The sequence below is a fragment of the uncultured Phascolarctobacterium sp. genome (assembly GCF_937920985.1).
Taxonomy (GTDB): domain Bacteria; phylum Bacillota; class Negativicutes; order Acidaminococcales; family Acidaminococcaceae; genus Phascolarctobacterium_A.
Map to the genome: position 1 here is coordinate 1 of NZ_CALDXR010000009.1, position 46,677 is coordinate 46,677.

Annotated in this window: 40 protein-coding genes and 1 riboswitch; of the genes, 14 read left to right on the forward strand and 26 right to left on the reverse strand. The window is 47.7% G+C overall.

From position 1 onward, the window contains the following. The first annotated feature begins 25 nt into the window (after positions 1–25). Positions 26–886, forward strand: a complete 861-nt coding sequence (locus tag Q0612_RS01290; protein WP_298879725.1) for an Rpn family recombination-promoting nuclease/putative transposase — start codon at positions 26–28, stop codon at positions 884–886. A 1,121-nt stretch (positions 887–2,007) separates the two neighbouring features. On the opposite strand, the gene Q0612_RS01295 is transcribed toward Q0612_RS01290, so the two are convergent. From Q0612_RS01295 to Q0612_RS01305, 3 genes are all read right to left on the reverse strand, one after another. Beyond that, positions 2,008–5,364, reverse strand: a complete 3,357-nt coding sequence (locus Q0612_RS01295; protein WP_298879729.1) for a DEAD/DEAH box helicase family protein — start codon at positions 5,362–5,364, stop codon at positions 2,008–2,010. Further along, positions 5,365–7,485 (reverse strand): Eco57I restriction-modification methylase domain-containing protein, encoded by a 2,121-nt coding sequence (locus tag Q0612_RS01300; protein WP_298879732.1) that lies wholly within the window; start codon positions 7,483–7,485, stop codon positions 5,365–5,367. It lies immediately after the preceding gene. A gap of 202 nt (positions 7,486–7,687) precedes the next feature. Further along, on the reverse strand, positions 7,688–7,993 hold the full coding sequence (locus Q0612_RS01305) for a helix-turn-helix domain-containing protein (RefSeq protein WP_298879735.1): 306 nt from the start codon (positions 7,991–7,993) through the stop codon (positions 7,688–7,690). A gap of 253 nt (positions 7,994–8,246) precedes the next feature. Here Q0612_RS01305 and Q0612_RS01310 point away from each other — a divergent pair, with 253 nt between their 5' ends. After that, entirely contained in the window at positions 8,247–8,879 is a 633-nt protein-coding gene (locus Q0612_RS01310) for an RNA polymerase sigma factor (protein ID WP_298879738.1), read from the forward strand. Between the two features lie 203 nt (positions 8,880–9,082). On the opposite strand, the gene Q0612_RS01315 is transcribed toward Q0612_RS01310, so the two are convergent. Continuing rightward, positions 9,083–10,009 (reverse strand): IS3 family transposase, encoded by a 927-nt coding sequence (locus Q0612_RS01315; RefSeq protein WP_298879741.1) that lies wholly within the window; start codon positions 10,007–10,009, stop codon positions 9,083–9,085. After that, the gene (locus Q0612_RS01320) at positions 10,006–10,407 is read right to left on the reverse strand and encodes an HTH domain-containing protein (RefSeq protein ID WP_298879744.1); all 402 of its coding nucleotides are present in this window, start codon (positions 10,405–10,407) and stop codon (positions 10,006–10,008) included. The genes Q0612_RS01315 and Q0612_RS01320 overlap by 4 nt, the downstream gene beginning before the upstream one ends. 601 nt (positions 10,408–11,008) lie before the next feature. On the opposite strand from Q0612_RS01320, the gene Q0612_RS01325 reads away from it, so the two are divergent. The 6 genes from Q0612_RS01325 to Q0612_RS01350 all read left to right on the forward strand — a co-directional run bounded on the left by Q0612_RS01325 (position 11,009) and on the right by Q0612_RS01350 (position 13,734). Then, on the forward strand, positions 11,009–11,626 hold the full coding sequence (locus Q0612_RS01325) for an N-acetylmuramoyl-L-alanine amidase (protein WP_298879747.1): 618 nt from the start codon (positions 11,009–11,011) through the stop codon (positions 11,624–11,626). 193 nt (positions 11,627–11,819) lie between these two features. Further along, the gene (locus Q0612_RS01330) at positions 11,820–12,047 is read left to right on the forward strand and encodes a DUF1659 domain-containing protein (RefSeq protein ID WP_298879750.1); all 228 of its coding nucleotides are present in this window, start codon (positions 11,820–11,822) and stop codon (positions 12,045–12,047) included. A gap of 313 nt (positions 12,048–12,360) precedes the next feature. Then, a complete protein-coding gene (locus tag Q0612_RS01335) occupies positions 12,361–12,573 on the forward strand; it encodes a DUF2922 domain-containing protein (RefSeq protein ID WP_298879753.1) in 213 nt (70 codons plus the stop codon). 27 nt (positions 12,574–12,600) lie between these two features. Next, positions 12,601–12,780 (forward strand): YvrJ family protein, encoded by a 180-nt coding sequence (locus tag Q0612_RS01340; RefSeq protein ID WP_298879756.1) that lies wholly within the window; start codon positions 12,601–12,603, stop codon positions 12,778–12,780. Between the two features lie 107 nt (positions 12,781–12,887). Then, a complete protein-coding gene (locus Q0612_RS01345; protein ID WP_298879759.1) occupies positions 12,888–13,439 on the forward strand; it encodes a thermonuclease family protein in 552 nt (183 codons plus the stop codon). After that, positions 13,411–13,734, forward strand: coding sequence for a hypothetical protein (locus tag Q0612_RS01350; RefSeq protein ID WP_298879762.1), 324 nt, complete (start codon positions 13,411–13,413; stop codon positions 13,732–13,734). The genes Q0612_RS01345 and Q0612_RS01350 overlap by 29 nt, the downstream gene beginning before the upstream one ends. 125 nt (positions 13,735–13,859) lie before the next feature. On the opposite strand, the gene Q0612_RS01355 is transcribed toward Q0612_RS01350, so the two are convergent. From Q0612_RS01355 to Q0612_RS01385, 7 genes are all read right to left on the reverse strand, one after another. Further along, entirely contained in the window at positions 13,860–15,083 is a 1,224-nt protein-coding gene (locus Q0612_RS01355; RefSeq protein WP_298879765.1) for an AMP-binding protein, read from the reverse strand. Between the two features lie 5 nt (positions 15,084–15,088). Further along, positions 15,089–16,225 carry a thiolase family protein gene (locus tag Q0612_RS01360; RefSeq protein WP_298879768.1) on the reverse strand — a complete coding sequence of 379 codons (1,137 nt, stop codon included), beginning with the start codon at positions 16,223–16,225 and terminating at the stop codon, positions 15,089–15,091. Positions 16,226–16,306: 81 nt separating this feature from the next. Further along, complete coding sequence (locus Q0612_RS01365; protein WP_021720003.1) at positions 16,307–16,894, reverse strand: biotin transporter BioY; 588 nt, start codon at positions 16,892–16,894, stop codon at positions 16,307–16,309. A gap of 12 nt (positions 16,895–16,906) precedes the next feature. Then, a complete protein-coding gene (locus tag Q0612_RS01370) occupies positions 16,907–17,446 on the reverse strand; it encodes a hypothetical protein (RefSeq protein ID WP_298879770.1) in 540 nt (179 codons plus the stop codon). 144 nt (positions 17,447–17,590) lie between these two features. Further along, positions 17,591–18,688 (reverse strand): SLC13 family permease, encoded by a 1,098-nt coding sequence (locus tag Q0612_RS01375; RefSeq protein WP_298879772.1) that lies wholly within the window; start codon positions 18,686–18,688, stop codon positions 17,591–17,593. 10 nt (positions 18,689–18,698) lie between these two features. After that, on the reverse strand, positions 18,699–19,424 hold the full coding sequence (locus Q0612_RS01380) for a ComF family protein (RefSeq protein ID WP_298879773.1): 726 nt from the start codon (positions 19,422–19,424) through the stop codon (positions 18,699–18,701). Then, a complete protein-coding gene (locus tag Q0612_RS01385) occupies positions 19,424–21,589 on the reverse strand; it encodes an ATP-dependent RecD-like DNA helicase (RefSeq protein WP_298879774.1) in 2,166 nt (721 codons plus the stop codon). The genes Q0612_RS01380 and Q0612_RS01385 overlap by 1 nt, the downstream gene beginning before the upstream one ends. Positions 21,590–21,799: 210 nt before the next feature. Between Q0612_RS01385 and Q0612_RS01390 the strand changes: the two genes are divergently transcribed. The 3 genes from Q0612_RS01390 (at position 21,800) to Q0612_RS01400 (ending at position 23,825) form a co-directional block, all read left to right on the forward strand. Beyond that, positions 21,800–22,282 (forward strand): S-adenosylmethionine decarboxylase family protein, encoded by a 483-nt coding sequence (locus Q0612_RS01390; protein ID WP_298879777.1) that lies wholly within the window; start codon positions 21,800–21,802, stop codon positions 22,280–22,282. A 78-nt stretch (positions 22,283–22,360) separates the two neighbouring features. After that, complete coding sequence (locus tag Q0612_RS01395; RefSeq protein ID WP_298879780.1) at positions 22,361–23,080, forward strand: HAD family hydrolase; 720 nt, start codon at positions 22,361–22,363, stop codon at positions 23,078–23,080. Further along, positions 23,073–23,825 carry a pentapeptide repeat-containing protein gene (locus Q0612_RS01400; RefSeq protein ID WP_298879783.1) on the forward strand — a complete coding sequence of 251 codons (753 nt, stop codon included), beginning with the start codon at positions 23,073–23,075 and terminating at the stop codon, positions 23,823–23,825. The genes Q0612_RS01395 and Q0612_RS01400 overlap by 8 nt, the downstream gene beginning before the upstream one ends. Positions 23,826–23,910: 85 nt before the next feature. Here Q0612_RS01400 and Q0612_RS01405 read toward each other — a convergent pair whose 3' ends face one another. After that, on the reverse strand, positions 23,911–25,398 hold the full coding sequence (locus Q0612_RS01405) for an aldehyde dehydrogenase family protein (protein WP_298879786.1): 1,488 nt from the start codon (positions 25,396–25,398) through the stop codon (positions 23,911–23,913). A gap of 149 nt (positions 25,399–25,547) precedes the next feature. Here Q0612_RS01405 and Q0612_RS01410 point away from each other — a divergent pair, with 149 nt between their 5' ends. Beyond that, a complete protein-coding gene (locus Q0612_RS01410) occupies positions 25,548–26,957 on the forward strand; it encodes a PLP-dependent aminotransferase family protein (protein ID WP_298879789.1) in 1,410 nt (469 codons plus the stop codon). Between the two features lie 118 nt (positions 26,958–27,075). On the opposite strand, the gene Q0612_RS01415 is transcribed toward Q0612_RS01410, so the two are convergent. Next, a complete protein-coding gene (locus Q0612_RS01415; RefSeq protein WP_293721909.1) occupies positions 27,076–28,020 on the reverse strand; it encodes a nitronate monooxygenase in 945 nt (314 codons plus the stop codon). Between the two features lie 388 nt (positions 28,021–28,408). Between Q0612_RS01415 and ilvD the strand changes: the two genes are divergently transcribed. After that, positions 28,409–30,085, forward strand: a complete 1,677-nt coding sequence (gene ilvD / locus Q0612_RS01420) for a dihydroxy-acid dehydratase (RefSeq protein ID WP_210684125.1) — start codon at positions 28,409–28,411, stop codon at positions 30,083–30,085. Between the two features lie 244 nt (positions 30,086–30,329). On the opposite strand, the gene Q0612_RS01425 is transcribed toward ilvD, so the two are convergent. The 12 genes from Q0612_RS01425 to Q0612_RS01480 form a co-directional block, all read right to left on the reverse strand. Beyond that, positions 30,330–31,889, reverse strand: a complete 1,560-nt coding sequence (locus Q0612_RS01425; protein ID WP_298879801.1) for a glycosyltransferase family 39 protein — start codon at positions 31,887–31,889, stop codon at positions 30,330–30,332. Positions 31,890–31,931: 42 nt separating this feature from the next. After that, complete coding sequence (locus Q0612_RS01430; protein WP_293830484.1) at positions 31,932–32,951, reverse strand: lysylphosphatidylglycerol synthase transmembrane domain-containing protein; 1,020 nt, start codon at positions 32,949–32,951, stop codon at positions 31,932–31,934. A gap of 41 nt (positions 32,952–32,992) precedes the next feature. Then, positions 32,993–33,841 (reverse strand): ChbG/HpnK family deacetylase, encoded by an 849-nt coding sequence (locus Q0612_RS01435; RefSeq protein ID WP_298879812.1) that lies wholly within the window; start codon positions 33,839–33,841, stop codon positions 32,993–32,995. A 5-nt stretch (positions 33,842–33,846) separates the two neighbouring features. Continuing rightward, positions 33,847–34,782 carry a ribonuclease HIII gene (gene rnhC, locus Q0612_RS01440; protein WP_298879815.1) on the reverse strand — a complete coding sequence of 312 codons (936 nt, stop codon included), beginning with the start codon at positions 34,780–34,782 and terminating at the stop codon, positions 33,847–33,849. Positions 34,783–34,784: 2 nt separating this feature from the next. Further along, positions 34,785–37,868 carry an efflux RND transporter permease subunit gene (locus Q0612_RS01445; protein ID WP_298879818.1) on the reverse strand — a complete coding sequence of 1,028 codons (3,084 nt, stop codon included), beginning with the start codon at positions 37,866–37,868 and terminating at the stop codon, positions 34,785–34,787. A 2-nt stretch (positions 37,869–37,870) separates the two neighbouring features. Further along, on the reverse strand, positions 37,871–38,989 hold the full coding sequence (locus tag Q0612_RS01450) for an efflux RND transporter periplasmic adaptor subunit (RefSeq protein WP_298879820.1): 1,119 nt from the start codon (positions 38,987–38,989) through the stop codon (positions 37,871–37,873). A gap of 201 nt (positions 38,990–39,190) precedes the next feature. Continuing rightward, entirely contained in the window at positions 39,191–40,369 is a 1,179-nt protein-coding gene (gene metK, locus Q0612_RS01455) for a methionine adenosyltransferase (protein ID WP_298879822.1), read from the reverse strand. A gap of 102 nt (positions 40,370–40,471) precedes the next feature. After that, positions 40,472–40,580, reverse strand: a riboswitch (SAM riboswitch). 275 nt (positions 40,581–40,855) lie between these two features. Further along, positions 40,856–42,064, reverse strand: a complete 1,209-nt coding sequence (coaBC, locus tag Q0612_RS01460; RefSeq protein WP_298879824.1) for a bifunctional phosphopantothenoylcysteine decarboxylase/phosphopantothenate--cysteine ligase CoaBC — start codon at positions 42,062–42,064, stop codon at positions 40,856–40,858. Between the two features lie 18 nt (positions 42,065–42,082). Beyond that, complete coding sequence (gene rpoZ / locus Q0612_RS01465) at positions 42,083–42,271, reverse strand: DNA-directed RNA polymerase subunit omega (protein WP_148495367.1); 189 nt, start codon at positions 42,269–42,271, stop codon at positions 42,083–42,085. Between the two features lie 67 nt (positions 42,272–42,338). Continuing rightward, entirely contained in the window at positions 42,339–42,974 is a 636-nt protein-coding gene (gene gmk, locus Q0612_RS01470) for a guanylate kinase (RefSeq protein WP_298879826.1), read from the reverse strand. A gap of 7 nt (positions 42,975–42,981) precedes the next feature. Next, positions 42,982–43,248: an extracellular matrix/biofilm regulator RemA gene (remA, locus tag Q0612_RS01475; RefSeq protein ID WP_009146168.1), complete on the reverse strand. Its 267-nt coding sequence runs from the start codon at positions 43,246–43,248 to the stop codon at positions 42,982–42,984. A gap of 14 nt (positions 43,249–43,262) precedes the next feature. Next, positions 43,263–44,162, reverse strand: a complete 900-nt coding sequence (locus Q0612_RS01480) for a YicC/YloC family endoribonuclease (protein WP_298879830.1) — start codon at positions 44,160–44,162, stop codon at positions 43,263–43,265. Between the two features lie 274 nt (positions 44,163–44,436). Between Q0612_RS01480 and Q0612_RS01485 the strand changes: the two genes are divergently transcribed. Continuing rightward, positions 44,437–46,179, forward strand: a complete 1,743-nt coding sequence (locus Q0612_RS01485) for an NFACT family protein (protein ID WP_298879833.1) — start codon at positions 44,437–44,439, stop codon at positions 46,177–46,179. The last annotated feature ends 498 nt before the right edge of the window (positions 46,180–46,677 follow it).

The following is a 46,677-nucleotide window of genomic DNA, read 5'->3' on the forward strand; positions in this document are numbered from 1 at the left end:
GTGTTAAAATGAAAGGAGAGAAACCATGCAAGACCTGCTAACAAAATTTGCAAACTTGACTATTCAAAGTGACTTTATCTTCAAGAAGGTTATGTCGCGCAAACGCATCTGCAAGCATCTGCTGGAAGAGCTGCTGCAGATTGAGATTGCGGACATCAACTACATTGAGGCAGAAAAAACTATCGATCCTAACTACACAAGCCACGGTATCCGCCTGGATATCATCGTGGCAGACGATAAGAATACGCATTATAATCTGGAGATGCAGGTAAAGAACAACAAGAATCCCAATACGAACACTCACGTTCTGCCCAAACGCTCGCGCTATTATCAGGCGCTGCTTGATTTTGATTTGCTGCAGGCGGGACAGCCTTATGATTTGCTACCGCCGACCTATATCATCTTCATCTGTATTTTTGATTTCTTTGAAAAGGGGAACTATGTCTACACCTTTAAAAAGCGCTGTCTGGAAAATTTGGAGCTGGAGCTTCCTGATGAAGCAACTACGATGCTTTTGAACACCAAAGGTACGCATGGCGAAATCTCTAAGGATCTTAAAAGCTTTTATGATTATGTAAACAATCACATTGTAACTACTGATTTCACTAAGCAGATTGATGATGAAATCAGTTACTTGAAACTCGATACGAAAGTGAGGCGAGAATATATGCTTATGGAAGCTCGTTTGTTAGACGAACGGCGTGAGGGCATTGCTGAAGGCGAAGCTATAGGCATGGCCAAAGGCGAAGCTATGGGCATTACTAATGCCAACACTGCTACTGCTAAACGTATGCTGGCTAAGGGCTGCTATTCTCTGCAAGTTATTGCGGAGCTGACTTCTCTCTCAATTGAACAGGTTGAAGCTTTGAAGGCTGAACAGGCTTGATAGGCTCACGCAGCCACAATTAAAGGCGTTCTACCGCAGTCAGGTAGAACGCCTTTACTTTAATGTGCTCTTATACAATCAATTTGGACGCCATCTCACGCACCTCTGCTTCCGAAAGTTTGGAGTGGCGGACGGTGTATTTGTGTTGCATGACGCTCTACTCCACATGCAGGAAACACCCACGGTAAATGCTGCGCTAATTTTGTGATAACTTTAATTTTGTTTGCAAATGCGTTTTCATATATTAAATATAGATGCTGTAATGCACATAATATAGGCTGATTTACAAAAAGGCTTGTCAAATTCTGTTCGATGTGTTATAGTAAATTTATCACAGGAGACAAACGGTTTGCCAAAATGCTGTAAGGCTTGCGCCAGGCGCGTTTTGCTTTTGGCGGAGGCGTAAAAGTACCGCTCTTGTGAGCAATTTTGCTGTTTTTGCTATGAACAGTTTTTTGATTTTCCATTGTAGGGTTTTAAGCCCGCTCTGTGAGCCGTGTGCGAGCCACAGGGGTTGTAGGCCTGATTACCGCTTGCGGTTTTGTAACTTGAGTACATCGCCAAACCCGCTAGTAGTTTCCGGGTTGAAGGCCTGATTACCGCTTGCGGTTTTGTAACAAATCCGCCGAAACACCAGAAAGTGCCAGCATACCAGCTGAAAGGCCTGATTACCGCTTGCGGTTTTGTAACACGAATGCCGTCAATTACCTTAGAGGTAATAAGCGTTGAAGGCCAGATTACCGCTTGCGGTTTTGTAACAATTCGATGAATTCTGCTTTGAATTTGAAGTCGTAAATTGTTGAAGGCCAGATTACCGCTTGCGGTTTTGTAACCCCCACTGCAGAATTAGCCCATTGCTAAATTTAACAGTTGAAGGCCGGATTACCGCTTGCGGTTTTGTTGCTTAAATTCTTCGCCCAGCTCCACGCCGAGCATCTTGTTAGAGGCCTGATTACCGCTTGCGGTATTGTACAAAAAAAGACCTGGAGTCCCTATTCTTGCGGACCTCAGGTCTTTTCGTTTGCGTAAAATTATATTGAATTAGATAAAATTAAGGCGTTCTACCGCAGTCGGGTAGAACGCCTTGAATGTTTAATTGCTTATTTACTTTTACGAGTGCGCTATTTTACTCTGTCCCCCAGCTTTTCATTAACCAGCTTTTGCAGCTCGCCACGTTCTGCATACGGCAGCGTATCTTCGCAGAAGAAGTTGCGACGGCTGATGTTCTTGGCCTCTTCGTCAAAGCCAAAGATATATGACATCGTGATATCATAGATAATCTGCGTCGGTGCAAAGCCAAACACCTGACATTCCAGAATGTGCTTAACGCGTTCTTTATCATCCGGAATAATGGACTTCAACACCTTGTTGCGATACAACCGTTTGACTATCTCCGTAATATACAGGCCTGATTTCATGTAGAAATCAACAAAGGTTTTATCAGGAGATTCAAAGATATGCGGTTCTGTTTCCACCAGCTGGTCTACCATCATCTGCACAACCTTTTTGGGCGTAAAGATTTGGTTTGTTTTCTGCGGCGGGATATAGTCAAAGATATCTTCTTCGCTGGTTTCGGCAAAGTAATCTGCTAACTCGCGCTTTTTGTTTAAGAATTCCTGCACAGAGCTGTCAAAAACATCTTCAGCAAAAACGCCGCCGGGGAATTTTTTCTTTTCGCCAGTTTCTTCGTCGATATATTCAAAGCCATCGCGCAGCATTTTGAATTCATCAATGGTAACACTGGTTACGTCTTTAAAAACTTCTTCTTTCGGATAGGTTTCAAAGTTTTTCAAGACGAGTTTATCATCGCCGTAAGCCATGATAAAGCTGGGAATTGTACGTGCAAAGCCACGCAGCCTGTCCCTGATATCGCCCTCAAAACTACGCATTTTCTTTTCTTCTTTTTTGGTTTCCTGCTCCTCGACAACCTTTTGCGCACTTTCGACTATTACTTCCTGTGTACGCTTTTCCATGGTTTCGTTAAACTCCCGCGTAGCCTGCTGCACCTTTTCTGCATGTTCTTCCTGTACCTGAATTTTTTCGGCTTCGGTCGTTGCTTTGGCAAGCTCATGCTGCAAATCAGCTTCCAATATCTTCTTTTTATCGGCAAATTCTTCAGCTACACGCTTCAATGCTTCCTCCGCTTGCTTTTGTACCTTTTCTTCTATGCGCTTGCTTTCTGCCTTGGTCAGGCCATAATCGCTTTGCGCTTGTTCACCATAGATACCATCATGCAAAGTTTCGGCAATTTTCTGCGCCAAGCCTACCGCCATTGCTTCTTCCGGTTTAGTGTCATCGCCAACTTCCTTATACGGCTCCAACGGTTTTACAGGCACTTCTTCATAAATTTTTTCACCGAATATGGCATTGGTTTGCTTGACTACAGTTTCCTGCGGTATTTCAATATTACCATTTTCGTCAACCGGAACTTCCTGCAATTCTTCATGGTCAAGTTTTTCTTTGCGGCTTCCCTGCTCTTTGACAGGTTCCATTTTGTTCAGAATCTCGACTACTTCTTTTGGCGCGTTAAAAACAACGCCAATGTTACTAAAGAGCATATTACTCATAAAGCCACGGCGGATTACTTCTTCGGTTTTGATTTTCAGCGGAATGGTCAACACCTTGGCTGCGTCCACCTGCTCCATTTTACCGTCCTGGTCTTCAGCAAAAACGGCAAAGAAGTTCAGCAGACGTTTGATGTTTGCTTCACGCTCACTCTTTGTACCACCGCCTCCGGAGGTTCCGGAATAAAGACTGTTGGCAAATTCGTCAAAAATCATCAGTGTGCGTTCCGGCGCAAAGTCAAAGATATAAGCGTTTTCTTTTTGGTAGAGCTTGCCGTCCTTTTCAAATTTAAAGGGGTTCTGCGCTCTGAAGGCAGCCTGAATATATTCCGCAGGGCTTTTCATGTTGCTGAGCATGAAAACCGCTGTCCATTCGGGAATGGTGACGCCTGTTGTAAGCTGGCCTACGCTTAAGGTGATAGTTTTGTCGTGGTTTTTGATAGCTTCACGCACCTTGTCAAAGCTGCGCTTGCTTTTGCTTGCGTCTTCTTCTTCAAGTCTGCCGTCGCCTGCAGCCAGCACTATTTCATAGTTTTCAAATATAGGGTGCTCTTTGAGCATTTTGGCGAGTGCTTTGGCACTGTCAACACGTTCCAAAAGCCAGAAGGTATGTGCCAGTTCCTTCCGCAGTTCCGGTGTAGAAAAGGGGAATTTTTCCTGCTCTACAAGGGCGTCCAAGAATTTTTTTACTTCGTTTTTATGGATGAACTGACCACGTTCGTTAGTCTTAAAAAATTCGTTTAAATCAAAGGTAAATTCTGTTTTGTCATCGTCAGAAAGGTCGATACCGCGATTTACCTTGTCAATGGCAATCTGCGACATCTGATAGGTGTACATATTCATGCGCGGCATGCAGGCATAGGGATTGAGTGTTTCTTCCTGCCAATTATCCTTTGCTTCCTGCTCGTCGCTGAAGGTCCAGTTAAAAATCTGCTCTTGGGCAAATTTTCCCATAGCTACCGCTTTGAACGGTGTACCCGAAAGGTGCAGGGTAAATTTGCGGTTGATTTTGTCAAAGGCTTTATCTGTTTTATGGGTATCTACACCCTCATGCGCTTCGTCGATGATGAGCAAATCCCAGTTATTTTCGGCAACCCATCTTAGTTTATCTATAGTACCGCCAAAGTAAACAGAGCCTTTTAAATCCTGCAGGCTCAAAAAAGCTACCATGCGTAGCTCTTGGTTTTTATCTTCAGCCTCAATTTGTGCGTCCAAAAATTGCTCTCGTGTGAGCGTTGCTCTTTCTTTGAGGGAATCGGTGGTGCTGACGAAACGGTAATCTGTTTGCCAGGCGATGAATTTTTCAAAGTCGTCAAACCAGGAATTGGCGATTGCCGGACGATTGGTGACGATGAGCACCATGCGTGCGTCCATTTTGCGCATGAAGTCATAGCTTGTCAGTGTTTTGCCAAAGCGCGGTTTGGCGTTCCACAAAAATTCTGCTTTTTCCCTTTCGCCGCTCTGCAGGCATTTTTGGTAGTAGACGTATGTTGCATCTACTGCCTGCTGCTGTTCTTTGCGCAGGATGTAGGTCATTTTATTTTTAGCCTGTACATGCGCGTAGCTACGGGCAGCAAACTTCCACAGCAGCTGCTGCGATTTGGGGCCGTCGATTTTGAACCATTCGGTAGTAGGCTTACGCTCGATGTGTGCAAAGCGTTCCAAGTAGTCATGGAAGCTGTGGTCATTGAAATATTCGCCGCTGCCATCCGTATAGCGTGCTTCCTGCTGCCATTCAATGTTAAAGCGCACGTCTGCGGTTTTGGTCTGCTGTTCGATACGCTTTCTTACGGAATCCTGCTCGGTGTAGCCTATCTTTGTCCAGCCGTCGTGAGAGGCTATTTCCGGAGTGGTATAGGCGTAAATTTTTGGGACTATGTTTGCGTAGGGGTTGATGTTGATTTGCATAGCCATTTACGCCATCTCCTTTACATGAGTTTCGATAAAGTTTATTTCAGCGTCAGACAAACCATACTTCTTGTAAAGTTGCAGGTCTATTTCGTGAATGGATTTTGACCAGTCAATGTCGGAAGCAGGGGTGAAGTCTTGGAGGGGAACGTAAGCCCAAGTTGGTTTTGCATTATTCTGTGTTACTTTTAATATCCCTAACATTGTTCTTGCAAACTTAGATTTTATATATTTTAAAACAGCATTAGCCTCACGAATATTATAAGTTGCACCTATTCCAATATATGTTTCAGTAAAACCAACCATAGCATCACAAACTGCTGGGTTACTCAAAGTTTCCCCGAACGTTCCACTACCATTTGCTTTAGGAACAACAACTTTATATTTATCAAGATTGTCATTGTCTTTTACATAACAACTTCGAATCCATTTACAAAAACGTCTGCTTTTAATATTTCCATATATTTGAATGTAATCGTAGCCATCTTCAGGCCTTACATCTAAAAATAATTCAGGCATTCTTTCAAACGCACTCGGAGCAATTCTCGCATCAGCAGTTTTTTTCATAGAATCAGGACATTCTTCATAAGCTAAATCTGAATATCTATAAAGTCCACGATTTGTTATAATTTCTGTCAAACTTGCTTCTTTTTTTCCTTCAACCTTAACTCTAATGCTATTCAGTTCAGGATAGACAGTAAAAGTTTTTATTGCTCCAAAATCTTTATTTCTATCGCGATATGTAATTACTACGCCACCTTTAATATCAGTACTTGGAAATATAAGGTTACTTTTAGGTTCGTAGAACATAACCTTAAAGTGAGGATCATTTAGCATTTCTTCATTCCAGTTTTTCGGAGTATATCCTGCATTAAACAAAAATCTTGCAGGTGTAATAAGCTCTACTTTATCAGCAATTGCAAATGCTGCCTTATAAAAATAATGATACAATGGCGTATCACTTTCATTATCTCCTTTTGAATTTTGCTGATACGGCGGATTACCAATCACCACATCAAACTTAAAATCCTTACTCATAACACCCTCGCTCCCTTCACCGTCCAGCATATCCTTAAACAATAAAACCTTGCCTGTAGACCAATTCTTAAGCTTGCAATAAACACCATTATGCAGCTCAATATTATCCTTCAAACAGCCTTGGCACTTTTGGCGCTCGTCCTCATCCACATCGCAAGGGCTCACGCTGCGCTTTAAGGTGCGGGCGCTGAAGTCCTTTGCTAAAAACAGGTTAGGCGTTACCGCCTGCCGTTCTTTTTTATAGTCATGGCAGCTATTGGGCACAACTGCCTTCAAGCCATCCATCTGCCAAATATTCCACGAAATTATTTCCGCAAAATGCTCCAGCATTTCCATGTCCAAAGCATCGCCAAACTTGGCAGCGTAATAATCGGCAACAGTAAAAAGCAAATTTTCCCTTGCCAGCAAAATATTGTCACCGGCCCACTCAAAGCCATAAGTACTGCGCACCGCCAGTGTTGCCAGCTCCAGCCAACGCTTTTTGGCTCTATCCCTGTCCTTAAGGTTACGGGTGCGCTCGTTAATCACACGCAGTTTTCTGTCCAGCAAGCCAATACGTTTTGCCAAAGGCACTATTTCGCCCGTCATGGTATCGTAACGGCTGGCAAGATACGGCGCTTCACCGCAGGTAATTTCCAAGCGCTTGCTGGCAATATATGCAATCCAGCCATCTGCACCCTTTTCACTTGGAAAAGCAATTTTGCCCTCAGTCGCCTGCCAGTCAGTCCCATTTTCGGTATTAAAGACGTTTTCACGTCCAAACCAAGCATTATCCGCAAGATTATTCTGCTTGTTGCAAATCCATAAAGGGGTGAACACTTCTGCCATGTTGCGGGTGCGTGCTCCCTGCTCTTCCTTGCTTTTAAGGGCACGCGGTTTAATCAAATTGCCACGAGCACCGGTAATCGCCGGTAAGGTAATTTCATCATCCGCTGCAAAGCCAATGCCAAGATCCTTGTAATCGTCTGTCGCCCAAAGAATGTTCTTTCCTGTGCTGCGGTCTTTAAGCAGGATAAGCAATATATTTTTGTCTAATTCTGCTAAAGCTGTTTCCTGCACATCAGCAGACGCTTGTTTTTCTTCGCACATAAAAAACCTCCAAGGCTGAGAAATTTTGCATCAAAATTCCCCAGCCCCGGAGGTTGGAAAGTTTATTTTAACTACCACCCGAAAAATGTCCCCGGGGGGGGAGTTGAATGTCTATTATTTAATTTTAGCACAAAAAAATTAAAGCGTCACGCATTTTCAGTTAATTCTTGCCAAACTTGTTCTAACAAGCCAACTTTTCCCCTCAATCCTCCCCCTTCCTGCTCCACTTCCTCTGCGTCACTCTCGCCAGCTCCTGCAGCAAATACTCCGGTCGCACCTCAAAAATAGCAGCTATCTTAAAAAAATTCTCTATGCTCAAAGGCATTCTGCTGTTTTCAATCCTGCTTAAGGTTATACGAGATATCCCCAGCAGCTTCGCCAAATCCTCCTGCTTAATCCCTAACGCCGTGCGATGTGATCCTAACAATACCCCCAGCTCTAACAGGTCCCGTGAAAAATCCAAATCCTCCATCTCGGCGTGATTTACAACTCTGCGTCTTTTTCTCATTCTGTCACCTCAAAATATCACTATTTTGCTAACAGATTATTACAAAAAGGCTGGTCAAAACGTATTTGTATCACATTTGATACATGTAAGAACATTATCAATTTTCTGTGTTATAATAACCCCATCAAGCTTGATGTAGTACAGTACAGAATTCTGTCATACGCGGCATTGCGACCGCCACGGAAAGGAACTGGAAAAAATAACCAAACAAAAATGTGAAATGCAAGAAGACACTGAGCAGGAGCTTTCCTGCTTGCCCGACGTTACAGAACAGACAATCTGCTGCCTGCCGGAAGACACCGCGCAGGATACCTGCCGGAACAACAAGTACACCTTCACTCTCACAGAACTTAGGGAACTGGTCACTAGCGCCCAAAAAGGCAACAGCCAGTCAATTGACGCATTATGCACAGCCTTTAAGCCTTTAATCTACAAGGAGGCCTATCGCTATGAGATTCGCCAAGGTTTGGGGGAAGACGCTGTCAACGCTGCCTGGGTAATCCTCTTAGAGGTTATCATGAGCTATCATGACAATGACTACTGTCATCTGCCAGGACTTTTGCAATACCATGTGTATTACGAGCTGCTGCATAGCTTTACCAGAAACAAATCCGTCAAGGAAAGTGTTTTTCTTGACGATGATGAAGACGATAACTGTTTTCAAATTGCTGACGAGAAGAATGATATTGACCAGATGGTTAATAATCAGCTTCTGGCTAACGCGATGAAAAACCTTACTGATGCACAAAGAAATATCATTCGAGATGTTTTCTTGAATGATCAGACTATGCAATCCTGTAGTGAAAAATATGGGATAACTAAGCAAACCTGCTTTGTTCACAAAGAGCGTGCTCTTGAAAAATTAAAACAAGCTCTCACAGCTTAAGCTCTTAGCGTTCTGCCCAGCTTTGGGTGGAACGCTTTTTATATTGCAGTGCTGTTAAAAAACAAAAGTGTCCATACTTATGGGTACAGTATATCTGCCTTAGGCTATACTACTACCGTAAACTGTACCCTTTTGTCAAGACAAATTTGAAAGAAAAAAAGAGAATTTTGCCAAAAAAAATAAGCGCCCCAAAGACGCTTATTTTATAAAGGATATGTTTTTGTTTTTATATACTCATAGTATTCATTCGGCGAAAGCTTTGCTAAATTCCATTGGTATCTGTCCTGGTTATAATACGCCATCCAGTCATCAATCGCAGCTTTTACTTCAGAAAATTTTCTGTAATTACTCAGATCTATTTCTTGCTTCATATGTCCAAAGAAGCTTTCCTGTGGCGCATTGTCCCAACAATTACCTCGTCTTGACATCGAACGTCTTAACTCGGCATTTTCAACTATTTCTATAAATTTATAACTGGTATAATGCACGCCTTGGTCACTGTGAATTATTGTTTCCTGACTTAAGTCTACACCATATTTTTCCAGAAGTTGTTTTACTGTTTCTAAAACAAAATCAAGCTTCATTGTGTCACTTAATACGTAAGACAGAACCTGCTTAGTATAAGCATCAATAATCACCGACAAATACAGCCATTCTCCGTTAAATGGAATATATGTTATGTCCGTGAGAAGTACTTTTCTAGGTCCGAAATCCTTAAATCTTCGTTTGAGAATATTATCGGCGAAATTATTAGTACGAATAGCTTTTAACATCCTCCTATATGGATTCGGCTTTCTAATCGGACATTTCAGATTATATTTATCCATAAGCCGACGTATCTTTTTTATGTTCATTACTACTGGCGGAGTTAAATGCAGCAACCTCATATATATGCTTCTGGCACCCTTGGCATATCCCCTAAATTTATATGCTTCCAATACTAAGGAAAAATCTTCTAAATCAGCTTCTTCGCGTTGTATCCGGGCTTCTTCTTGGTTGAGCCAATAGTAATATCCTCCACGTGAAACTCCAGCCAAAGAACACATTTCCGTAATACTCATAGAACAATCTTCAGATTCAAGCATATCATGAATAAGTTGAAATTTTACGTTTGCGTTTTCTAAAATCATAGCTTCCGCCTGCTCGATTTGTCTGCTTTTATAATTTTTTTTATAAATTCAAGTTGCTGCCGTAAATACAAAACTTCGTTTTGAAGTCTAGCTAATTGGAGATCTTTATCTACAAATTGCTCTGCCATTTCTTCAGACGCAACCATAGCTTCATCTGTCAACTGGCTCTTTGCTTTTATCCTTGAATCAAATGAATAAATACGTTTTACACCAAGGATTTCTATGCTATAGCCTAATTCCTGGAATATCTTTGTACAATTATGTCCTAGCATATACAATCGCCTATACTGATTATGAAATTCTTTATTAAAGCGAATAGCATCAGCTGAAACACTATGTGTGTAGGGATTAGCCCTTAAAATTTCGATTTCTTCAGCAGTAAAGCGCTTTTTAGTCATGGCAGCCACCTCTCAAATTACATAATTCTAATTTACAGTACAGACAATAATAAGTCAAATAAAAGAGAGCTGTGTCAAGGATTGGGGATTTTACTTTCTAATTTTGTCAAGTAAATGGGATTCAACCTTTTCTTTTGTCAAGGAACAGGGATTCAGCTTTTTCTTTTTGTCAAGGATTTAGGAAACCTCCTTTTTTCAGTGTCAAGACTTTGGAAAATCTCTCTTTTTGACTGTCAAGTACTATGGGTACAGTATACTTTACGTCTATCCTTTAAGTAGTACTCTAAAGTACAAGGATACTACTAGCTACGCTAGTAGTTATGATTATGGCAAAAGAAATAAAGACAGAAAGAAAAAAAATAAAAAAAGAAAGAGAGAAAAAAGAAAAGTCACTTTACTAATGGCTAAAAAACATGCAAAAGTCAGACATCGATTTTAAAAAAAATTTTTTTAAATTTTTATTTTTTCTTGTCTGACTTTTAGGCTAAAAAAAGCCATTAGTATAGTGAGAGGCAAAAACACCCCACTCCCGCCTCTTGCCAAAAGCTGATTCCGGATAAGCAAGTAAGCATCGGGAGAAAAAAACAAAGGAGCTTTTTACATGTTAGTAACAAATCCCCGCAAGATTAATCATGACGAGCTGCGCGTTGTGGCCGCTGAGGCCAAAGGCAGCATCAAACACTTATTTTTGCACTGGACCGGCTGCCCATATGGCCAGGTCTTTGACGCTTACCACATCAACATTGATGAGCATGGCGAAATTTACCTCACCTGCAGAACGCTGCATGACCGTAAAGAGCACACTTGGCATCGCAACACCGGTGCCGTTGGTATCACTCTCTGCTGTGCCTATAAGGCTGACCTTAGTTCTCATGGTGTACCGGATTATAAGGGGTTATGTCCCCCAACTGCGCTGCAGATTGAACAGATGGCGATTGTTGTCGCTATCCTGTGCCGGGAGTTGGAATTGGAAATCTCTTTTGACACAGTAAGAACCCATGCTGAGGTTGCCGATCAGGACGACTATGGTCCAGCTAAGCATCCAATAGACATGCGTTGGGATTTGTACCGACTCACCGACCTGCCGGACTGCCAAAACCTGTGCCCCGGTGGTGTGGTGCTGCGTAAAAAGGCTAAAGCGTACAGCAAGGCGATGCTTACAGCTCAGCTGCTGCAGCTGCCTGAAGATCCTATGCTGACGCACCTTGCAGCGGCGTAAAGGCACAACGCCTAGCGCCGACAAAAGCCTCTCCTTGGGGAGAGGTGGCATCGCGAAGCGATGACGGAGAGGGGTTTAATTGCTAAGCATAATGACAGCAGTCCCCTCTCAGTCGCCTACGGCGACAGCTCCCCCCTAGGGGAGCCTATCTTCATACCCATTCATTTTTCATCATCGAAAGGAGTTCTCAACTATGGCAAACATCAATCAGGAAATCATGAAACGCACTTTGGTCATCAACGTGGAGGATGGCCTCAATTCCGACGGTACTACCAAGTACAAGGGCAAAAGCTTCAACGGCATCAAGACTGACGCTGCACTGGACAAGGTGTACGAAGCAGGCACTGCTATCGGCGGTCTGATGGAGAAAGGCTTCAAGGATATTGGGCTGACCGAAAAGAGTGAGCTGGCGGAAGCGTAAGCGTAAAAGAGTAAGAGATACTCTCCGTCAGAAGGTAATATGACTTCTCAGGCAGCAACTAAAAGGCTCCCATTGGGGGGAGCTGGCGCCCGTCAGGGCGACTGAGAGGGGTCTGCTGTTTCCACGCTTATGAATAGCGTTAGGCTGGGCGAATCCCCTCTCCGTCATCGCTACGCGATGCCACCTCTCCCCAAGGAGAGGCTCTCTACTATCTCTCTACTACTAATCTATACTCCTAGTCTAACAAGAGAAATAAATTTCCAACCCAAATTTCCAAACCAAAAATTTTTACAAAGTAAAGGAGACAAAAATCATGGAAAAATCCCTGCAATTAGTATTCAAAAACGCTGCTGGCAGCACCAAACTCATCACCATCGCCAACCCGAAAGAAGGTCTGACTAAAGCCCAAACCGACGCAGCAATGCAAAAAATCATCGCAGCCAACGTCTTCAAAACCATCGGCGGTGACCTGGTGCAGGCAGTGGAAGCCCGTGTGGTCAACCGTAACGTCGAAGTTTTGAACTAATCGGCGTCCCCCTAAGGAGTGATTCTCATGGAATTTGAAAGACTGCTTTCCGCAGCAGCGGATTACGGTTTTCCCATGCTCGTCAGCTCGTATCTTCTGGTCCGTATGGAAGGCAGAATAGAAAAGCTGAGTGCTAATATCGAAAACCTCACCCGCGTTCTGCAGGAAAGACTCGTCATGCAATTTCCGTATGTACAGCAGCAATAGTATATACAAGCAAATATACTAAATAACTAATTATATGGCACAGGGGCTGTCGTACAAAAGTGCGGCAGCCTCTCTTTTTATAGAAAAAATTTGAAAGGAACAACACCATGAACTACAAAATCATCTGTTATCTCCTCTTTCTTCTGCTTGGCTTCGCCATCATCTTTATGGCCACCGTCGTCAAAGCGCAGCCTCTTCCCGGTACATGCTACACTGCCAGAGTAGTGCGCGTCATCGACGGCGACACCATCACAGTCTATGACAATGCAGGCTGCTTTCACCGCATCCGCCTAGCCATGATAGATGCTCCGGAAAAGGAACAGCCCTTTGGCGCGGAAGCAACCGAAGCCTTAAGCGAGCTGCTTAAAGAAGGCACTGTCAGCTTAAAGGTGCACTGCATCGATAAGTATAACCGCGAAGTTGCCTTTGTAAATTGCGACGGAAAGGACGTGAGCGCCGAAATGCTCAGAAAAGGCATGGCCATGCATTACCACATGGATTTTGATAACTGCGAAATATATGATAAATTTGAAGAAGCTGCCAAGCGCCACCGCCAAGGCCTGTGGGCGCATGATAATATAGAAACACCGTGGGATTATCGCCATAATCTTGCCAAAAGGAGACATAGCAATGTTCATAAAGACATTTTCCAAGCCTGATTACCCCGACGATCTGGAGCTGACGGATAATACACTCGATGAAATCGCTTACGAAGATAACCATTGGGATTACATGAACCACTTCCCTGATTACATCAACAGCGATACCATTACCAGCCTCGTTTATGAAACCGGCGACTGGTACTTTTATACGAATGATAAATACTTAGACCATTACTTTGTCCTGGCCTTCGTAAACTGGTCCAAAATGCCAGTCATCCTTTCCATGTGCGAAACGAAAGCAGAAGCGCAGGAGCAGATCAGGCTGCTGACAATAGAACTGAACAATAAATAACAAAAAGCCCCGCCTACCCTTTCAATCGGGTAAGCGGAACATTTTATTAAACTTAAACACAAAAACCGCCGTCAGAACCTGCAATCCGGCAAATTCCGACGACGGTTTATTTTATATCTCCAAAATCACTCTAAGTACAATTTTTTCAGCGCCAATTTATCCACCTTACCGCTTTCATTATGCGGCAGCTGTTCCATAAAAACAAACTGCTTAGGCAGCTCGTAATCCTCTAAGGTTTGACGCAGCAGCTTAACCAGCTCCTGCTTGCCGTACTCACGCGCCGCCCCCACAAAAGCAATAAGCGCATCGGCATCGTCCACATGACGGCAGATTACTGCAGCCTCCTCAACGCCCTCCAGCTCGGTCAGCGCGGTGCACACCTTGACAGCAGAAACCTTGCGTCCGTTGACGCTCACAATATCATCCGTGCGCCCCAAAAAGTGCAGGCGACCTTCCGCATCCAGCTGCCCCCTGTCCTTCAGGGAAAACGGCAACGAAATTTCCTCTACATGATAAGGCGTATCAATGAAAATTTCTTCATTACAAACGCTCACCTGCACGCCTTTGAAGGGACGGCCGATAAGTGTGCGGTCATCCGTCATTTCTGCGGCTTTGATATAGGTAATGTAATTCAGCTCGCTGGCACCGTAGTACAGCGTGATATCCGCATTGGGGAATACCTGCAGCAGCTTGTCCGCCTCCTGCCTGCCCATGCTCTGCGAGCCGCTGATGATACTGCGCACACGCACATCAGGCTCGCGCAAAAATTTTGGCAACAGTAAAAGCTTAGACGGAATCAGGTAAATTGCGTTCACCGCATAGCGCTGCATCAGCTGCAGCCAATGGCGCGGACGAAAGCGCTCCGTCACTACCAGTGTACCGCCTGCAGCCAGCACGCCCATATAAATATTAAGGTTGCCGGTAAAAGCCAGGCTTCCCTGACAAAAAATCACTGTCTGCTCATCAACACCGAAGACACGGTTCTGCTCCGGGAAAAAATCCGCCCAGCTATGATAGCTGCGCCACAACAGCTTGCTTTTGCCGGTACTGCCGCTGGTCATAACGCCCATGCAGGCCGCTTGTGGGATAGCCTCGCAGCTGAACTGCTGATTTTTGCTCACCTCGGTAGCGATAACCGGCACAGTTTTGGTACCGCTATATGCCAGAAAGCTGATTAACTGACGGGCGATGCTGCTTTCATGGATAAAAACCGCCGGAGCGCTAAAATCCGCTTTACTGCGCAGCCTGCGCGCCTCCTGCGCCAGTCTGGCATAGGTATATTCTTCTGCGTCCTCTATAAGAGCGAGCTTATCCTGCTTTTGCTGTGCTATTAAGGTCAAGTAATCCATTTGCTTCACTCCACTCTTTCCAGCAGCAGCGCCGTACCTACGCCGCCTGCTGCTGCTACGCTGGCGGCGCCGTAGCGTCCGCCCTTCTGCTTCAGTGCCTCCAGCAGATGCAGTGTAATTATGCCGCCGCTGGCACCATAGGGATGACCGTAGGCCAGCGCCCCGCCGAACACATTATATTTATCAGTGCTGTGTGGAAAGCTGCGGGCAAACAGCACATCAATTACAGCGAAGGCTTCGTTCAGCTCAAAGTCTGCGATATCCTGCTCATGCAGTCCATGCTTAGCCAACAGCTTTTGCAGTGCGGTAACTGCAGTACGCGGACTCACCAAGGGATTGCCGCCGCAGGCTGCGCTGCCCAGCACTCTGGCCTGCGCCTTTAAGCCGTGCTCCTGCAGATATTTTTGCGAGCACAGCACCACAAAGGCCGCACCATCGTTAATGAGGCAGGAATTGGCCGCCGTAATAAATTCGCCGCCCTCCAGCACCTTAGGCATCCTGTCGAGCAGACGCTGGCTCATACGCGGTCTGATGCCTTCGTCCTTAACGGCACCGCAAACCGGAGCAATAATATTCTGCAGCAGCCCCTGCTCGCGCGCCTGCGTCGCGAGCGCATGGCTGCGCAATACCCAACTGTCCATTTCTTCTTTAGTAATGCCTTCGCGCTTGGCAGCAAGCTCCGCACCCTCCAGCATTACCGTTTCGCGATGAACGCCCGGCATAAACTTGGCTACGCTGTACCAGTCGTCGCCTGCATAATCCGGGTGATTGGGATTATAGCCGCGTCTTGGCTGCGTAGAGCTGCTTTCAAAGCCGCCGGCAATAATTACATCAGCCTCGCCGCTATTAATTTTGGCTGCAGCAATAGCAATGCTTTCCAGGCCGCTGCCGCATTGCACATCTACCGTAAAGGCCGGCACCGAAATATCTACGCCTGCCGTCAAAGCCATCAGGCGCGCAATATTGCCGCCAGCACCTACGCCGTTGCCGGCAATAATATAATCGGGCGCGCTCAGCTGATATTTTTCCATCACCTGCTTAAGCACCTCCGCCCCCAGCACCTCCGCCGGGATATGACGATACATACCGTTGACTACGCCTACGTAGCTGCGCAGGCCACCTAAAATATATGCATTTTCCATCTTAACACCTCTATATCCGAAAAAAGCTGCCTGCCACCTGCCTCGCGGCAAATAGCTGACAGCTCTTAAATTATACCTTATTTATCTGTTGTTGGCAAAAATACGGTTAATTGGATAGGCAATTACGGCAGCAGCCAAGCATTTAACAATATCCAGCGGAATGAAGGGCAATGCGCCGGTCATAATTGCCTTATCCCAGCCCATACCTGTAATCAGCTTCAGCTGAACAACGCCAAACACATAAATCAGCGGAATACCGATAACGCAGCCAAGCAAAGCGTAACGCTTGAAGCTGTATTTTTCGCCTCTGAAATATGCCAAGAACACAGCGGTAAACAAAAAGCCGATGATGTAACCGCCGGTAGGACCAAACAGCTTGCCCGGTCCCGCACTGCCACCAGTAAATACCGGCACGCCTGCCAAACCTACCAAAAGATAAACCAGCATGGTCATAAAGGCCTGCTTAGCGTTCAGCACATAGCCTGTAAGATTTACAATCAAAGTCTGCAATGCAATCGGAGAAAGCGAAAAAGGCAGCGGAATAATGATATAAGCGGATACGCAGTTCATTGCTACCATCAGCGCCATTCTCGTCATTTCCGCAGTCTTGTTGACGCTTGCTCCTCTATGATTCTTATTGATTTCTGTACCAGAAGTTGTCATTTCCATACACCAGCCTTACTATAATTCTTTAATCACAAAAACATTTATTGCTCCCACATAAGCAGCAAGCTGACCTTCTGTCCTGTAGATACACAGCTCGTCGCCTGCGTAAACAGGAGCAAGGAAGCTGATGCGCCAGTCCAGCTCTGTCAGCGCCAGCTCCTTCTGCAGCCAGGCAGCCATGCACAGCCCCGGCACGATGGGATGTTCACCCTTATGGATGACGTTTTCGTCACCGGTATAGGCAACATAGTCTGCTATTTCCTGTGTTGTAAAGGTGTGCTCTGTCAGCAAATCGCCTTTAATTGCCTCGGGCTCCAGCGGCTTCGTGCCTAATTTATGCTTAGGCAGTACCAAAAATACCCGCAGCTCCTTAGCCAAACTGCCGTCTGCCGCAGTTCCCGCTACGCGGATGATTGATTTGCGTTCCTTCGCCAGCAGCACCTGATTCGCCATAGCCTCTGCCGGCTGATGAATATGTGCTTCTGCTCCTGCCAGCACCCAGCCGCCGAAGAATTTGGCATCACTGTCCGCCAGCTTATGTGCAAGCTCTAACATTTTTGCATTTTCCTTTCATCTAAGCAGCTTATCGTTATCTGCTTCACGTGCTTTATTATAATGCAAGTGATGTAAATAGTCAACTTATTACATACTATTGGTTTACCATTACGCTAAAAGAAATGCCGCAAAGCATTTCCCCGCTCACAGAAGGAAGTAAACCGCTCCTCCTATCAGCAGCAGACCCAGAAAATTGTAGTACAAAAAAGTTCGTACATACTTCCCTGCCTGAGAAGGATGCTCTGCAGCATATAATTTGTAGGAAATAACGCTCGCCATCGAAGCAATCATCGTCCCCAGACCGCCGATGTTAACGCCTAAAAGCAGCGCGTCTGCTTCCTTGGTCAAGCCTGCCAGCAGCATGGCCGCCGGCACATTGCTGAGGAACTGGCTGGCCAGCAGTCCGGTTAAATATGTTCCTGCCGCACTGCCCATCAGCGACTGCTGCAAATAGCTTACCGCAGGACTGTGGCTGATGTTGCCGATGAATACAAAGAAACCGGCAAAGGTCACGAGCAGACTGTAATCTACCGCCAGCAGCCGTCGCCTGTCGCACAAGGCCACTACACCTGCTGTCAGCAGCAAGGCCCACAGCTTGTCGAACCAATGCAGCACAGCGCCGATGTTTAATAAAAGCAGTCCCAAAAAGAGCAGCAATATTCCCTTGGGAGGCTGCTGCAGCTTAGGCAGCTCCAGCTTCAGCACGCTGTCCTTGCCATGGAATAAGAGCAGCAGCAGATACGCCAACGAAATTATTCCCGGCACAGCCATTACGGCGAAAAAGCTGCCGGCGGTATAAGCATAATGCGCGTATAAAAACAAATTCTGCGGATTACCGGGCGGCGTCAGCATACTGCCAAGGTTAGCAGCCAGCGTCTGCAGGATAATAATCCGCTCCATATCCATTTTTAAGGTTTTGCCGATAACCAGCGCCAACGGCACAAAGGTCAGCAAAGCCACGTCATTCGTCACAAACATCGAGCTGATATAGGTAACTGCCAACAGCACCAGCTCCAGCTGACGCTTGCTGCGGCATTTGTTCAGCAGCTCCACCGCCAGCCAGTCCAGAAAGCGTATCTCCTTCAGCTCCGCTACCACCAGCATCAGTGAAAGCAGTATCGCCAGCACGTCAAAATCTATATAGGCAAGCTGCGGCCTGCTGTAAAGGCTGCTGACAGCAGCCAAAATAACCGCTATGCACAAAACAGGCTCACGCCGCCAATAATTCTTTATTTTTTGCATCAAGAAAAAGTCACTCCCAGTTAGCCTGCGCCGCGCACAGCGCCAACGCCGATACGCGTGCCGCCCCTGCGTCCAGCAGTACCTGTGCCGCTTCCGCAAAGGTACTGCCCGTAGTATAAATATCGTCGCAAAGCAGTACATGCTTGCCGCGCACCTTGGCATGCGGCAGCAGGGCAAAGCAGCCTGCCAGCTCCTGCTTTCTTTCTTCAGGCTTCAGCTCGTACAAGGGCTCCGTATGGCGCACCCGCTCCAGCAAAACCTCCATGCCCACGCTGCGTCCCTCCAAGAGGCCCGCAAACAGCTCCTGCGGCACGTCAAAGCCACGCTGCCTGCGTCGCTCAGGCGCAGTCGGTACGCAGGTAATAAGGTCAAACTGCTGCAACCAGCGCATTTTGGCTGCGGGCAGAGCAAGCTCCGCTTCCTCACGCAGCAACGGCAGCCAGCCTGCCTCACCGTCAAATTTTATTTTATGCAGCGCATCCTTAAAAACGCCCTCATATTTATAAAGCAGCAGCACACTGTATAAAACATCCGTCGGCAACGGTGCTGCCTGTCCCGCAAGATATTCCTCACGCGGACAGCAGGGCAGCTGACGCTGCAGCAAATATTCCCTGCGGCACTGCTCACAGACATAGCCGTTATCAATATTAGTCGCACACACAGCGCAGCGACGGGGAAAGATAAGCTCCTTCGCCACACGCCCGTAATAAGCAAAATCTCTTAACCAACGATGCATCAGAACACCTCGCTGCTTTCCTGCAGACGCTCAGCCAGCAGGCTGTAACGCCTTTTCGTCTTGTCGTTTTCCACAGCGGTACGCACCGCGTTTTTGCTGCCGACAATCAGCACTTTTTCTTTGGCTCTCGTCACAGCCGTATACAGCAGATTGCGCTGCAGCATGATGTAATGGCTCTGCACCATGAGCAAAATAACGTAGGGATATTCGCTGCCCTGCGACTTATGTACGCTCATAGCGTAGGCCAACTGCAACTCCTCCACCTCACCCTGAGCGTAGGTAACGTAATCTCCCTCCGGACGCTCCGGAAAGGCTACCGTAACATTTTTTCCGTCTATTTTAATTACACGGCCGATGTCGCCGTTGAAAACATCCTTTTCATAATTATTGCGAATCTGCATCACCTTATCACCCACGCGCAACACATTACCCGGTATGTTAACCTCGAGCTTATTTGCAGACGGCGGATTAAGATATTTCTGCAGCAGCTTATTCAGATTCTGCACGCCGCAGGGATTCTTGTGCATCGGTGTCAGCACCTGCACCCTGCGCCAGTCACCGCCGGACGTAAGCTGCGCATAGGTACGCGCTACAAATTCTGCAGCATCCTGCTCGTTGGCAAACTCCTCCAGCGCAAACTCGCTGTCGGCACCGGCAAGAAACTCCGGCATCTGCCCACGGTTAATCTTATGGGCATTACGGACAATCGGACTCACCTCTGCCTGACGGAAAACATTTTCCAGACGTACAACAGGCATTCTGCCCGAACGGATCATATCCTTGAGCACCGAGCCTGCACCAACGGACGGCAGCTGGTCCACGTCACCGACGAAGATCAGACGGCAGCCGCCGGGAATTGCCTTAAGCAGATGATAGGTCAGAGTAATATCGAGCATCGAAGCCTCATCGATAATAATCGCTTCCGCATCAAGAGGATCGCTGTCATCCTTGCCGAAGCACAGGCCGTCACCCGTAGGCTGGTATTCCAGCAGACGATGTACCGTTGCCGCAGGATGACAGGCAGAATCCGCCAGTCTGCGTGCGGCGCGTCCGGTAGGCGCGGCCAGCAGAATGCGGCAGCCCGCCTGCTCCAACACATTCAGAATGCCTTTGACAACAGTTGTTTTACCTGTACCGGGACCGCCGGTGAGCACAAAGACACCATGCTCCAGCGAAGCATAAATTGCCTGACGCTGCGCCTCTGCCAGAGTAATACCGGCATCACGCTCCCATTTGGCAATAACCTCATCCGCATTCACGCGCGTCACCGGCTTCGCCTGGTCGCGCAGCTTCAGCAGGCGGCGTGCGGTCTGCACCTCCGCCGTATACAGATATTCCGGATATATCAGGCGTATACCGCCCATTTCCTCCGTGCGCAGTAAATCCTGCTCCAGCAGGCTGCTGAAAACATCCTGCACCATGGAAGTGTCTACCGCCAATGCTCTTGCCGTTTCACGCACCAAAAGCTCCTCCGGCACGCAGGTGTGTCCTACGCCTGCGGCCTGCGTCAGCGCATAAGCAATGCCTGCGCGCAAGCGTGCCTCGCAGTCATGCTCCATGCCCATAGCCATAGCAATGCGGTCCGCAGTTTTAAAGCCGATGCCGGTAATATCCTCCGCCAAGCTATAGGGATTTTCCTTAATGCGGGTAATCGCCGTAGCGCCGTAGGTTGCCTGCAGGCGGGCTGCATAACCGCTGCTCACGCCGTGCGCTTCCAAAAACACCATCAGCTCGCGCAGACCGGAAAGCTGGCTGTAGGATTCACCGATAGCGGCAGCCTTTTTGGCGCTGATGCCGCGCACCTGTGCCAGGCGCTCGGGATAGCTGCCCATGATTTCCAGCGTATCCGTTCCGAAGGCCTCCACAATTCTTGCCGCCGTCACCGGGCCGACGCCCTTCACCGCGCCGGAAGCCAGAAAGCGTTCAATGCCTGCTACCGAAGTCGGCTGCAAAACCTGCAGTGACTGTATATCAAATTGTCTGCCGAATCTCGCATGCTCAATCCAGCTGCCCTCCATAGCCACATTTTCGCCCATATACGGCGCATTGCCATGATAAACAGCAGTAAAGCGTCCCTGCGCCTTGCTTTCCATACGCAGCACGCTGAACATGCCGTCATCGCTTTGAAACACTATATCATCAACTATTGCTTCCAGCTTTTCCATTTTCTCACCGCCACACAAAACAAATGTTTTAACTATAGCTATTATTATAACATAGTTTTCTCAATTAGGATAGCAATTTGACTTTACAAGTATTATAATTTTCGCTATAATTGAATAAGATATGCACTATATATTGTTTCCGGCAAATCAGCGCCCTGCGCCAGAACCGGCTTTGTATTATTGTAATTATAAACATGAGGAGTTTTACACATGCAACCTAAGAAATTTACAGGAAAATTAATAGCCATAGATATGTATAACTGCGGCGTAAACGAAGTTAACGACACCGAAAAGGCAAAGCTTCTGTTGCAGGAAGGCTGCGATGAATACCGAATGAACAGCCGCGAGCTGCTTGTTTGTCAGGAAGAAGGCCAAAGCGAATATTCCATCTCCGCACTTTGCAAGCAAGGCCATGTAACTCTGCATGTATATCCTAAGCTCGGTTTTATTGCAGCGGATATTTTCAGCTGCTATGACGATGCCGACCCTGCGGGCATGGCACGCTATCTGCGCAGCGCCTTTGATTGCGACAAGGCTAAAATCACCCTGCTGGACCGCGGTGATTTCGGCAGCAAATACGATATGAAGCCTAACCACCGCTCAAATATCAAATTCATCCGCCGTACTCAGAACGTTACCAAAAACGTCGGCGCTCAACTGAAAAAAATGATGCTCAAGCCCCGTGGCATCTAAACGGGACTATAAGATAAACTTTTCCAGGGGTTGTATGAGCAGCCCCTGTTTTTTCTTAAACCAAAGGAGATTTTTCACATGAAGTATTTAATGTGGGATGTAGACGGCACCCTCATTCTGTCCGGTGGTGCCGGCAAGGATGCCATGATTAAGGTTATCAAGGATTATTATTTTTTGGATGCCTTCGATTTCAACAAGTCCCTGGCAGGACGCACTGACTCGGACATCATCAAAAGCGTTGTTACCCGTCTGCGCGGGCGCTGCAACAGCGCGGAAGCAGCAGGCCTGCTTATCCGCTACCATATGGAGTTGCCCAAGCAGCTGCCGCTGCACAAGGGCCGTGTTTTGAAAAACGTGGAGAAAACGCTGCAATACTTCTGCCAGCCTGATAGCCGTTACTGCAACTGCCTGCTCACCGGCAACACCAGCACCGGCACCCATCTCAAGCTGCAGCATTTCTGTCTAGATAAATATTTTAACCATGAACATAGCGTATTCGGTGAAATCAGCGAAAACCGCGAAATGCTGGCTAAGGTTGCCTTCCACCGCCTGTATATGCAAAACGAGCAGGCCAAGCCCAACGAGCTGATTTTCATTGGCGATACACCTAACGACGTGCGCTGCGCCAACGCTATCGGCGCACCCTGCCTGATTATTTTGGAAGGCTCAGGCTATAAGCCTGAGGATTTTGCCGAGGTTAAGCCTTGGAAGATTATCGACTGTCTGCCGGATGATCCCAAGCAGCTGGAGCTTTTGTTTGATGAAGCAGCAAGCTATACAGGAGGCCAAAATGCGTAATAATATTTTCAAGACTTTGCTTACGCTTCTGGCTATCGGCATCAGCAGCACAGCTTTTGCCTACAGCAACAGTGATTTGCATGCGGTACTGAACGGAGCAAGCTGCCCCGGTGGCGACCTTTCCGGTGCAGATTTATCGGGAATGGATTTATCCGGCCGCGATTTTACCAACACCGATTTTACGGAAGCACGCCTTGACTCTACCAAGCTGGACAAAGCCAAGCTGCAGGATGCCTGCTTCCAAAGCGCACTGCTGCCCAACGCCAGCCTGCGCGGTGCCAATCTGGCATATGCCAACTTCCGCTATGCCAATGCGTCCGGCAGCGATTTTACCAACGCCAGCCTGCAGGGAGCATATCTTAACCGCTGCCAGCTGCGTGGCGCACATCTACTGAACGCTAAACTGCAGCAGGTAAAAGCGCAGGAGGCTTCTATGGACGGCGTACAGGCTGACTATGCCGACTTCAGTTTTGCCAACCTGCCCTACAGCTGGCTGCGCCGTGCCAGCCTGAAAAACGCAATTTTTCATGGCGCTAACCTGTACAGTGCCCATCTGGAGCGAAGCGACCTGACGGAAGCAGACCTGCGCAGCAGCAAGCTGGGCCACAGCAATTTGAACAACAGCAAGCTGGACAAGGCGCTGCTGGATAAAGCATTTTTGGAATACGCTGACCTGCGCGGTGCGGACATGAACTATACGCAATTCGGCACAGCATTTTTGGATAATGCAAAATTGGATAAATAAATATAACCCACTCAGCAAAAAAGCTCCGGCAACTGCCGGAGCTTTTTTTGCGCAACTGATCAGGAATAATCCTGTTTATTAATCGTCAGTCCTGAGGATAAAACCCAGAAGGAGCATAACTGAGATTAATCATAATATTTTTCACTTGTGTATAGTGGTTCAAAATCATCTTGTGAGTTTCACGGCCGATGCCGGAGGTTTTGTAGCCGCCGAAGGGAGAATGCTCCGGAATCTGATTGTAGGTGTTCACCCACATACGACCGGTTTCCACGTTGCGTGCTACACGGATAGCCTTGTTGATATCCTTAGTCCAAACAGCGCCGCCGAGCCCGTATTCGCTGTCATTGGCCATAGCCACAACCTCGTCCTCATCGTGGAATTTGATAACAACGGCAACAGGTCCGAAGATTTCCTCCTGTGCCACACGCATATCATTGGTTACATTGGTAATCAGCGTAGGTTTCATGAAGGCACCCTTGGCCAGCTCGCCCTCGGTAAAGCGTTCACCGCCGCAGGCAATAGTAGCGCCCTCCTGCTTAGCAATTTCCACATAGCTCAAGATTTTCTTGATTTGGGTTTCGTTGATTTGGGAACCCATCTGAGTATCATCATGCCACGGCAGGCCCACCTTAACCTTGTTGAAGGCTTTTACTAAGGCCGGTACGAATTTATCATAAATAGTATCCTGCACGAAGATACGGCTGCCGGCGCAGCATACCTGACCCTGGTTAAAGAGAATACCTAATTGAGCGCCGTCGATGGCCTGCTCAAAATCGCAGTCATCAAAATAAATGTTGGCACTCTTGCCGCCCAGCTCCAATGTTGCCGGGATAATGCGTTCTGCCGCAGCCAAGCCTACGTTGCGGCCAACCTCGGTGCTACCGGTGAAAGCCAGCTTGGCAAAGCCCTTATGCTCCAGCATATATTGACCGGTTTTGCTGCCGGCACCGGTAATAACATTGAATACGCCTGCAGGCAGTACGCCGTCAATCAGACGGGCAAATTCCAGAATGGAAAGGCTTGCTTCCTTAGAAGGCTTCAGTACGGTGCAATCGCCTGCTGCCAGCACCGGTGCCAGCTTCCACGCTGCCATCAGGAACGGGAAGTTCCACGGAATAATCTGGCCTACTACACCGATAGGCTCACGCAGGATGATAGACAGGAACTGCTCGTTAAGTACGGAAGCCTGACCTTCCTCTGCTAAAATGCAACCGGCAAAATAACGGAAATGCTCCGCTGCCATCGGAATATCTACGTTCATAGTTTCACGAATCGGCTTGCCGTTATCCATGCTTTCTACCATTGCCAGATGCTCTTTGTTAGCATCAATAATATCAGCAATTTTATTCAGCAGAGCGGCACGCTGTGCCGGAGTAGTCTTTTTCCAGGTTTTGAAGGCTTCCCAGGCTGCTGCGGAGGCTGCTTCTACATCCTCGCGAGTGCCTTGGGCACATACTGCCAGATGGCTGCCGTCTGCGGGACTTTCTGCATTATAGGTTGCGCCATCGGATGCGTCGCGCCACTGTCCGTTAATATATAAACCATATTGTGCTTGTAATTTTACTTTTTCCATAATAATGATAAACCTCCTCATTTGGCTCTTGCCCTTCACGCCATTGTGATGGGACTTGTTTTTGTGATGTCACTATTGTATAATCAAAATGGTTCTATTAAAAGAATCAAAAAGCAAAAATATTTTAGAACCAAGGAGAAATATCACTCATGTTAACATATGATTTAGATAAACGCGGCAGCACACCGCTCTATGATTACTTATACCAATGCATCCGTCAGGACATCATCAGCGGCAGGCTGCAGGCAGGCGAACGATTGCCCTCCAAGCGCACACTGGCACAACATCTGAGCGTGGGCATCATCACCGTGGTCAACGCCTACGCCCAGCTGGCGGTAGAAGGCTACATCACCTCGCGCGAAAAGAAAGGTTACTTCGTAGAAGATGTCAGCAGCTACCGCGTGCGCCGCAAGGCTGCAGCAGCAATGCTGCCGGAGGCAGCGGAGCGTGAATACTTTGCCGACTTCAAGGCCAACCGCATCAGCCTGCAAAACTTTCCGCTGGCGACCTGGACACGCCTGATGCGAGAAACGCTTTCCGTACACAACGAAGAGCTGCTCAAAACCGTTCCCTACAAAGGCGTCTACGAGCTGCGCAAGGCTATTGCCGACTATCTGGCACACAACCGTGCTATTCAGGTTGACCCATCGCAGATTATCATCGGCGCCGGTACGGAATACCTTTACGGCCGCCTGCTGCAGATGTTCGGCCACGCCTGCACCTTCGCGATTGAAGAGCCAGGCTACAAAAAATTTGCCTCCATCTCCGCCAGCTTCGGCAATCCCTGGAAGTACATCCCCATTGATGACAATGGCCTGATGATCGACAAGCTGGAGGAAAGCGGTGCCGATGTAGTACATCTTTCCCCTGCCAACCACTTCCCCACCGGCATCGTCATGCCCGTAACACGCAGGCTGGAGCTGTTCGAATGGGTTAACCGCATCCGCAAGCGCTATATCATTGAAGATGATTACGACAGTGAATTCCGTTACACAGGGCGCTTCATCCTGCCGCTGTACGCGCAGGATACGCAAAGCCGTGTCATCTATATGAACACCTTCTCCAAAAGCCTGGTGCCCTCACTGCGCATCAGCTACATGGTGCTGCCGCCGCGTCTTTTGGAGCGCTACGAACAGACCATGAGCTTTTACAGCTGCACCGTATCCAGTTTTGAGCAGTACACGCTGGCACGCTTTATTTCCGAAGGCTATTTTGAACGTCATATCAACAAAATGAAAAACTACTACCGCGAGCAGCGCCACAAAATTCTGGCTGCCATCCACGCCTCGCCACTGGCCGCTGTTTCGCAGATAACCGAACGCAACGCCGGCACGCATTTTGTACTGCATATTAACACCAAACTGACGGAAGCAGAAGTGCGCAAGGCAGCACTGGCAGCAGATATGTGCCTTTCCTTCTATTCCGATTACAGTCATAATACCGAAGAAAATAACGGCTGTACACTCGTGATCAATTACGCTGCCATCGAGGCAGATAAAATTGCCGCGGTAATAGAACGATTAAGCAGCCTGTTCCCCGAATGCAACCAGATAAGCTGAATAAATACAGACCAGATGCAAGATAACAAAAAAGCATGCACCGCTTTACTTTGTATCTCAACCGGACATCCAGTATTATTGGTACACAGCAAGCAATGCATGCTTTTTGCTTTAATTTTTACAGCTCGATTTTCTGTACGTTGGCAATAGCCTCTTTGGCTTCAGCAATGATACGCTCCATAACATCCTTGCAGGGCAGGATATCATTCAGCACGTTCAGGCTCTGACCGCACATAACGGTACCGTTGGTAACATCACCTTCCACAAGACCTCTGCGGTTGGTGCCTGTACCCATCGCCATCAGCTCCTCTTTGGGAGCACCGGCAATTTCACGCGCGGTATAAGCATCGGTAAAGGCATTGGAAAGGCAGCGTACACCAAGATTACGGCTATAGCCTGTTGCTACGCTGTCAGTATCGGTTGCCTTGACAATGGCTTCCTTAGCAACAGGATTTGCCGGGCATTCCTCAGTCAGCAGGAAACGGCTGCCCATCTGCACACCTGCGGCACCCATCAGCAAAGCTGCAGCCAGAGCACGGCCGTCGCTGATACCGCCGGCAACAAGCACCGGAACAGATTTAATCTGCGGCAGTACGTTTTCCATCAGCGCCATAGTAGTCTGCTTGCCGATGTGACCACCGGCCTCCATGCCTTCAATAACCATAGCGTCAGCGCCTGCAGCTTCAATGCGCTTTGCCAGCTTAACATTAGGCACTACCGGAATAACCTTGATGCCTGCAGCATGAAAAGCAGGAATATGCGGTACCGGGTTGCCTGCACCCAAGGTAACAAAGGCTACCTTTTCCTCGCACAGCATAGCAATGATTTCCGCAATGTTAGGAGCCATCAGCATAACGTTAACGCCGAAGGGCTTGTCGGTCAGAGATTTTGCCTTGCGCACCTCGTCACGTGTCCATTCCACAGTACGGCCGCCGCTACCGATGATACCGGCACCACCGGCGTTGGAAACTGCTGCAGCCAGCACAGCGTCACTCGTCCACGCCATACCACCCTGGATAACAGGATATTTTATACCTAAGAGCTCAGTTAATTTAGTTTTCATAATAATCACCTCGCAACAATTTTACACGCCTATTATATACTATTCTCCACGCAGTAATCGTGAATTATTTTTAAACTTTACCAAGTTTGTAAAGAATGTAACTAAGATGCAGTTTTAAGATGCAAACTTACACTTAATTGTAGTTTTTTGTCCATAAAATTTGACATCAGGCTATAAAAATTGTAAAATTTTATGAGTATCCCGAAAGGCTTCGGGACTGTTGTTTTTTTATTTAAAACCACGCAGGCTGCTCAGAAAGTACCGGAGACGAAGAAGGTTGACGATGGCGTACATTCTGTACGTCGAGGAAACCTGATGAAGTATACGGTGCTTTATCAGCAGCCAGTACGGTAGTACTATTTACTTAAGGGAAAGAGGTCAAAGAAACATGCGCAGTACACAAGTAAAAAAAGGTTCAACCCGCGCAGCCCATCGCTCTCTGTTCTATGCAATGGGTTATACTGAAGAAGAATTAAAGAAACCGTTAATCGGCATCTGCTGTGCCGCTAACGAAATCATTCCGGGGCATATGCATCTGGATACCATCGCTAAGGCAGCCAAATACGGCGTGCTGGAAGCTGGCGGTACTCCGATTGAGTTCCCGGCTATCGGCATCTGCGATGGCATCGCCATGGGCCATGACGGTATGAAATACCCGCTGGCAAGCCGTGAGCTGGTTGCGGACAGCATCGAAGCTGTTGCTAACGGCCATGCGTTTGACGGCTTAATCCTGATTCCGAACTGTGATAAAATTGTTCCCGGCATGCTGATGGCAGCAGCTCGTCTGAACATACCGACCGTTGTTGTCAGCGGCGGTCCGATGCTGCCTGGTCGTTATCAGGGCAGAGATATCAGCGTATCTACTGTATTTGAAGCTGCCGGCCGTTTTGAGTCCGGTCAGATTGATAAAGCAGAGCTCAGAGAAATCGAGCATTGTGCATGCCCGGGCTGCGGCAGCTGCTCCGGTCTGTTCACTGCAAATACCATGAACTGCCTGACTGAGGTTCTTGGCATGGGCCTGCCTGGCAACGGCACTATCCCCGCTGCTTATAACGGCAAGCGTATTGCTTTGGCTAAGCATGCAGGCATGGCTGTTATGCGTCTGCTGGAGGAAAATGTTCTGCCTCGCGACATTATGACGCTCAATGCCTTCAAAAATGCTATTACTGTTGATATGGCCATCGGCGGCAGCTCCAACACTGCGCTGCATCTGCCGGCTATCGCTCACGAAGCAGGCATCGACCTGCCGCTGGAGCTGTTCGATAAAATCTCCAAGAAAACTCCGTACCTCACTAAGATGAGCCCTGGTGGCAGCCACCACATCGTTGATTTGAACGAAGCCGGCGGCATTCCTGCTGTAATGCACGAGCTTGACCGTCTGAAACTGATTAAAAAATCCTGCCAGACTGTCAGCGGCAAAACTGTCGGCCAGATTATCAAAAATGCGGAAATCCTGCGTCCTGAAGTTATTCACAGCGTAGAAAATCCGTACAACAAAACCGGCGGTATCGCTGTTCTGAAAGGCAATATCGCTCCGGAATGCAGCGTTGTCAAGGAAAGTGCGGTTGATCCTTCCATGAAGGTCTTCAGCGGTCCGGCTAAGGTTTATAATTCCGAGGACGAAGCTATTGCTGCAATTTGCGCACAAAAGGTTGTTTCCGGTGACGTTGTCGTTATCCGCTACGAAGGCCCGAAGGGCGGCCCTGGCATGCGCGAGATGCTGAATCCGACCTCTGTACTGGCAGGCATGGGCCACGACAAAGACGTTGCTCTACTTACCGACGGACGTTTCAGCGGTGCTACCCGCGGTGCCTGCATCGGTCACATTTCTCCGGAAGCACGCGAGGGCGGTAATATCGCACTGATTGAAAACGGCGATATCATTGAAATTGATATTCCGAACCGTACCCTGAACGTTAAGCTGAGCGACGAAGAGCTGGCTGAACGCCGTAAGAACTGGGTTTGCCCGCCGCCGAAGGTTAAGAGCGGTTACCTGGCACGCTATGCTGCTTTGGTTACCTCTGCTGCTACCGGCGCTGTACTGAAGGTTCCCGGTCAGGACTAAAAGAATTATATAAGCTGAAAAAGCAACTCCCCATCTTTCTTACCGCAAGGTAAGACGGATGGGGAGTTTTTGTATAAGAAAAAAGGCTAAGATAAAACCAACCTCACAAATTATAGAATTGCTAGAGTTTAAGAATTTTTTTACACTAAAAAACAGTGGGAATTTACCTGATGGTAACCCTCCACTGTTTTTTCTGTTAAAGGCTGAGTTTTGTCCCAGCCTCTCAACGGTTGATTATTAATACTCAATTTTGCTCCAACAGATAGATATCGCTGATTTCCTTTACTGTACGCACATTATTCGGCAACGGGCCTGCCTTCTGCACGCGACGGTATTCCAAACCGCGTACCAGCAGATATTTTTTGCTGCCGTCACGCAAAGCATCTGTCAAAGCACCTGTCTGCGGAATCATTTCGATACCTGGCTTGCCTGCATAATACATAAAGCCCGGACGCAGGAACTTATCGACATAAACAGGCGTCTGCTGTTCACATTGCTCCTTATACACACTGCTCATAGTTTTTACACTGAAGCGGTCGGCAATTACCGGCAGAACAAAAGCAAAGGCCACGCACATCGTCACCGCGCCAATCATCACATGCAGCCAGGATGCCAGCTCGATATCGCGATAATACAGCAGAGCGAAAACTGCCGCTGCACCCAAAAGCAGTGTCAGCACGCCCAGCATCACCAGGCTGAAATCAGCCTCCGGCAGATACTGCGCACCGATAATCCAGCCCACGCCAAGCAGGACAAACATTATACCGCTGCCTGCCGCCCAACCGTAAAAGGTTGTATTATGGCGCAGTCTGCTTTGCATTCTCGCTATGTTCCAGCCGATTATTACCGCCATAGCAGGGAACAACGGCAGAATATAGGATACGAGCTTCGTTTTGCAGATTGTAAAGAAAAGCAGCACGAAAATCCACCAAACGTGGAAGAACAGCAGCTTACGCATATCATCTATACGGCTTTCGCTGACCGATGCCTTCACAGCCTGCCACAGCATACCGGTCCAGGGGAACAAGCCTAAGATTATTACAGGAAAATAATACCAGAAGGTAACGCGGTTAGCATGCTCTGCCGTCGTAAAGCGCGTTATATTATGAAAGCCCAGGAAGGTATTGATAAATTCCATGCCATGCACAGTATACATAGCGTAATACCAGGGTGATGCGATGAGAAAATACAGCAGCAGACCACGGATAACATGCATGCGCAAAATCTCGCGCAGCTGGCCCATAACCACCAGATACAGAAAAATTATCGCTCCCGGGAAGACGATACCGATAGGACCTTTAGTAACGGTAGCCAGCGCCATGCACACATACATCAGCCAATAACGCTTATGGATAAAGCTCAGCAGTGCTCCTGTCATAAAAAAGAGCAGCGTTGTGTCTGTCACCGCCGCCTTGCCCATATAGAAAAATTCTAAACAGCTTGTAAGAATCATCGCAGACCAAAAGCCTGCACGTTCATTAAACAGTCCGGTAATGCCTACATACATCATCACAGAGGTCCCGCAGGCCATCAACGCCGCAGGAAAACGGGCCGCAAACTCACCATCACCAAAAATAAATTGCGCAAAAGCAACCAGCCAATAGTACATTGGCGGCTTATCATACCAAAAATTACCAAAAATTCTCGGTGACAAAAAGTCACCGGCAGCCAGCATTTCTCTTGCTGTTTCCGCATATACGGGTTCATCCGGATCCAGCAGCGGAACGCTGCCGATACCGAACATAATCATAAATAACGCAGTGCCTGCTACAATCAGCAGGCTATTTTTTTCAATCTGATTCATCAGTTTCCATCCCTCAAAATAATTTCAAAATTTATCTTATAGCTACTCATTTTTCTTGCCTTCGGTAGTTTTACTCTTGAGCGATGCCATATTCAGCACATCGCTGCCAAAAGCTCTGATGGTTACTACCGCTCCCAGCATAAAGGGCAGATATTCTGCCGTAAAGCGCCAGAGAACAGCCATAATGCCTTCCACACCGTTAGGCAGGATATTGGAAAACAGCACCAAGAAGCCTGCCTCCGCTACACCACTGCCACCGGGAGTCGGCGAAAAATACAGTATTAAATTCAGCAGCACCATGCGTCCCATTACCTGCTGCAAATCAAAATCAATATTCAGACCGGTGAAATACGCAGGCACAGTTGCATAAATAAAGAGCAGGCTCATGCCGGATTCAATAAACGCACGGAAAACCATTTTCGGATGCTTACCCATAACTACAACGGCATTTTTAAATTCGTTATACCAGATAAAGCAGTTGCGCTGCGTAGTAAATGAAAGCTTGCGGGTAAACCACATAATCGCCTTCTCAGGATAACGTGTTTGCAGCAAGGAAATTACGATTATCGGCAGTGATATAAACAGTACCGAAAGAATCGTCAGTACCGACGCAGGCATCCATTTTACTATATCCTCATCACTGTGCAAAACCACCGGCACCAGCAGGATAAGAAAGATTATGGACATGACGGTGCGCACCAAAACTACTACCGTAGATTTGGCGACAGGCACCCCGGCCTTACGCATAAACATAACCTGAGCGATAGCGCCACCGCTGGCACCAGGCGTTACCAGCGCCAAAAAGTAGTTGCTCAGAACTACATTCACAATCTGATGAAAGGTCAGCTTCTCGTCTGTCACCGAAGCCAGGGTAATCAGACGCAGACCATCAAAAATCAAGCCTATCGCAAGGCATGACAAAGCCAGCAGAATACAGCGAGGCTCAAACATCGTCAGGTATTCCAAGGTCCGTATATCAAATGTAAAATAAATAACCGCCGCCGAAATCAACAGTACAAAGCCAAAAAGCAGACCTAGGCGGAACAATAATTTTTTATTCATCTAGCAGACTCCAAATGAGCTTATTTTTTAGTACAAGAGCTTTAGCAGGCCGTGAAGTTTACAGGCTGAATCTGCTCCTGCTGCAGCAGCTTTTTATTGCCGCTGTCAAGGTACGCCTGCATTTCCTCCTGCCAATGATATTGCCAGGGAAATATTTTGCCCAAGGCAGCAGAATCAAGACCGGGATGAGTCATCAGCTCGCTTACGCCATCCGGAAGCTGATGCAGGATATTGCCTACCAGCTCCGCATTCAGATGACCTCCAGCCAGCATGCCGAAGAAATGCTGCGGATGCTTTAAGCCAAGGCTGTCGGCGCGTTGCGCCGCCAGCTGAGCACAAAAGCTGAGCCCGCTGCGTCCGATCATTCTGCCGATACCTGTATGAAAGCCTCCGGTAAAGGTATAGGCCTCCTTAGGTATACGTACCCTTATAATATTATACTCATTACAGAGCTTTAATACAAGTGCATTAATTCCCGGCAGTACATGGGTATGCTGATGACTGTCGATATGCGTAATGTTTATTTTTGCTTCCAGCGCCCTTTCGATTTGCGCGCGCAGCTCCGCTTCCAGCTCACTGCGCTTAACGCTGCCGCTGTAAAAGCGTTTGGCAAAGGCAACGTAATCCGGCAAAAACAGTCCCTGCTCATCCAAAAGGCTGCTGACCTTGCCTGCAGGCAGCACCGGCGCCACGTTGCCGACAAGCGTCAGATGCACGCCTATACCGAGCTGAGGATTTTCCTGCGCCAGCTTCACCGCCTCCTGCCAGCAGGGAGCACTGGGCATCAGCGAGGTGCTGGTAATAAAGCCCTCCTTATAGCCCTTGATAATACCTGCGTTAATCAAAGGATGCAGACCGAAATCATCTGCATTAACAATTAGTTTTTTCATAATCTCTACACTCTTTTGTAATTGGCAAAGTGCAGCTTTACATATTCACGCAAAGCATCCTTGCCGTATTTTTCTGCTAAGCGGCGGGCGCAGGCCGTTGCCTGCTCGCCGCCGCCCTTCGGCAGCTCGCCTACGCCGGCCTGCTGCGCCAGCTCGTCCATCGTCCGCAAGAAGCGGGCGCGGGCCAGCACCGAAGCAGCGGCAACCGCCAGATTGCTTTCTGCCTTAGGCTGCTGACGCACACTGCAGCCTGGAAAACGCTGCTGCAAAGCCTTTAAGTTTACCGTAGACTGGGTGAACTGGTCAATTAAAGCGCTGTGACAATCCTTTTGCCTCTCCAGCACCTGACTTAGCGCCGCCACATGTCCGTAGCCTAAAAGCTGGTTGAGCTTGCCGCCGGCGGCAGCCACCTGCTCATAGCGCAGATTATAAATCTTTGGCTTCAGCTCCAGTACGCTGAAATCTACAACCGTAGACTTGATAACGTCCTCCAGCTCCAAAATCTTTTTATCAGTCAGCAGCTTGCAATCCTTAACGCCTGCAGCCTGCAGCTTCGCTGCAGTGGTGTTGTCCACTACCGTGGCCGCCACAACCAGGCTGCCGAAGAAATCACCCTTACCGGATTCATCACTGCCTGCCCACAGACCGTTAGTTACCATTGCTCCCGCATCCGCAGGCTGCAGCCCCTCAGACGCATTCTGCACTCCTTCAAGCAGCAGCAGTAATCTTTGCTTTAAAGCACTGTCGCCGTTATAAACATGCGTCAGTCCCTTTTTGCCGTTATATATATTCACAGATGCCTTGGCCTCACAAAACTGCACTGCAATCTGCTGGCCATAATTAATCGGCTTATCCTTAACAATACTGAAACCATCCTGACGGATTTTTTCTGCAGCCTCTGCCAAGTAATCGGCAAAGGCCTTAGGTGTCAACTGTTTCACGCCTATTCTCCTCTTTGCACATAGTTTTTCGCCTTCCACTCCTCAAAGAGCAGATAAATCAACGGAACAACCACCAGCGTCAGCAAGGTGGAGGTTGTTAAGCCGCCTATCAGCACCACGCCCATAGACTGACGCAGCTCCGCACCCTCGCCGATGCCCAGAGCAATCGGCAGCATACCGAGTATCGTAGACAATGTTGTCATCAGAATAGGACGCAGACGCAGTGAGCAGGCCAGAAGCACTGCTTCGCGGATAGACATGCCCTTTTCACGCTCCTGGTTGGCATAGTCAATCAGCAAAATTGCATTTTTGGTAACCAGGCCCAAAAGCATCGTAAAGCCAATCATGCTCATCATATTCGCCGTCTGTCCTGCGACCAAAAGGCCCAAAATAGCGCCGATAATCGCAAATGGCAGTGATACCATGATAATCAGCGGCTGCGAAAAGCTTTCGAACTGCGCCGCCAGCACCATGTATACTACAACTATGGCCAGAATAACGGCCTTATAAACCTCTTTAAAGGAGCGTGCCATGTTATCGGCCTGACCAATCATCTTATAGTTATATCCCGGCGGCAAATTCAGCTCAGGAATATATTCATTGCGCACCTTGCTGATTAAATCACCGGGCGAAATACCTACTGTGTTGGCATAAACAACGATCTGACGCTGCTTATCCTCACGCTCAATGCGTGTAGGACCGCTGCCGTAACGCACATCTGCGATATCACCCAGACGGATAAACTGACCTGCGGAGGAAGAAATGCGCAGGTTCATAACATCATTGATATTAGTGCGCTGACTTTGCTCCAGCTGCAAAATAATATCATAGTCATTGTCACCGATGGTATAGCTGTTACTGGTGCTTTTGCCCATAATAGCCATTTCGATAACCTTGCCAACCTCCGTAGCATCAAGACCGAATTCGCTGGCCTTGGCGTGGTCCAATTTGACTACGATTTCCGGCTGCTCTTCCGAATCGGATATATCTACATCGGTCGCCCCCTCAGTCCGGCGTATCATATCTGCCAGCTGCTGAGCGTAATTTTTCAGCTCCTTGATGTTGCTGCCGCGCAGACCGATCTGCACCGGACGGCTGTCACCACGGCCGCCGCCCTGGTTGGATACAACGGTAACCTTCAGGCCTTCAACATTTTGAAAGCGTCCGCGCAAATCATCCATAATCTGCTGCATGCTGCGTTTACGCTCATTGCTTGGCTTCAGGCGGATATCAAGCGAGCCCTGGTTAACAGGATTACGGCCGTTGCCGACATTGAGTGCCACGATTTTGACTTCCGGCAGCTGCGAAATCTCCTGCTGCAACGGCTTGGCCAGCTCTACAGTTTTCTGCAGACTGGTGCCAATGGGCGCTTTAACATTGACGCTGAATTCACCCGAATCATAGGTAGGCTGGAATTCCGTGCCCACAAAAGGCAGCAGCAGCAAATTCAGCAACAGCGAAATGATACCTACGGCAACAACCTTCTTAGGTCTTTCTAAAGCCCAGGCCATTAAGCTGTCATACATTTCACGCACGGACTGGAAGCCTGCTTCGAATTTATCGAGCGCCCTCTGCACAAAATGCGTGCGCTCCTTGCTGCTCTGCTCCTCGGTTTCTGCCTTAATCCAATACGCCGAAACCATTGGCGTGAGCGAAAAGGCTACAATAGTCGAGAACGCTACCGCAAAAGCAACCGTCAGACCGAACTGCTTGAAGAACTGGCCGATGGTTTCACCCATATTGCCGATAGGCACAAATACAGCCATCAAGCTCAGGGACGTCGCCAAAATTGCCAGCGTCAGCTCCTCTGTCGCTTCCCTGGCTGCCACAAACGGCGTCTGCCCCATCTCGATATGGCGGAAAATATTTTCAATTACTACAATCGCATCGTCAATCAAAATGCCGACTGCCAGGCTCAAAGCCATCAGCGACATATTATTCAGTGTAAAGCCCATAACCTTCATCATAAAGAAGGTGGCGATAATCGACGTAGGAATACACAGGCCTCCGATAATAGTCGCACGGAAATTGCGCAGGAAAAGATATGTTATCAAAAGCGCCAGAAAACCGCCGAAAAGAATCGCATTCCAGACATCCGCAATATTATCGCGAATATAATTAGATTGGTCGCGCACCTTATCAACGATGATATCGGGCGGCAAATTGCTGTGCTTCAGCTCCTCCATCTTGGCATTGACATTATCGGTAACATCAACAGTATTAGTTTTGGACTGCTTACGCACAAAGGTCATAACACAGGGAACGCCGTTAGCGCTGGCAAAGGTATCCTCATCCTCCCAGGAATCAAGCACATCGGCAATTTCACTGATATAAACAGGACGGCCGTTATGATTAGCAACTACCACCTGCTTAATATCATTGATATTGTTATACTTGCCCAAGGTACGCACAGTGATTTCCATAGCGTCATTTTTTGCCTTGCCACCGGGAGTATTATAGTTGTTGGCGTTCAGCTTACTGCGCACTGTCTGATAGGCAATACCATATTCCGCCAGCTTTTCCGGCTTCAGCACAATGCGGATAGCACGCTGGCTGGCACCGACAACGGTAACCTCGGAAACACCCTCCACCATCTGCAGCTCATCCTTGATATTATCCTCCACAATGCGGCGGATTTCGCCACGGCTGCGCGAAGGCGAAGCAAAGGTATAGGCTACGATAGCGCGGGAGTTAAGGTCTACCGTCTGCGTTACAGGCTCATCAATATCATCCGGCAAAGCCTTGCGCACGCTGGCAACCTTTTCGCGCACCTCACTGGCCTTCACCTGCGGGTCTACACCGATATTAAATTCCAGAACCGTTTCACTGTAGCCCTCAAGCACAGTGGAAGACAACGTCTTGATACCCGAAACCTGGCTGACGCGGTTCTCAATCGGCTTGGTAACCAGCGTTTCCATTTCCTGCGGCGAAGCACCGCTGTAGGTAACACGCACGCTGACAATAGGCAAATCAACATCAGGATTCAGATCAACGCCGATTTCCGGATAGCAGCGGATACCGAACACTACCAACAGTAAAATAAACATGGTAGTAAAGACCGGCCGCTTGATAAATGTTCCAATCATCGTTATTTACCAGCCTTTTTCAAATCTATCCTGCTGCCTTCACGCAGCTTGTTATGTCCTTCGATAACAATAGTATCCTTTTCATCCAGTCCGCTCACTATTTCAGCCAGCTTATCATTCGTATAACCGACATTCAGCACACGACGCTGTACAACGCCCTTGTCATCAGCAACAAATACCGTCTGCTGGTCATCACGCATCACAATAGCCTGCACCGGAATAGTCAGCACATCAGCTTTAGGTGAAGCTGTAAGCGTAACGTTGGCATAGACGCCGGCTAAAAGACCTTCGCTGTTATCCACGCTCACCTCTGCCGCAAAGGTATGCGCCGGCAAATCCGCAACCGGAGCGATGCGGGTAATTTTACCTATCAGCTTTTTACCAGGATAAGCAGGCAGAGTAATGCTCGCTTCATTGCCGACATGTACACCGGCAATCTGGCCTTCGGGAATATGAATCGTAGTTTTCAGCATAGAGATATCAGCAACGGCAAAAATAGGCGTACCTGCCTTTGCATAGTAGCCCTCCTGATAATAACGCTTAGAAATAATACCGTCAGCAGGCGCTGTCAGCACCGTGCCCTCAGATTTAGACTCCATCGCCCGCAGACTGCCTCTGGCAGCCTCCAGCTTGGCTGCAGCATTATCACGCGCAAAGCGGTAATCATCTACCACTTGCTGCGAAACCGCACCCGTAGCATATAGCTTTTCATAACGCTGCAAATCTGTTTCCGCCTTACGCAGGCTTGTCTGTGCATCCAAAAAGCTGCCCTTGGCACTTAACAGATTAGCATCTGTATCAGCCTGCTCCAAAATTGCCAGCACCTGTCCTCGGCTCACACGGTCACCCTCACGGACATAAACCTTTTCCAAGCGTCCGTCCACCTTAGCGGCAACCTCTGCCTGCCATTCCGGGTCCAGACTGCCGGAAAAGCTCAGACTCGGGACAATCGTCTGCCTTACGGGGTGAGCAGTAACGACCGCCACATTGCGTACCTGCGACAGCTTAGCAGCACGCGCCTTATCAGCCTGGATATTGCTGTAAATACGGTAGCCGATAATTACGCATACCGCAAGCAGCAGGCCAAGCGCTATCTTAACCTTGCGATTCTGTAAATTCACTTTCTTTCCTCCCTGCACCATGCCCTTGGGTTAATTATAATGGGGTAAGTTTAAATTCAGCTGAGTTTATCGTGGACAAATTATAGTTATAGATAGTAATATTATACCTCTTATCAAGAGAAGTTAGCAAGTGCAAAGCCGCCGGCAGGCATAGAAAAAGCACGCTGCGGACAGCGTGCTTTCGACAGTTTTAAATTAAGCTTACAGGCCTGCCTGCTCGCGCAGTGCAGCAGCCTTTTCAGTATGCTCCCACGGCAGGTCAACATCGGTACGGCCGAAATGACCATAAGCAGCAGTTTGCTTGTAGATAGGACGCAGCAAATCCAGCTCACGGATAATGCCGGTCGGGCTCAGGGAGAAGTTTTTGCGAACCAGCTCAGCAATCTTGTCTTCGCTGATTTTGCCGGTGCCGAAGGTTTCAACCAGAACGGAAACCGGATGTGCTACGCCGATAGCGTATGCCAATTGGATTTCGCATTTATCTGCTAAACCTGCGGCAACGATGTTTTTAGCAACGTGACGTGCAGCATAAGCAGCACTGCGGTCAACCTTAGATGGGTCCTTGCCGCTGAAAGCACCGCCGCCATGACGAGCCATACCGCCATAGGTGTCAACGATGATTTTACGGCCGGTCAGACCAGCGTCACCTTGAGGACCGCCGATAACGAAACGGCCGGTCGGGTTGATGTAGTATTTGGTTTCCGCATCCAACATTTCTGCGGGAACAATCGGTGCAATAACCTTTTCGATAATATCTTTGCGAATCTGCTCGTTGGAAACTTCCGGAGCATGTTGGGAAGAAATAACGATGGTATCTACACGAACAGGTTTGCCGTCATCATATTCAACGGTAACCTGAGTTTTGCCGTCCGGACGCAGGTAAGGCAGCACGCCTTCCTTACGAACCTTGGTCAGCTGCAAAGCCAGCTTGTTAGCCAGATATGCAGGCATCGGCATGTAGCTTTCGGTTTCGTTGGTTGCATAACCGAACATCATGCCTTGGTCACCGGCACCGGTTTCTTCCTCAGCAGCCTGGCCTTCCTTAGCTTCCAGCGCTTTGTCAACGCCCATAGCAATATCAGGGGACTGCTCGTCGATGGAAATCAGCACACCGCAGGTGTTGCCGTCAAAACCGAATTTTGCACGGTTGTAGCCGATATTGTTGATGGTTTCGCGGGCAATGTGTGCGATATCAACATAGCATTGGGTAGAAATTTCACCGAAAATGTGAACCTGACCGGTAGTAACGATAGTTTCGCAAGCAACACGGCCTTTAGGATCTTGAGCCAGGATGGCATCAAGCACAGCATCGGAAATTTGGTCTGATATTTTATCGGGATGACCTTCGGTAACGGATTCGGAAGTAAATAATTTTCTCATTGGTAGCTCCTTTCATAAATAAAAAACGTTGTTGAGAGTGTTTAGATGGTATAAGAAAAGGCGTTCTCGTAATGAGAACGCCTTAAATTATTACTCTTAGCATTCTCATCTTACAGATAAACTGCAGGACTTAGCACCGTTTTACAGCTGTCACACTGCAATGGTTGCTGCGACTTCACAGGGCCATTCCCTCCATCGCTCTTGATGAGTTGTGTTAAATTGTTTACAGATGCCATTATATAACAAAATCAAGATAATGACAAGTACTTTTTTTACGAAAAATATGTGAAAATACTTTTTTGCAACTGCTGATGCTAAATAGAATTCAATTCTATTATACAGGGATTCATAATGCATACGTAGCCTTGCAATCCCTACTCCAAAGAGCGCGGAGAAGGCTGCAGATGCTATATGATTGCAACGACGGCGTACTTCTAGTACGTCGAGGAGCAGTCATGACGCAGATGCGGCCTTATACGCGCTCGCTTACACGCGCTCTTTACGAATACGCAACGCCTCGTCCAATATACGGTTCGCCACATCAACCTTCGGCATCTGCTCCAGCTCGCATACATCGCCGTTGGCATAGAGGAACTTAACGATATTGGTATCGGAATTGAAACCGGCACCGGCAGCCGTAACATCGTTGGCTACAATCATATCAAGATTCTTTTTAACTACCTTCTCGCGAGCATTAGCTAACAGATTTTGCGTTTCTGCAGCAAAGCCAACCAATACCTGATGCGTTTTCTTCGCACCCAAGGTTTTGAGGATATCCGGATTTTTATCCATAACGACAATCAGAGCGTCATCTGTTTTCTTCTTAATCTTTTGGTCTGCCACATCACGCGGACGGTAATCGGCAACTGCTGCTGCCTTGATAACGATATCTACGCCATCGTAGGCTGCAAGGCAGGCCTCCAGCATTTCATTGGTGGATTCAACCTGAATAGCCTTCACATTAGGCGGTACAGCAAGCGCAGAAGGACCGCTGATAAGCAGTACCTCAGCACCGCGCTCGGCAGCCATCTGAGCTACGGCATAGCCCATCTTGCCGCTGGAACGGTTGCCGACAAAGCGGACGGGGTCAATCGGTTCACGTGTACCGGCTGCGGTAACGAGTACCTTCAGGCCACGCAGGTCGCCCTCTCGGCCGGCAAAAAAGCTACTCATAAACTCCACAATCTGCTGAGGTTCAGGCAGACGGCCGGGGCCGCTGGTGCCGCAGGCAAGATGTCCGGAAGCAGGCGGCATTACAGTAATACCACGGCTTTGCAGCTTAGCGATATTTTCCTGAGTTGCAGCATTAAGATACATACCGGTATTCATTGCTGGGCAAACAACTATCGGTGCCTGAGCTGCCAAAAGCGTAGTGCTCAGCAGATCATCCGCAATGCCATAGGTCATTTTAGCCAGAATATTAGCGGTAGCAGGCGCAATTAAGAAAGCGTCTGCCCAATTTGCCAAAGCAATATGCTCAACATTAAATTCCTGGTTGCTGTTCCACATGCTGGTAGCAACAGCATTACCGCTGATTTCCTTGAAGGTTAACGGAGTAACAAACTGCTGCGCATGCTCGGTCATGACCACACGCACCTCGCAGCCCTGCTTACGCAGACGGCTGACAAGATCTACAGCCTTATAAACGGCAATACCGCCGGTTACTCCCAAAACAATTTTTTTGCCCTTTAACAAGGTTTTACCCTCCCGCTGTTATACGTTTTTAGTACGCTCGTAGGTAATAGTATCGTTAGCAATTTCCTTTAGCGCAGCGCTGACCTCTTTTTCCGCAGAATTTACGCCGGGAATAGTGAGCTCGCGTGCTCTTTTTGCTGCCAAAATAACCAAAGTATATTTGCTATCTACTTTTTCTGCCAAATAGTCAATAGACGGATCTACCATAGACATTATAGAATCACTCCTTTAAGTATTTCATGGTTCACACAGCAGACTGCTGCATAATGTAAATTTATTTTTTTGCTTTACAAATCTTATCAACAATAAAATATGTTCTTGCTACGCGGTAACGCTCAGCCTCCATAATTGTAAGTACCTTTTGCGCTGCCTTTTTCGCAATATCATTAATGATGATATAATCATATTCCGCTGCGTAGGTCAGCTCGCTGGCTGCGGAAGCCATACGGCGTTTGATAACATCCTCGCTGTCGGTACCACGCTTATAAATACGTGCGGAAAGCTCATCCAAGGAAGGCGGTACGATGAAAACAAAAACACCCTCGGGGAAGCGCTTTTTAATCTGCAAAGCGCCCTGGATATCAATCTCCAGCAGTACGTCACGGCCGGATTCCAGCTGCTCTTCCACGTATTTGCGCGGTGTGCCGTAATAATTGCCGTATACCTCAGCATATTCCAGCAGCTCGCCCTTTTCGATCATCTGCTTAACATCGGGAATTGTCTTGAAGAAATAGCTTTCTCCATCAACTTCACCCGTGCGCGGTGCGCGTGTAGTAACAGAAATAGAATAACCTAAATCCGGCAGCTGGTCTCTCAGCATCTGGCAAATAGTTCCTTTGCCTGCTCCCGACGGACCGGATACTACAAGAAGTACTCCCTTGGGAGTAACATTATCAATATCGTTGCTCATGATCCAATTACTCCTCTTCTTCAGAATCAGCAGTTTGTGCCACCAGACGGTTGGCCACTGTTTCCGGCTGTACCGCAGACAGAATGATGTGACCGCTGTCCACAACAACTACAGCACGAGTACGACGTCCGTAGGTTGCATCAACCAGCATGCCTTTATCACGGGCCTCTTGGATAATACGTTTAATCGGTGCTGATTCCGGACTGATAATAGAAATAATGCGGTTGGCTGCGACAATATTGCCAAAGCCGATATTAACTAGCTTTATATCCATAACTTCCTCCAGTTTTATTCGATGTTCTGAATCTGTTCACGGATTTTTTCTATTTCCGCCTTAATTTCTACAACAATCTGCGCCATAGTATAATCGTTGGCTTTGGAAGCAATAGTATTTGCTTCACGGTTGAATTCCTGAATAAGGAAGTCCAGCTTACGTCCTACCGGCTGGTCGGAAGCAATAATGGTCTTGAATTGCTTGATATGGCTCTTCAAGCGGACAATTTCTTCCGTAATGCTGGTACGGTCAGCAAAAATTGCTACCTCCTGCAGCAGACGTTCCGGCTCAACCTTGATATTATTGTCAGCCAGCAGATTAGTCAGACGCTCCTGCAGCTTAGCCTGATATTCTTCCACAACTAAGGGAGAACGCTCTTCAATCTGTGCCAGCTTTTCGGCAATCAGATCTGCACGGTAAATGAAATCACCGTAGATATTGCCACCCTCTGTTTCACGCATAGCTACCAGATTAGCAACAGCCTGCTCAACAGCCTGCTCAACCTTGGGCCAAACTCTTTCTACATCAAAAAAGCCTTCCTTAACGTTAATTACATCAGGACATTTTGATAAATAGAGAATCTCTGCAGCAGCGTTAATACCTGCAGCGTCGGCTCCGATAGCAACGCCTACCTCCTGCAATGCCTTATGATAGGCAGCAGCAAGGTTTTTATCAACCTTCAGAGTGCAGTTGCCGCTGACATTATAATCAGCAGAAATAAACACATCAATACGTCCACGGCTAACGGTTTTTAAAATAGTTTTGCGGATTTTATCCTCCAAAGGATTCAAAAATCGCGGTAAACGGATAGCAACCTCGTTATACCGGTGGTTCACGGTTTTCATTTCAATGTTAACAGAAAAATCTGCATCCTCATAGGAACCACGGCCGAAACCGGTCATACTTTTTAACACAGGCTTCCTCCTCCATCTTCACCAGTAAAGGTGATTTTTTCAGCTTAAAAGATAAGTATTTTTGCTTCAATCTTATCTTGAAAATCTATTATACCACATTTCTCTAATGATTTCAGCATTTTTCTTCGTTTTTCGTCGCATAGATAAAGAAATGACGCTTACTGTTTTGCTATACTTGTTGCAGGTAATGGAGTATAATATGATAAATTAATAAATTGCATTCACTTCCCGCAGGCTCAAAAAAATTACCGAGTCTGTACAGAAAGGAGTCCCTATGAACATTGAAGGCTTAACTTTAAAGCTGCTTACAGATACATTGAACGAAGAGCTGCTTGGCAGCAAAATATATAAGGCATATATGCCCAATCCGCAGTCACTTTTGCTGCTCGTCCGCAGAACACGCGATACAAGCAGCCTGCTGGCCGATATGCACAACGGCAGCTGTATGCTTTACCTGCCGCAGCAGCTGCCGGAAAACCCGGAAACTCCACCCACCTTCTGTATGCTTCTGCGCAAGCATCTGGAGGAAGGACGCATCACGAAAATCAGCCAGAGCGGCCTGGACCGCATTATTACACTGGAAATTGACCTTTTAGGTGCCTCCAGTAAAATTATTACCAAAAAGCTTATTTTTGAGCTTACCGGTAAAAACAGCAATATTATTCTTACGCAGGATGATGTTATCATCGACTCTTTGAAGCACGTAAGCGCAGCACAGAGCAGCTATCGCACCATCCTGCCTGGCAAAGCCTATATTGCGCCCCCGCCACAGGAAGGCTTTAACATTTTGACAGCTGACCCGTCGGAAATCGTACAGGCCGCCAACAGTCTGCCTGCAGCCAACTTCGCCAAGGCCTTTATCAGTGCTACCACCGGTGTCGGCAAAATGACGACGCTAGAGCTTTTAGCCGCTGCAGATATCCTGCCGCAGGAGGTACGTCTGGAAACCTCCGCCTGCCAGTCCCTGGCACAGGTTATCGGCAAGCTGCAGACAGATTTGCAGGCGCAGGCCGCCAAGCATCCTGTCTATGCGCTCATCAGCCGTACTAATCAGGTAAAAACCTTACTGGTATTACCTCCGCAAAATGTGCAGGAAGGCATGCAGGTCAAAGAATTTGCCGATATCAACAGTGCGCTGAATTTTGCTGTCAGCCTGAAGCCTATCCAGCTTCCACGCCATGAACAGCTGCAAAAGCTGGTGAACAGCGAAACCGCCAAACTAAAAAAAAAGCTGCAGGCTCTGCAAGAAGATTTAGCTAATGCTGCCAATGCAGAGGAACAGCGTATGCTGGCAGATACTATCATGGCCAATATCTATCAGATAAAAAAAGGCCAGACAAGCGCCGAGCTGATCAATATTTATGACGGCGAACCGGTTACGGTCAGCCTTTCCCCCATCCTATCGCCTACGGAAAACGCACAGGCTTATTACAAGCGCTATAATAAATACAAACGCGCTCAAACCGAAGTGCGTATCCAGCAGGAATCTACGGAAGAAATGCTTGCCTATCTGGAAAGTCTGGACGCTTCGCTGCTTACCGCTACAACGAAGGAAGAAATTGAGGAAATCAATCAGGAAATGCTAAGCAACGGTTTGATCAAGGATACCGGCAAAAAAAAGAAAAATGCTGGACTGCAAAAATCACAGCCATTGCATATCCGCTTAAATGCCGAAGCAGATTTGTATATCGGCAAAAACAACAAGCAGAACGATTATGTTACCTTTACCTTGGGCAATCCTAAAGATTTATGGTTCCACACCAAGGATATCCCTGGTTCGCACGTTATTTTAAAAACGTCACTGCCGGAAGCACGTCAGGAAGATATTAGCCTTGCTGTGCAGCTTGCAGCATATTTCAGTAAGGCGCGTGATGGCAGCAATATTCCTGTTGACTGCGTACAACGACGCTATGTAAAAAAGCCTGCAGGCAGTAAGCCCGGCTTTGTTATTTTTACAAACCAGAATACTTATTACACAACACCTGATATGGAGTTAATCCAAAAATATTTAAAATAAAGATTTAGTCAAAACTAAATACGTCAGTATATAGTAACGCGCCCTGATTCATAGAAATATGAATTGAGGGCGCTTTTTAAGTTTGGGTGAAGCTTTTTGAGTGTAGATATAGATTGCAATATCTATAATGTAAGTGTAACTCTGTAGGAGAACACTGATTAGCAGTCAAGCACATCGAACTCAAATAAACTGAGCGAGGGATATATCGTGTAAGGAATAGCAATTTTAGCAAATGAGCATCTGGTACCATAGAAGTGTCGCAACTGTCTGAGCGCTAAGCAAGCTACTGTAGAAAAATCTCTCAGCATAGCGCGAGTTTTGCGGCACTTCGTCCTGGTTCCATGCGAAATTTGCGTTGTGCCCTATGGGCACGTGAAAATTGCTACTGACTGGAACGATATACCTCTCGCGAACAGAGAAAGTATGGGAGTAAGCTAAGTTAATCCGCAGCTATCTATCCTCAGTCGTAAGTAAGCAAAGCTTACTTACGACACGCCT

What these genes read in the sequence shown, in the direction of transcription:
- Q0612_RS01305 (WP_298879735.1), bottom strand. Translation starts at nt 7,993, where the DNA reads ATGAGAAAAAGACGCAGAGTTGTAAATCACGCCGAGATGGAGGATTTG.
- Q0612_RS01365 (WP_021720003.1), bottom strand. Translation starts at nt 16,894, where the DNA reads ATGGAAATGACAACTTCTGGTACAGAAATCAATAAGAATCATAGAGGA.
- Q0612_RS01430 (WP_293830484.1), bottom strand. Translation starts at nt 32,951, where the DNA reads ATGAATAAAAAATTATTGTTCCGCCTAGGTCTGCTTTTTGGCTTTGTA.
- metK (WP_298879822.1), bottom strand. Translation starts at nt 40,369, where the DNA reads ATGAGAAAATTATTTACTTCCGAATCCGTTACCGAAGGTCATCCCGAT.
- Q0612_RS01370 (WP_298879770.1), bottom strand. Translation starts at nt 17,446, where the DNA reads ATGTTAGAGCTTGCACATAAGCTGGCGGACAGTGATGCCAAATTCTTC.
- ilvD (WP_210684125.1), top strand. Translation starts at nt 28,409, where the DNA reads ATGCGCAGTACACAAGTAAAAAAAGGTTCAACCCGCGCAGCCCATCGC.
- Q0612_RS01360 (WP_298879768.1), bottom strand. Translation starts at nt 16,225, where the DNA reads ATGGAAAATGCATATATTTTAGGTGGCCTGCGCAGCTACGTAGGCGTA.
- Q0612_RS01350 (WP_298879762.1), top strand. Translation starts at nt 13,411, where the DNA reads ATGTTCATAAAGACATTTTCCAAGCCTGATTACCCCGACGATCTGGAG.
- Q0612_RS01380 (WP_298879773.1), bottom strand. Translation starts at nt 19,424, where the DNA reads ATGCATCGTTGGTTAAGAGATTTTGCTTATTACGGGCGTGTGGCGAAG.
- Q0612_RS01315 (WP_298879741.1), bottom strand. Translation starts at nt 10,009, where the DNA reads ATGATTTTAGAAAACGCAAACGTAAAATTTCAACTTATTCATGATATG.
- gmk (WP_298879826.1), bottom strand. Translation starts at nt 42,974, where the DNA reads ATGAGCAACGATATTGATAATGTTACTCCCAAGGGAGTACTTCTTGTA.
- Q0612_RS01425 (WP_298879801.1), bottom strand. Translation starts at nt 31,889, where the DNA reads ATGAATCAGATTGAAAAAAATAGCCTGCTGATTGTAGCAGGCACTGCG.
- Q0612_RS01340 (WP_298879756.1), top strand. Translation starts at nt 12,601, where the DNA reads ATGGAATTTGAAAGACTGCTTTCCGCAGCAGCGGATTACGGTTTTCCC.
- Q0612_RS01445 (WP_298879818.1), bottom strand. Translation starts at nt 37,868, where the DNA reads ATGATTGGAACATTTATCAAGCGGCCGGTCTTTACTACCATGTTTATT.
- Q0612_RS01320 (WP_298879744.1), bottom strand. Translation starts at nt 10,407, where the DNA reads ATGACTAAAAAGCGCTTTACTGCTGAAGAAATCGAAATTTTAAGGGCT.
- Q0612_RS01395 (WP_298879780.1), top strand. Translation starts at nt 22,361, where the DNA reads ATGAAGTATTTAATGTGGGATGTAGACGGCACCCTCATTCTGTCCGGT.
- Q0612_RS01300 (WP_298879732.1), bottom strand. Translation starts at nt 7,485, where the DNA reads ATGTGCGAAGAAAAACAAGCGTCTGCTGATGTGCAGGAAACAGCTTTA.
- Q0612_RS01390 (WP_298879777.1), top strand. Translation starts at nt 21,800, where the DNA reads ATGCAACCTAAGAAATTTACAGGAAAATTAATAGCCATAGATATGTAT.
- Q0612_RS01355 (WP_298879765.1), bottom strand. Translation starts at nt 15,083, where the DNA reads ATGGATTACTTGACCTTAATAGCACAGCAAAAGCAGGATAAGCTCGCT.
- Q0612_RS01330 (WP_298879750.1), top strand. Translation starts at nt 11,820, where the DNA reads ATGGCAAACATCAATCAGGAAATCATGAAACGCACTTTGGTCATCAAC.
- Q0612_RS01415 (WP_293721909.1), bottom strand. Translation starts at nt 28,020, where the DNA reads ATGAAAACTAAATTAACTGAGCTCTTAGGTATAAAATATCCTGTTATC.
- Q0612_RS01375 (WP_298879772.1), bottom strand. Translation starts at nt 18,688, where the DNA reads ATGCAAAAAATAAAGAATTATTGGCGGCGTGAGCCTGTTTTGTGCATA.
- Q0612_RS01400 (WP_298879783.1), top strand. Translation starts at nt 23,073, where the DNA reads ATGCGTAATAATATTTTCAAGACTTTGCTTACGCTTCTGGCTATCGGC.
- Q0612_RS01410 (WP_298879789.1), top strand. Translation starts at nt 25,548, where the DNA reads ATGTTAACATATGATTTAGATAAACGCGGCAGCACACCGCTCTATGAT.
- rpoZ (WP_148495367.1), bottom strand. Translation starts at nt 42,271, where the DNA reads ATGGTAGATCCGTCTATTGACTATTTGGCAGAAAAAGTAGATAGCAAA.
- Q0612_RS01405 (WP_298879786.1), bottom strand. Translation starts at nt 25,398, where the DNA reads ATGGAAAAAGTAAAATTACAAGCACAATATGGTTTATATATTAACGGA.
- Q0612_RS01325 (WP_298879747.1), top strand. Translation starts at nt 11,009, where the DNA reads ATGTTAGTAACAAATCCCCGCAAGATTAATCATGACGAGCTGCGCGTT.
- Q0612_RS01290 (WP_298879725.1), top strand. Translation starts at nt 26, where the DNA reads ATGCAAGACCTGCTAACAAAATTTGCAAACTTGACTATTCAAAGTGAC.
- Q0612_RS01485 (WP_298879833.1), top strand. Translation starts at nt 44,437, where the DNA reads ATGAACATTGAAGGCTTAACTTTAAAGCTGCTTACAGATACATTGAAC.
- Q0612_RS01385 (WP_298879774.1), bottom strand. Translation starts at nt 21,589, where the DNA reads ATGGAAAAGCTGGAAGCAATAGTTGATGATATAGTGTTTCAAAGCGAT.
- Q0612_RS01335 (WP_298879753.1), top strand. Translation starts at nt 12,361, where the DNA reads ATGGAAAAATCCCTGCAATTAGTATTCAAAAACGCTGCTGGCAGCACC.
- remA (WP_009146168.1), bottom strand. Translation starts at nt 43,248, where the DNA reads ATGGATATAAAGCTAGTTAATATCGGCTTTGGCAATATTGTCGCAGCC.
- Q0612_RS01345 (WP_298879759.1), top strand. Translation starts at nt 12,888, where the DNA reads ATGAACTACAAAATCATCTGTTATCTCCTCTTTCTTCTGCTTGGCTTC.
- Q0612_RS01435 (WP_298879812.1), bottom strand. Translation starts at nt 33,841, where the DNA reads ATGAAAAAACTAATTGTTAATGCAGATGATTTCGGTCTGCATCCTTTG.
- Q0612_RS01295 (WP_298879729.1), bottom strand. Translation starts at nt 5,364, where the DNA reads ATGGCTATGCAAATCAACATCAACCCCTACGCAAACATAGTCCCAAAA.